This window comes from Haloarcula sp. JP-Z28, assembly GCF_011440255.1.
Classification (GTDB): Archaea; Halobacteriota; Halobacteria; order Halobacteriales; family Haloarculaceae; genus Haloarcula; species Haloarcula marismortui.
On record NZ_JAAOHT010000018.1, the window covers coordinates 1 to 57,110 of the forward strand.

48 protein-coding genes and 1 pseudogene are annotated in these 57,110 nt (G+C 61.0%); 34 read left to right on the plus strand and 15 right to left on the minus strand.

Features of this window, described 5'->3' with window-relative positions:
- From G9463_RS09305 to G9463_RS09320, 4 genes and pseudogenes are all read left to right on the plus strand, one after another.
- Positions 1 to 106 (plus strand): annotated as a pseudogene (locus G9463_RS09305) (IS5/IS1182 family transposase); the annotation flags it as partial.
- Between the two features lie 258 nt (positions 107 to 364).
- Positions 365 to 1,639, plus strand: coding sequence for a PGF-CTERM sorting domain-containing protein (locus G9463_RS09310; protein ID WP_193569584.1), 1,275 nt, complete (start codon positions 365 to 367; stop codon positions 1,637 to 1,639).
- 454 nt (positions 1,640 to 2,093) lie between these two features.
- On the plus strand, positions 2,094 to 3,722 hold the full coding sequence (locus tag G9463_RS09315; protein WP_165896537.1) for a PGF-CTERM sorting domain-containing protein: 1,629 nt from the start codon (positions 2,094 to 2,096) through the stop codon (positions 3,720 to 3,722).
- 192 nt (positions 3,723 to 3,914) lie between these two features.
- Complete coding sequence (locus tag G9463_RS09320) at positions 3,915 to 4,055, plus strand: hypothetical protein (protein ID WP_004961121.1); 141 nt, start codon at positions 3,915 to 3,917, stop codon at positions 4,053 to 4,055.
- A gap of 124 nt (positions 4,056 to 4,179) precedes the next feature.
- Here the strand turns inward: G9463_RS09320 and G9463_RS09325 are convergent, their stop codons facing one another.
- Both G9463_RS09325 and G9463_RS09330 read right to left on the minus strand, forming a co-directional pair.
- Positions 4,180 to 4,713, minus strand: coding sequence for a metal-dependent hydrolase (locus tag G9463_RS09325; RefSeq protein WP_165896538.1), 534 nt, complete (start codon positions 4,711 to 4,713; stop codon positions 4,180 to 4,182).
- 116 nt (positions 4,714 to 4,829) lie between these two features.
- A complete protein-coding gene (locus tag G9463_RS09330; RefSeq protein ID WP_165896539.1) occupies positions 4,830 to 5,843 on the minus strand; it encodes a DUF1616 domain-containing protein in 1,014 nt (337 codons plus the stop codon).
- 209 nt (positions 5,844 to 6,052) lie between these two features.
- Here G9463_RS09330 and G9463_RS09335 point away from each other — a divergent pair, with 209 nt between their 5' ends.
- From G9463_RS09335 to G9463_RS09365, 7 genes are all read left to right on the plus strand, one after another.
- Complete coding sequence (locus G9463_RS09335; RefSeq protein WP_165896540.1) at positions 6,053 to 8,077, plus strand: hypothetical protein; 2,025 nt, start codon at positions 6,053 to 6,055, stop codon at positions 8,075 to 8,077.
- Between the two features lie 277 nt (positions 8,078 to 8,354).
- On the plus strand, positions 8,355 to 10,043 hold the full coding sequence (locus tag G9463_RS09340) for a sodium:phosphate symporter (protein WP_165896541.1): 1,689 nt from the start codon (positions 8,355 to 8,357) through the stop codon (positions 10,041 to 10,043).
- 90 nt (positions 10,044 to 10,133) lie between these two features.
- Entirely contained in the window at positions 10,134 to 10,835 is a 702-nt protein-coding gene (locus G9463_RS09345) for an ABC transporter ATP-binding protein (RefSeq protein WP_004961131.1), read from the plus strand.
- A gap of 7 nt (positions 10,836 to 10,842) precedes the next feature.
- On the plus strand, positions 10,843 to 13,908 hold the full coding sequence (locus G9463_RS09350) for an FtsX-like permease family protein (RefSeq protein WP_165896542.1): 3,066 nt from the start codon (positions 10,843 to 10,845) through the stop codon (positions 13,906 to 13,908).
- Between the two features lie 97 nt (positions 13,909 to 14,005).
- Positions 14,006 to 14,281, plus strand: a complete 276-nt coding sequence (locus tag G9463_RS09355) for a hypothetical protein (protein WP_165896543.1) — start codon at positions 14,006 to 14,008, stop codon at positions 14,279 to 14,281.
- Positions 14,281 to 15,375, plus strand: a complete 1,095-nt coding sequence (locus tag G9463_RS09360) for a DUF4350 domain-containing protein (RefSeq protein WP_165896544.1) — start codon at positions 14,281 to 14,283, stop codon at positions 15,373 to 15,375. The genes G9463_RS09355 and G9463_RS09360 overlap by 1 nt, the downstream gene beginning before the upstream one ends.
- The gene (locus G9463_RS09365) at positions 15,368 to 16,378 is read left to right on the plus strand and encodes a MoxR family ATPase (protein ID WP_165896545.1); all 1,011 of its coding nucleotides are present in this window, start codon (positions 15,368 to 15,370) and stop codon (positions 16,376 to 16,378) included. The genes G9463_RS09360 and G9463_RS09365 overlap by 8 nt, the downstream gene beginning before the upstream one ends.
- Before the next feature lie 14 nt (positions 16,379 to 16,392).
- On the opposite strand, the gene G9463_RS09370 is transcribed toward G9463_RS09365, so the two are convergent.
- From G9463_RS09370 to G9463_RS09380, 3 genes are read right to left on the minus strand one after another with little or no spacing between them, the layout of a single operon-like run.
- Positions 16,393 to 17,346 carry a hypothetical protein gene (locus G9463_RS09370; RefSeq protein ID WP_165896546.1) on the minus strand — a complete coding sequence of 318 codons (954 nt, stop codon included), beginning with the start codon at positions 17,344 to 17,346 and terminating at the stop codon, positions 16,393 to 16,395.
- Positions 17,343 to 17,843, minus strand: a complete 501-nt coding sequence (locus tag G9463_RS09375) for a hypothetical protein (protein ID WP_165896547.1) — start codon at positions 17,841 to 17,843, stop codon at positions 17,343 to 17,345. Before G9463_RS09375 ends, G9463_RS09370 begins: the two co-directional genes overlap by 4 nt.
- Positions 17,840 to 19,285: a DUF58 domain-containing protein gene (locus G9463_RS09380; RefSeq protein WP_165896548.1), complete on the minus strand. Its 1,446-nt coding sequence runs from the start codon at positions 19,283 to 19,285 to the stop codon at positions 17,840 to 17,842. The genes G9463_RS09375 and G9463_RS09380 overlap by 4 nt, the downstream gene beginning before the upstream one ends.
- Before the next feature lie 372 nt (positions 19,286 to 19,657).
- Here G9463_RS09380 and G9463_RS09385 point away from each other — a divergent pair, with 372 nt between their 5' ends.
- Entirely contained in the window at positions 19,658 to 20,500 is an 843-nt protein-coding gene (locus tag G9463_RS09385; protein WP_165896549.1) for a thrombospondin type 3 repeat-containing protein, read from the plus strand.
- A 27-nt stretch (positions 20,501 to 20,527) separates the two neighbouring features.
- On the opposite strand, the gene G9463_RS09390 is transcribed toward G9463_RS09385, so the two are convergent.
- Positions 20,528 to 21,745: a glycosyltransferase family 2 protein gene (locus G9463_RS09390; RefSeq protein ID WP_165896550.1), complete on the minus strand. Its 1,218-nt coding sequence runs from the start codon at positions 21,743 to 21,745 to the stop codon at positions 20,528 to 20,530.
- Between the two features lie 891 nt (positions 21,746 to 22,636).
- Between G9463_RS09390 and G9463_RS09395 the strand changes: the two genes are divergently transcribed.
- The 3 genes from G9463_RS09395 to G9463_RS09405 all read left to right on the plus strand — a co-directional run bounded on the left by G9463_RS09395 (position 22,637) and on the right by G9463_RS09405 (position 24,993).
- On the plus strand, positions 22,637 to 22,837 hold the full coding sequence (locus G9463_RS09395; RefSeq protein WP_004518094.1) for a hypothetical protein: 201 nt from the start codon (positions 22,637 to 22,639) through the stop codon (positions 22,835 to 22,837).
- A 72-nt stretch (positions 22,838 to 22,909) separates the two neighbouring features.
- Positions 22,910 to 23,749, plus strand: coding sequence for an inositol monophosphatase (locus G9463_RS09400; protein WP_165896551.1), 840 nt, complete (start codon positions 22,910 to 22,912; stop codon positions 23,747 to 23,749).
- Positions 23,750 to 23,844: 95 nt separating this feature from the next.
- Complete coding sequence (locus G9463_RS09405) at positions 23,845 to 24,993, plus strand: DUF63 family protein (protein ID WP_004961153.1); 1,149 nt, start codon at positions 23,845 to 23,847, stop codon at positions 24,991 to 24,993.
- A 15-nt stretch (positions 24,994 to 25,008) separates the two neighbouring features.
- Here G9463_RS09405 and G9463_RS09410 read toward each other — a convergent pair whose 3' ends face one another.
- From G9463_RS09410 to G9463_RS09420, 3 genes are all read right to left on the minus strand, one after another.
- Positions 25,009 to 26,718, minus strand: coding sequence for a YcaO-like family protein (locus G9463_RS09410; protein ID WP_165896552.1), 1,710 nt, complete (start codon positions 26,716 to 26,718; stop codon positions 25,009 to 25,011).
- Between the two features lie 31 nt (positions 26,719 to 26,749).
- On the minus strand, positions 26,750 to 27,568 hold the full coding sequence (gene tbsP / locus G9463_RS09415; protein WP_004961158.1) for a transcriptional regulator TbsP: 819 nt from the start codon (positions 27,566 to 27,568) through the stop codon (positions 26,750 to 26,752).
- A 378-nt stretch (positions 27,569 to 27,946) separates the two neighbouring features.
- Positions 27,947 to 30,034, minus strand: coding sequence for a hypothetical protein (locus G9463_RS09420; RefSeq protein ID WP_165896553.1), 2,088 nt, complete (start codon positions 30,032 to 30,034; stop codon positions 27,947 to 27,949).
- A gap of 153 nt (positions 30,035 to 30,187) precedes the next feature.
- Here G9463_RS09420 and glyA point away from each other — a divergent pair, with 153 nt between their 5' ends.
- From glyA to G9463_RS09440, 4 genes are all read left to right on the plus strand, one after another.
- Positions 30,188 to 31,435 (plus strand): serine hydroxymethyltransferase, encoded by a 1,248-nt coding sequence (gene glyA, locus G9463_RS09425; RefSeq protein WP_165896554.1) that lies wholly within the window; start codon positions 30,188 to 30,190, stop codon positions 31,433 to 31,435.
- A gap of 75 nt (positions 31,436 to 31,510) precedes the next feature.
- Positions 31,511 to 32,101: a hypothetical protein gene (locus tag G9463_RS09430; protein ID WP_165896555.1), complete on the plus strand. Its 591-nt coding sequence runs from the start codon at positions 31,511 to 31,513 to the stop codon at positions 32,099 to 32,101.
- Between the two features lie 75 nt (positions 32,102 to 32,176).
- Positions 32,177 to 33,070, plus strand: a complete 894-nt coding sequence (locus G9463_RS09435) for a bifunctional methylenetetrahydrofolate dehydrogenase/methenyltetrahydrofolate cyclohydrolase (protein ID WP_165896556.1) — start codon at positions 32,177 to 32,179, stop codon at positions 33,068 to 33,070.
- Positions 33,071 to 33,553, plus strand: coding sequence for an NUDIX hydrolase (locus tag G9463_RS09440; RefSeq protein ID WP_127013143.1), 483 nt, complete (start codon positions 33,071 to 33,073; stop codon positions 33,551 to 33,553). It begins immediately after the preceding gene.
- A 3-nt stretch (positions 33,554 to 33,556) separates the two neighbouring features.
- Here G9463_RS09440 and G9463_RS09445 read toward each other — a convergent pair whose 3' ends face one another.
- Entirely contained in the window at positions 33,557 to 34,276 is a 720-nt protein-coding gene (locus tag G9463_RS09445) for a hypothetical protein (protein WP_004961169.1), read from the minus strand.
- A 59-nt stretch (positions 34,277 to 34,335) separates the two neighbouring features.
- Here G9463_RS09445 and G9463_RS09450 point away from each other — a divergent pair, with 59 nt between their 5' ends.
- A complete protein-coding gene (locus G9463_RS09450; RefSeq protein WP_165896557.1) occupies positions 34,336 to 34,482 on the plus strand; it encodes a hypothetical protein in 147 nt (48 codons plus the stop codon).
- 722 nt (positions 34,483 to 35,204) lie between these two features.
- On the plus strand, positions 35,205 to 35,480 hold the full coding sequence (locus G9463_RS09455; protein ID WP_004518082.1) for a PadR family transcriptional regulator: 276 nt from the start codon (positions 35,205 to 35,207) through the stop codon (positions 35,478 to 35,480).
- A gap of 159 nt (positions 35,481 to 35,639) precedes the next feature.
- Here the strand turns inward: G9463_RS09455 and G9463_RS09460 are convergent, their stop codons facing one another.
- A complete protein-coding gene (locus tag G9463_RS09460) occupies positions 35,640 to 37,697 on the minus strand; it encodes a histidine kinase N-terminal 7TM domain-containing protein (protein WP_165896558.1) in 2,058 nt (685 codons plus the stop codon).
- 450 nt (positions 37,698 to 38,147) lie between these two features.
- On the opposite strand from G9463_RS09460, the gene G9463_RS09465 reads away from it, so the two are divergent.
- The gene (locus tag G9463_RS09465; RefSeq protein WP_165896559.1) at positions 38,148 to 39,431 is read left to right on the plus strand and encodes an MgtC/SapB family protein; all 1,284 of its coding nucleotides are present in this window, start codon (positions 38,148 to 38,150) and stop codon (positions 39,429 to 39,431) included.
- Here G9463_RS09465 and G9463_RS09470 read toward each other — a convergent pair.
- Positions 39,428 to 39,754: a hypothetical protein gene (locus G9463_RS09470; protein WP_004961175.1), complete on the minus strand. Its 327-nt coding sequence runs from the start codon at positions 39,752 to 39,754 to the stop codon at positions 39,428 to 39,430. The genes G9463_RS09465 and G9463_RS09470 overlap by 4 nt on opposite strands.
- A gap of 158 nt (positions 39,755 to 39,912) precedes the next feature.
- On the opposite strand from G9463_RS09470, the gene G9463_RS09475 reads away from it, so the two are divergent.
- The 3 genes from G9463_RS09475 (at position 39,913) to G9463_RS09485 (ending at position 43,875) form a co-directional block, all read left to right on the plus strand.
- Positions 39,913 to 41,760 (plus strand): sensor histidine kinase, encoded by a 1,848-nt coding sequence (locus tag G9463_RS09475; RefSeq protein ID WP_165896560.1) that lies wholly within the window; start codon positions 39,913 to 39,915, stop codon positions 41,758 to 41,760.
- A 124-nt stretch (positions 41,761 to 41,884) separates the two neighbouring features.
- Complete coding sequence (locus G9463_RS09480) at positions 41,885 to 42,820, plus strand: A/G-specific adenine glycosylase (protein WP_165896561.1); 936 nt, start codon at positions 41,885 to 41,887, stop codon at positions 42,818 to 42,820.
- 47 nt (positions 42,821 to 42,867) lie between these two features.
- Positions 42,868 to 43,875 carry a sodium:calcium antiporter gene (locus G9463_RS09485; protein ID WP_165896562.1) on the plus strand — a complete coding sequence of 336 codons (1,008 nt, stop codon included), beginning with the start codon at positions 42,868 to 42,870 and terminating at the stop codon, positions 43,873 to 43,875.
- 73 nt (positions 43,876 to 43,948) lie between these two features.
- On the opposite strand, the gene G9463_RS09490 is transcribed toward G9463_RS09485, so the two are convergent.
- On the minus strand, positions 43,949 to 44,488 hold the full coding sequence (locus G9463_RS09490) for a GNAT family N-acetyltransferase (protein WP_004961183.1): 540 nt from the start codon (positions 44,486 to 44,488) through the stop codon (positions 43,949 to 43,951).
- Positions 44,489 to 44,736: 248 nt separating this feature from the next.
- Between G9463_RS09490 and glmS the strand changes: the two genes are divergently transcribed.
- The 7 genes from glmS to G9463_RS09525 all read left to right on the plus strand — a co-directional run bounded on the left by glmS (position 44,737) and on the right by G9463_RS09525 (position 50,089).
- Positions 44,737 to 45,183 (plus strand): methylaspartate mutase subunit S, encoded by a 447-nt coding sequence (glmS, locus tag G9463_RS09495; protein ID WP_004961186.1) that lies wholly within the window; start codon positions 44,737 to 44,739, stop codon positions 45,181 to 45,183.
- Between the two features lie 137 nt (positions 45,184 to 45,320).
- Positions 45,321 to 45,482, plus strand: coding sequence for a hypothetical protein (locus G9463_RS09500; RefSeq protein ID WP_004961188.1), 162 nt, complete (start codon positions 45,321 to 45,323; stop codon positions 45,480 to 45,482).
- 108 nt (positions 45,483 to 45,590) lie between these two features.
- Entirely contained in the window at positions 45,591 to 46,169 is a 579-nt protein-coding gene (locus tag G9463_RS09505; protein WP_004961190.1) for an NADPH-dependent FMN reductase, read from the plus strand.
- 214 nt (positions 46,170 to 46,383) lie between these two features.
- Positions 46,384 to 47,016 carry a YIP1 family protein gene (locus G9463_RS09510; protein ID WP_007190316.1) on the plus strand — a complete coding sequence of 211 codons (633 nt, stop codon included), beginning with the start codon at positions 46,384 to 46,386 and terminating at the stop codon, positions 47,014 to 47,016.
- A gap of 26 nt (positions 47,017 to 47,042) precedes the next feature.
- Positions 47,043 to 47,306 carry a hypothetical protein gene (locus G9463_RS09515; RefSeq protein ID WP_004961193.1) on the plus strand — a complete coding sequence of 88 codons (264 nt, stop codon included), beginning with the start codon at positions 47,043 to 47,045 and terminating at the stop codon, positions 47,304 to 47,306.
- 64 nt (positions 47,307 to 47,370) lie between these two features.
- Positions 47,371 to 49,560, plus strand: a complete 2,190-nt coding sequence (locus G9463_RS09520; protein WP_165896563.1) for a DHH family phosphoesterase — start codon at positions 47,371 to 47,373, stop codon at positions 49,558 to 49,560.
- Between the two features lie 40 nt (positions 49,561 to 49,600).
- Positions 49,601 to 50,089 carry a cupin domain-containing protein gene (locus G9463_RS09525; protein WP_165896564.1) on the plus strand — a complete coding sequence of 163 codons (489 nt, stop codon included), beginning with the start codon at positions 49,601 to 49,603 and terminating at the stop codon, positions 50,087 to 50,089.
- A 4-nt stretch (positions 50,090 to 50,093) separates the two neighbouring features.
- Here G9463_RS09525 and G9463_RS09530 read toward each other — a convergent pair whose 3' ends face one another.
- Entirely contained in the window at positions 50,094 to 51,986 is a 1,893-nt protein-coding gene (locus tag G9463_RS09530) for a methyl-accepting chemotaxis protein (protein WP_165896565.1), read from the minus strand.
- A 367-nt stretch (positions 51,987 to 52,353) separates the two neighbouring features.
- Positions 52,354 to 52,488 carry a hypothetical protein gene (locus G9463_RS24315; protein WP_011223352.1) on the minus strand — a complete coding sequence of 45 codons (135 nt, stop codon included), beginning with the start codon at positions 52,486 to 52,488 and terminating at the stop codon, positions 52,354 to 52,356.
- 107 nt (positions 52,489 to 52,595) lie between these two features.
- Here G9463_RS24315 and G9463_RS09535 point away from each other — a divergent pair, with 107 nt between their 5' ends.
- Positions 52,596 to 54,251 carry a tRNA uridine(34) 5-carboxymethylaminomethyl modification radical SAM/GNAT enzyme Elp3 gene (locus tag G9463_RS09535; protein WP_004961202.1) on the plus strand — a complete coding sequence of 552 codons (1,656 nt, stop codon included), beginning with the start codon at positions 52,596 to 52,598 and terminating at the stop codon, positions 54,249 to 54,251.
- Between the two features lie 346 nt (positions 54,252 to 54,597).
- Positions 54,598 to 57,110: CARDB domain-containing protein (locus tag G9463_RS09540; protein ID WP_305037714.1), on the plus strand; the 2,513-nt coding region annotated here is incomplete at its 3' end.

Genomic DNA, 57,110 nt, shown 5'->3' on the forward strand with positions numbered 1-57,110 from the left:
CCACGCACGAGCGCAGGTCTTCCTCGCACTGTGTCTTCGCCTGGTCGTCGCAATCACCAATTACGAACGCGGAGACAATCCGGGAAGCACGATCATCACGGTGTGAGAAGAGTTCTATGACACCCTCGATTAGTATACAGACTAGTTTAGCATCGGTTAATTACCAGCTCATTTGCTAATATTTATAGAAAACAAACAATTTTAAGAAAACAATCAATTCTGGCCCAGTTTCCCGTCTAAATGCTCTCAGAAGGGTTCTGAATGCATCAAAACAGTACCGCTGCACAAGAAATATGTCACAGGCTTCAGTAATGTTTCAGTAATGGTAAAAATACCAATAGTAAAGCCGATTGCCATTTTCGTGATGGCAGTCGCGTTGATACTCGCTGGTCCGGTATCAGTGATGTCCACTGTCGGGGCAACCCCAGTTGCCGAGAGTCAGTCAGTCTCGGTGACCGAAAACGTCGATGTGTGGGAGCGGTCCCCGCTCACGCTGCGAACGACCTCAGAGGGGCCGACCACGATAGTGGCACCGCGGACGTTCATCAACGTCGAATCAGCTGCGACTGGCGACCTACCGCTCAACAAGCGGACGGCGACGATCCATGAGCGCAACGAGTCGATAAACATGTCCTTCGAACCGAGAATCGGTGCCGGGACGAGGGCACTTGCCGGCGACGAGGCGCAACTACTGGCTGTCAAGTTGGATGAAGCCCCGACCACCGAAGGGGCAAACACCAGCGATATCCCGGGCTCACTCGGAGACGTCCTCGCAAACAACTCGAATATCACCTCGTCGGAACTACTTGATGATGCAGAGGGCGTTGGAGTGATAAGTGACGAGGGTGAACTAAACGCGTCCTACACCCCCGAGTCAGGCGGTGTCTACGCCTTCGCCTTGGTGACTGTCGACAGTGGCGAAGAGGGGCTGTCTGTATCTGACGGTAACGTGTCGGTGAATGGGAACGTGACTGTCGTCGGTGTCGAGCAGGCGGTTGTGCAGGACAACGCTTCGACCGTCGAGCCGACGCAGAACCCGGTCAATCCCGGAGACAGCGTCACGCTAGACGTTGCAACGGAGATAGAAGATGAAAACGTCACGCACGCAGTGGTGCTGGTAAAGCAGGGCGAACTCCAGCAGCAGTCGAGTACGGTGACGGTATCTGGTGAGCTAAACGAGAGCTTCAGTCAGGACCAGATCACTGTCGAAAATTCCTTTGACAACGTCAGCGGTGTTGCGACAGTTGATGACAACATCAGTATCGCAGGTGTCAATCTCTCCACAAACCAGTCGATACCTGCAATTGGGGTACAGGGTCTATTCGGCACAGTGGTTTCCGAGGCCGAATCGGATGCCGACGGCGAGGTCATCCACGCCTCTGCAACGGTCGTCAGCGCTGACTCCGACGCCAACGTAACTGTTGAGACGCTGGATTCCTGGCCGAACGGTGCGTATCAGTACGTCCACGTCGCAGTCGGTACCGAGTCCGGTACCATCAACTCTGATACCGGGACGGTAGCAATAAGTCCGGGCGGCGGCCCTGATAACGGTGGTAGCCCGGGTAACGGCGGCGGTCCACCGGATAACGCTGGCGGGCCGAATAACACTGCGGATGACGACGAAGACGAGGAAGAATAACTGATCGGGCGGCCGTCACTGGCCGCGTTCACCGAATAAGTCACACATTTCACCATCGACTTTTACTGCATCAGACCGACCCCACAGCGATATCTCATCCTGCTTACTCCACATACGGGTACGTTGTCGATTAAATGGCCGCAAACCGTCGCTCTCCTGTACAGTTCTCATCATTGCGAATAGGGTGTCGTCTCAAGACACGATTCGGGATTCGCGCTGTAAAATCCCAAGACAGTGTCGACGTGTTTTGCAACCGTTATATGACACTGTGTGGCGCTGAGTGTCACTGCATAAGAATTATACCGCACCCCTCCGAAAAAATTCAGTAATGTATAAAACACCAAGAGGGAAACATACTGTAATTTGTGCGATTACAGTGCTGCTGGTGTTGGCGGCTCCCTTGTCGGTAACGTCGGCGGCGGCAACGCCAGTAGATGATGGACAAACGACGGCAGTGACGGAAAACGTGGATGTGTGGGAGCGGTCACTGCTCCCGCTTCGGACGTCTTCTACCGGCCCAACAGCGATAGCAGCCCCAGAGACGTACATTAACATCGAGTCTGCACAGACCGGTGACGTTCCCCTCAACAGGGACGAGTATACGATTCACGAGACGGGCGAGTCAGTGGATCTTACGTTCGAATCAACTACGGGGGCTGGAACCACTGGACTAGCTGGCGACGAGGCACAACTGCTTGCTGTTAGACTCTCTGAAGGCCCAGAATCGGCCGGATTTAGCGAAGGAAGCGTCAGAACCGATCTAGCGAGTATCTTTACGAACGATTCCAACGCCAACTCGGTCGAACTGTTAGACGACGCGGAAGGTGTCGATTCAATAGATGACAACGGTGTGCTCGAAACCTCGTACACACCTGACTCGGGCGGTGCCTACGGCTTCATTCTGGTCACTGTCGATGACGGACAGGGCCTGTCCGTTTCGGACAACAATGTTTCGACCGATGGCAACGTGACCGTTGTCGGTGTCGAACAGACGATAGTTCAGGAAAGCCCATCCACGGTCGAGACGACTGCCGATGATGTCGCCGCAGGGGATAACGTCTCACTCGATATCGAGACCGAACTAGAAGACGACGCTGTCACGCACGCCGTGTTGTTGTTCGACGAGGACGAGCTGCAACAGCGAACGAGCACCGTCCGGGTGACCGGCGACATTGATGAGAATTTCTCCGAAGATCAGGTCACGGTCGAGAACTCCTTCGACGGCGTCAACGGTGTCTCGTCGATGGATGATGACGCCACCTTTTCCGGTGGGGACTCGACAACAGTAGGGGCGATGCCGTCCGCGGGATTGATTGGCCTGTTTGGATTTGTGCTCTCTGAAGCATCGCCGGATTCAACCGGTGATGACATGATGCAAGCCTCGGCGACAACAGTATCTGATGCCGCCGATACGACCGTTGATGTCGAAACGCTCGATTCCTGGTCGAACGGGACGTACACGTACGTGCACGTTGCCGTTGGCGAAGACTCCAACGAGATTAGTTCTACCACCGGAACGGTCACACTGTCAGATTCGGATGACGGCAGTGACAGCAACGACGGGAACGACGACAGCGACGACAACGACGGAAGTGACAACAACGACGGAAGCGACAACAACGACGATAACAACAACGGAAACGACAACAGCGACGACAACAACGACGACAACAATAACGACGGAAGCGACAACAACGACGATAACAACAACAACGGAAACGACAACAGCGACGACAACGACGACAACAATAACGACGACGACGACGACAACGACAACGACAGCGACGACAGTGATAACGGAGATAGCGATGAGGACAGCGGGGACGACGACTCCGATAACGAGAGTACTGAAGAAGACACGGCGGACGAAACTACGACTGACACCGACACCGAGGCTGGAGGCGGAGCGGACCCAACGGAAGCAGCTACGACCGCAGGTGGTGGGGCACAGCAACCCGACAACACGGACACAACCGGAACAGAGGGGACGGTCGAAACCACGAGTTCGAGCGGTCCCGGTTTCACCGTCCTCGTCGCGGTGCTAGCACTGCTAGGCGCCGGGTTCCTGGCACGGCGCGACTAACGACCGCTCCAGTTTACGCAGCGGTTTCGGTTATTCTCTGACGCGATCTTCTTTCCCGCTGTATACCTATCCGAAGTCTACGTTTTGCGGATAACTGAACTATCATGTCACCAACGGTTGCAGACACAATGTTGCTGAAAGGAGTAATTTTATATTATTTTACATATAACATGACAGTGTAAGGTACATACAATGGGGGACTACGCAAAGCCATCCCGTGCGGCGAAGATCAAGTGCATCAAGTGTAACTCACCGGTCGTGCTCACCGTTGACGACGAGTACATCTGTGTCAACTGCGGCGAAGCGCCGATCGAATCCGCGGCCCCAGCCTGAGGCAGCCGTTTTACTTTTTCCCTGGGTTCAGTGCTGGAAACAGCAGCGGCGACATCTGGCTGCTAACTTGAGTCTGCCGCTGGCGAACCGCCACTTCGGCTTACAAGGACCGATAGACGAAGCGCTAGCGCAGTGGTATCTCTACTGTGACCCGTTTGTCGCTCCGGTACACCGTCACGAGACTGTAGCTGACGGCCACTCCGAAGACAATCAGAGGGACGGCAAGCGAGAGCAGGCTGTCAGGCGAATGCGCCGCAAACGACGGCGTTCTATCGGGGTTTGCCGCCAGCAACGGCCAGAACAGGTTCGGGAAGAAGTAGTACTCCATCCCGAGCCGCGCAATCGGATAGAAGTCACCCGCGATGTGTGAGAGGTAGCCGGCGGAAAACACCATTCCGTACTGCCCGTAGCCACGGCGGGCAGCCAGCAGTACAACGACGGTGAGGACAGGTAGCGAGACGACAAGCGAGTGGGCCAGCATTCGCCCGCTCGGAAGGATAGCGAATGTCCACGCGAGCGGCTTGTCGATTACATCCGGCAGTTGCGTCGCGACAAGCAGGAGCAGTACCACCGGCCCGGACGGGAGGCGACGCCACCGAGCCACCGTATACACCGTCAGCGGGACGGCTGCGAGGAGGAAGTGGCCTGCGGGGTACACCGTGAAACAAATGGGCCGAGAAAACAAAAGCTGTTCGCCGGATTCGATGTTCAAACCGCAGACAGCCGGACAGCCCCGTTTTACCGGGGTCGTGCTGTCCTCTACGAGAACGTGGGTCAGCCGGTAACGTTCACCCAGAGATGGACTTCACGGTACGCGGTCGTCTGGTCCACGGTCTCGGGTGGTGAGCCACGGTACAGCAGGTACTGGAGCCGGAGTCTCTCCCCAGTCATCTCTGGCTCCACCTCGTGCTGGCGTTGCCAGGTTTTGTTGTGTCCCAGCGTCGGCTGGAAACGCCGTAGCTCAGACCGCTCCCGGACTTGCGTTTCGTTGCCGACGCGCTCGACGCGCTGTAACTCGGCGATAACGGTGTACTCCGTCTGTTCGTGTTCTTGGTTCCCGATACCGACGATCAACGAGCGGCCTTCGCCCCGCTGAAACTCCGTTGGGTAGCCGTCAGCGACGAGTTCGCCGTCTTCGCCCTCCGTCAGCAGGTAGAACTCGCTGAACCGCTCACCGTCCTTCGGCACCGTGACAGCGTACCCGACACTGGCGGCTGCAAGCAGGATGCTCAGGACTAGCAGCACGTTCAGGGCGGCGTCCGTCCGCGAGGCCGGCGAAAATAGCTCCTCACGTCCGGCACTGAGCCACGCACGATACGGAACGCGGAACCGTTCGTCGGCGGGCAACGCCCAGCGTCGGACAGCCGCGACAGCAGTCAACACGAGCGTCAGTCCACTGAGCGAGACGAGAATCGGAAGCAATCGGATGCCCCACGGCGTGAAGTTCAACACCAGACCGACCAGCGGAACGAGAGCGATGCTGAGCCCGAACGAGAGTGCAGTCCGTTCGATCCCGTCGATCCCGTCCGCTTGCGGGTTCGAAACGGTTTCACCGTCAGTACTGGGGCCGCTCCCGGCTTCTGGAAACAGCGCTGCAATGAACGCATAGCCGGGGATAAAAAGGACAAACACAAGCCCGGCGATGATACGGACCGGTGTTTCGGAGACGACCGGCAGCAGGGCGGCCAGATTCGTCAGAATTACAACGCCGACAACGCCTGCTAGATCGGCCGGGAGGTGGCGGAGCTGGCGCGGCAAGAGTAGTTTCCACGCCTTGGTTTCAGCCATTGGCAGTGAGTCATATCGGCACGGTAAAAAAATAGCTGATTGCTTCGCTTTCTGTCTCAGTCCATAATTGCAACTGTCTCCGGTAAGCCAACCGAACGCATTTTATCAAACCGGGAGAATACCTCGGTGTGTTCCGGAGCCAGTCGTTGGCCGTGTTTACTATTTTGACCATACTAGGGCTTACAGCGGGCGCTGGTGGGGTGGCAGCGATGGGAACCGAGGTCGGGGGGCCGGCTCTGGACCGTCAGGTGGAGACCCCGGGGGACAACAACGAGACGCAACAGGAAAACCCGGATTCGGTATCAAACGGTGAGTACAGTGACGAAACAGCCGCCTGGTTAGCTCGGACAATGGGCGGGCGGCTGGAAAACAGCAGTATTGCGCTGTCGAACGCCCAGTACGACCAGGCCCGGTCGGTCCTCGGTGACGACTACGACACGCGTCTAGAGCAGTACGTTGAGGTCGCCGGAGACACGTCGTCGGAGACGGACGACACCGCGGCGAGGGAGTTCGAGGCTGCGCGCGAGAACCAGCGGAATCTCACGAACGAGGTCCAGCGGTATCGGCAACAGTACGCGGCGTATCAGACAGCACGCGAGCGCGGTAACGAACGCGAGGCCCGCATCACTGCGCGTGCGATGGAGCGAACAGCGTCGAACATCAGCGACAGAGGCGACGAACTGAATCAGAACTTCGAACGGATCGAGAACACCACATCTGTCGACCTGTCTTCTGGACAGACCGAGATCAATGAAACGACAGCGAACATCACGGCGACGCAGGCGGCTATCCGTGAAGAGACGCTCGTCGGAACGACACTTGCGGTCCAGTCGGTAGATTCGACCGCATCATTCAGTGACCCCGGAACAGTCTCCGGGCAGATACAGACTGAGAACGGCTCAGTCATCGCGGACAAGGCGGTCGCACTCAGGATCGAGAACCGGACGCGGACTGTGCAGACTGATTCGAGCGGCGTGTTCGAAACGCAGTACCGGCCGCGCTCGGCCAGGCTGGGGTCGCAATCCATATCGATCGAGTATGTCCCAGAGGCTGACTCGGTGTACCTGTCCGACAACGACACGTTCACCATTGACGTACAACAGGTAACCCCGGACGTGACGAGCGACATTGCACCGGACGTGGTGGGATACGGCGACCAACTCAACGCCACGGCGTCCGTGATAGTCGCGTCGGACGGTGTCGATGCGGTCCCGGTTGAGTTTGCTATTGGTGACACTGTCATTGCACGGACGACGACCGGACCGAACGGCACTGTCACAGAAACGATCCGACTCCCGGCGACAGTAAACGACGGGGAGCGTCAGGTCGTCGCCCGGGTTCCGTATGCAGACCGAGCGATTGCAGGCGTCCAGTCGGAGACCCCTGTTGTCGTCGTCGAGACTCGAACGAACCTCTCAGTGAGTGCATCACGCACGGATGGCGGGGCTCTCGTCAGGGGGCAACTCCAGACCGTTGCTGGAGACCCTGTGACGGGTCGCCCGGTACGCCTGCAGATCGGTGCTGGCGGAACACAGCGGGTCGAGACGAACCGGAACGGGTCGTTCCAGACCGTTTTCGAGAATCCGCAGAGCAACGAGTCCGTTACTGTTACCGCCACGTACGACGAGTCGAGGACAAACCTCGGTAACGCGACTGCAACGGCAACGCTGGCGGCCGGGTCTGGCGGCGGCAACCCACCGGTCGGCTCAGACGGGAACCCGGCAGCAGCCTTCGGGAACGCGGTTATCGGCTCCAGCTGGCTGCCCGTCTTCGGCGGCGGGGTAGCGCTCGCGGTTGTCGTCGCCGCTTGGTTTGTCGTGCCACGGGTCCGCCAATCCCGGGAGACGGACTCGCCTGTCCCGACGGAGACGGGTGACACGTCAATGACTGACCCTAACCCATCGGCGACGTCGTCAGACGAAACGACGCCGACATTCGAGGACCGCGCCGAATCGTATCTGGACAGCGGGAACTACGACGCCGCAGCGATGGTCGCGTACACCACAGTTCACGACGTGCTAGCAGTAGAAAACGGGATTGATCAAGGGGCAACGCACTGGGAACTCCTCCAGCGGAGCCAGGAGCACGGCGTTCCAGAGGACCGGATGGCAGATCTCGAAACAGTGGTCGAAACCTTCGAGACCGCAGCGTTCGCGCCGACATCAGTCGACCGGTCACAGGCCGAAGCGGCTGTGGACCGCGCCCGCGAGATCAAGTCGAACGGGGACCGCTGACCGTCCAGTCCCTGGCCTTCGTTGCTGTGGTCCGCAATTCTGTTTGGAACTGCTGTCTTCAGCGCGCACCAGCGGAAACGAGTGACGCGTACGAACTGTTGGATCTGATAGTGGCAATCCTGCAGTCGTAGTTCGTCGGTGTCGGGATCGGCGGGTCGGCGGCCGTTGCTACCGACAATGCAGGGATGCCCATGTAAATTCAGACGAGGACAGTAAGCACGACGGGGCCGTCGGAATGCGGTAACTATCTTACACCCACCCGCTGTAGGACCCGCCAATGAGTGACGGCCGGACGGGACGAGTGCTGCTCATCGTGGCTGTGCTGGCCGTGGCAGCCGCGGCCCGACTGACGACGCTCCACTGGACACCGCTGCCCTCGACGCTAGACGGATTCGGCTACGTCGCGCTGGCGAGAGACACGCTTCGGACGGGGACGTTTCCACTCACACGGTTCCGCGCGGACAACATCGTGTTTATTGCTGTGCTGACGGTCGTCGGTTCGCTTACCGGTGAGCGGCCGCTGTACATCGCCCAGCCGGTCGTCGCGGTCACCGGTGCAGCGTCCTGTCTGACGGCGATGGCGCTAGTCAAACGCCTCGCACAGTCGAGTCGCTGGCGTCACTCTCGGACGACGCTGGCGATGGGCGTGGTCGGGATGGGGCTCGCAGTGGAGGGAATCTATCTCCGTCGGACTGGCCAGACCGACGAAGAAGCGCTGGCCTTCCTCTTGCTGCCACTGTTTGCGATTGCCGTCCATCGGTTGCTCACGACGGAGCGATACAGGCGTCGCTGGGGGGCAGTCGTGGTCGTCCTGTTCGCTGCTTTCCCGCTCCTGCATACGTTCAGTTCGCTTATTGCCGGGCTGGTACTGACAGGAGTGCTAGCCGCCCACCTCGCTATGATTCCGTCGCGTCGTGACGCTGTTACTGCACTCGCCGTCGTCGCAGGCTTCTGGGTGTATATGTGGGGGTACTACCGGTTCGCGGAGCAGTCCCAGCTGGTGGTTCCCTACGTCGACCGTATCAGCGCGTATCCGGGGCTGTTCCTGGCCTGGGTGGTCGTGCTGGTGGCGACGCTTGTCTGGTTCCAGCGGACGAGCGCTCGCCTGCAGCGGGTGACCGTCGGCGGCGCGGTCGGTCTCTGGTTCCTGACGCTCGGCGCGAACGCGTTACAGACCGTGTTCCCCGGGACACAGACCACGCCGACCGGCCTTCTGGTGCTTGTTGCGGCCTTCGCTGTCCCGGTGGTGTTTGCGGTCGTTGGCCTCCCGCGCGCGAGCCGCGACCGCCGGCTGGTCGGCCCGGTCATGCTTGCGCTGCTGCTAGCGCCGATCGTTATTGTGTACTTCTCGTTGACCGCCTCGCTGACGCCGGAGTACTACGGGACGGCGCTCCGCGGACAGACGTTCGTCCATCTGCCCGTGTTCGTGCTCGCTGGCATCGGCATCGCGTCAGTTGCCTATCGGCGGTCGCCATCACCGGACGGCGGACTTGGGTCGCCAAAGGCCCATAGCCACCGACTCGCAACAGTTCTGACAATCGTCGTCGTGGTCGCCGCAGTCGTGACGATGCCTATCGCGTTCGTCAATCTCGACACGCTAGCGTTCCCGACAGGGGCGACCGAATCGCAGTTCGCAGCCGCGACGTTCACCGCAGACCACGTCGACGAACAGTGGGCTTCCGACCATCCGTTCAGCCGTATCGTTGACCTGTACTATCCGGGTTCAACCAACGGTACGTACCAGCCGACCGCCCGATGGCTCGGTGGCGGGATGGAACCCAGCTGCCCGACGCTGTCGCGGGCGTCGTGGGGGACAACCGGGGCGCACCTGTTCCCGGCAGGAAGCGAAAAGACCACGCCCACGGCGCTGGAGGAGTGGCGGTACGAGAACGACGTAGTCTATGACACCCGGGGGCTCGACTCCGTGTACCTCGTTCGCCCCGGCGGGAACCGAACAAACTGCTGAGCGCACACGGTTCGTGGGGGCCACCTTATGTCCATTTTTCCCGTGTATGTAACCGTGGCATACAATACGGGGCCGGCAGAAAGGCCGACAATGACTGACCCCGTCCTCGTCGGCTCAGGGCTGTGTGTCACACGACGGGGCACCAAGATTCTCAATGGCGTCTCACTTACCGTCGGGTCCGACGCGGCAATGCTCGTGCAGGGACCTAGCGGGGCCGGGAAGTCGACCCTGTTCAACGTCCTCGGACTCCTAGAACCACCGTCTAGCGGTCGATTGGAGGTCGCCGGCCGAGATGCGAGTGCCCTGTCCGAACGCCAGCGCGCTAGCCTGCGGCGGACGACGCTCGGGTTCGTCTTCCAGGACTTCCAGCTCATCGGTGACCTGACCGCCCGCGAGAACGCGTCGCTCCCGCAGGAACACGCGGGCAACCGTGACCCCGACTGGCTGGACACGCTGTTCGAACGACTGGGCATCGCCGGACTCGAACACCAGTACCCCGCGACGCTGAGCGGGGGCGAGAAACAGCGGGTCGCTATCGCACGAGCGCTTGCAAACCGTCCCGAAATAATTCTCGCCGACGAACCGACCGGGCAGCTAGACCCGGACACCGCCGAGTCGGTGCTAAACCTCCTGTTCAGTATGAAGGAATCGACGGAAACTGCACTCGTCGTCATCAGCCACGACCCGCAACTGGCACAGCGGTTCGACGAACGGCTGTTCATCCGCGGCGGCACGCTCGTCTCGGATACTGCCTCGACGCCGGACGCGAGCCCGTCAACGGAGACGAACTAACGAATCGATGGGATACAGAAACGCTCTCCTGTTTCGCTGGTCCAGACGAGATCGGCTCACCGTCGTCGTCGTCGCCGTGACGGCCGCGTTTCTCATCGGCACGGTCTTGCTGTTGTTCACCGCCGTCACGTACTCGGAAACGTTCGCCGAACCGCTTGCGAACTCCGGGACGGTCACTTACCACGACGCGGAACACGGCCCGCCGGAACCCGGTGAGGATGTCACCGTGCTCCCGACAGCGACGGCGACCACAGACGGGACCGACGTTCGTCTCGTCGGCATCCCACCCGATGCGCCCAGAGTGCTCATTGAGGGGTCGGCACAGTGGCAGGAGGGGCGATTACCAACACTTCCCGACGGCGTCGACGGCCGAGGACCAGTTTCCCAGCAACAGACCCGAACGGTCAGCGGGTCGAACAGCACCGTCTCGCTCACGGTCGTGCCACAGCAGCGGGGAACGACGTTCCTCTCGAACCAGTGGTACGCGACGAACGCCTCGACCGCCCAGCGGGTCGGCGTCACCGGCTACTTCGTCATCAACCACAGCCCGAGCGGAACCGGGCTAGGGAGCCTCCCGAACGAAGGGGCACCGCTTGTCAGCGCGCTCCTGTACGTCCTCGGCGGTTTAGAGCAGGTGCTCTGGGCGCTGGGTATCGCCGCGGCTGCCGGCGGATTGCTGGTTCTCATCGTCGTCTACAACGTCACACGGATGAGCGTCCGCGACCGACTCGATGCGATACGAGTCATCCGCTCGACCGGCGCGTCGGGGTGGCGTGTAGGGCTTCTGTTTACGCTTCGTGCCGGCCTTCTCGTCACGACCGGCGTCGTGCTGGGCTACGCCGTCGGACTCATCCTTATCAAGGCACTCGTCAACGTCGCGATTTTCGTCGGGCTCCCAATCGCGCTCGATATCACTGTCACCGGCCAGAGCGCTACTGTCGTCGCTGGCGTCGCCGGCATTTTTGTTCTGATGGGGCTGGTTGCCGGCGCGCTCGCGGCCTATCCTGCGGCGACTCGTCCACCGGCCTCTCTCGGAAACCGCCATACTCGGTCTGGCCAGTCCGGGCAGTCGACGCTTGCGACGCTCAGAAGCTGGGTCACACCGACATTCCTTTCGTGGCGCTCGGTCGTGCCGACGGCGGCGACGCTGACCGTGTTCGGCATCACGTTCCTGCTGGTTGTCTCGCTGGCCGGCCTCGCCTCCCCGCTTGGCGGTGAAGCGGGCGGAACTGGGACCATCACCGAAGCCGGCGCGCCCCACCCGCTGAACAGTCGGCTCGATGCTGAGTACGCCTCCGCCCTGAGTGCCGACGGGACGCCGGCCAGCCCGGAGATCATCTACGCTCAGGTTTCAGACGGCCAGCCGTACATGGCTCACGGGGCGAAGTACGATGCGTTCGCGAACGTCACTGGAGCCACGCTGGTCGAAGGCCAGCGACCACAGCGACACGACGAGGCCGTCATCGGGAGCGACCTTGCACAGACGCTCGATGTCGAGGTCGGTGACGAACTGACCGTCAGTGGGAGCGTCAAGCCTGGGGTTCGCCGGGTCACCATCGTCGGACGGTACGACGCCCCCAGAACGCTCGATGACTTGCTCATTCTGCCGCTTGACTCCGCGGCCGACTTGGCGACCGGGCCAGGGCAGGTCCACATGATTCGCGTCAAGGGCCCGGTGTCTGAGATCGACGATGCCGACGGTGTCGCGGCTAACCAGTCGGGCGCTGTCGTGACGGGGTTGTCAGGTCCGAGACGCGTCACAAAAGGTGACACAGTCAACCTCACCGTCGCCGTCCGAAACGTCGGCAACGAGCGGGCGGACCGGGAAGTCACAGTCCGGTATCAGGGCGACCGGCGAACAACGACAGTGGCTGTTCCGCCGGGACAGGAGCGGACTGGTACTGTCTCCGTTACCGCGTCGGAGCTGGGGACCGCAAACGCTACTGCCGGGGAGTACACCCACCCAGTGACTGTCGTCTCGCCGAACGCTATCGAGATTCCGAGCCAGTTGCCCTCACAGGCTCCGCCCGGGTCGGGACTCTCCGTCCCTGTCGTCACGAAAACTGGCGAGCGCGTTTCGAACGCCACCGTCACGGTAAACGGCCCGTCGCTCAGAACTGGCTCGAGCGGTGTTGCCGTTGTTCCCCTGCCACGCGAGCCGGGGAACTACACGATAACGGCCCGGTCCGGAAACCAGACGGCGACACACGATATTCAAATCGTCCGTGGAACTGAGCGGGAACTGTACGGGGAGCTGTCGATAGCTCCGTCATCGGGCTCGGTCCTGACGACGCCGACGCTCAGGGTCGGGCTCGCAAACCCATGGCAGGAACCGCTCACGCGCAACGTGGGCGTCATCGGTCCCGGTGTCTCTCGGAACCGGACCGTCTATATGCCGCCCGGAAACGTCACGCAAACGCGGTTCTCCCCGGACGGTGGACGTAGCCAGCCCGGAACGTACACCTATCGAATGACAGTCAACGGGACCACCCTCACCACGGCGGACTACGAGGTGACCGGCGACCGCCGGCTGGCATCTGCGGTGGCAAGCAGCGGGTCGTACGCGTCCGGAACGCCAATCGAGCGCTCCGTCGAGGGCGTGTTCGGGAACGTCCAGTTGATTCTCGGCGTCCTTGTCGTTCTCTCGGCGTTGAGTACCGTCGGCAGTACCACGGCGACGTTCGCACAGGGGGTCCACGCGCGCCGGCAGGCTATCGGCATCCATCGCTCAACCGGCGCGACGCAGTGGCGGGTCCTGCGAACGATTCTGGCCGATATCGCCCGGATAGCGATCCCAGCGACCGGTCTCGCGCTCGGCCTGTCGGTTCTCGCGTTACAGCTGCTGGAGCGGGCTGGCTGGCTCGTCTTCTTCGGCTTCCGTCTTTCCGCGCGGACGCCGCCAGCGATCCTCACAGCGATATTTGTCGGTGGCGTCTCGCTCGCCCTGTTCGGTGCCCTCGTCGCAACGGTGCCGTATCTGACGGCCTCACCGGTCTCGTTGCTCCCGAGTGGTGACCGAACGCGGACGCCCGACGACGAGTCGGTCGACGAAAGACAGCCTAGCGACGACTGACCGAGTCCCTAGCATAGGGATCAGCTTGTCCAGTGGGAATCTGAACCGTTGCCCGTCGGTCGGAACTTTGACTGTCTACCGACAAGAACGCCGTATCATGGCGACCCGACAGCGACAGCAGTTCATCTACGGGCATCTCATGTGGGTGCTTGGAACCATCCTCGTGTTGACCGTCCTGGATGCGCTGACACTGGAGCTGTTTTTCGTCGTCTCGCTGATCGGGTTTCTCGTTACTGTCGAACTGGTCGCACCGCAGGCCGTGTCGCCGCGCTGGCGACGGCGGCTCTGGTGGCTCATCGGGCTCGGTCTGGTGGGCTTTGCTTACGTGGTTATCAAACGTATCCTTGCAATTCTCCCGCCGGGGCTGATCTGATGGTATCGGAACCGTCTCCCGACGATTCCTGGCTCCCGTCGCTCACTCTCCCACAGCTACTGCTTGCCACCTACACTGCCCTCACGGTCATCGCGCTCGTCTACGCCGCGAGCACGTCTTCAGCGGCGTTCGGTGCGTATAATTCCCAGTGGGACGGGGCGGGCGAGCTTCGAACTGTCGCAGCTGATGCCGGTGCAAACGTAACCGTCGGAACGAACGTGAGTCAGTATCCGACGAGTGACGCGGACGGAACGGTTGCAGTCGTTCTCTCGCCGGCGGAGCCGTACTCGTCGAGCGAGCGGGCACGAATCGCGGAGTTCGTTCGAAGCGGCGGGACACTCGTCGTTGCCGAGGATTACCGCCCAGAAGGGAATTCCCTGCTCGCTGCCGTCGGTGCTGACGCGCGTTTTGACGGTCGCCCGGTGTACGACAACCGAAATTACTACCGCAACTCCTCGCTCCCGGAAGCGACGCCTGCCGGCGACTATCCGGAGACTGCCGGCGTCGATACTGTCGTCCTCAACTACGGCACGACTGTCAGGGCCGGCAACGCGACGCCACTCGTCAACACCTCCGAATACGCCTATCTCGACACCAACGGTAACGCCAACCTCGACGGTGCGGAGCAGTTAGCATCTCGACCTGTCGTCACGAGCGAATTGGTCGGCGACGGTCGAGTTATCGCCGTCAGTGACCCGAGTCTCTTCGTGAACGCGATGCTCGAACGAGGTGACAACCGACGGTTCGTCCGGAACATCGTCGCCGATCACGACACGGTCCTGCTGGATTACTCACACGCCAGCAGTATCCCGCCAGTGGCCGCTGCCGTCCTCGCCGTGCAGCGGTCGGACGCGTTGTTACTGTTCTGTGGCGTCGTGCTTGTCGGGGCGCTACTCGCGTACGACCGCCGTCTCGACGAGCCTATTCGGGATCGATTCCGCGAATACAGCGGCCGCGAGCCGGACCCGCACTTGTCCCGAGACGGCGTGGAAAAGTACCTTAGCGGCCGTCACCCGGACTGGGAATCCGCTCAAGTAAAGCGAGTAACGGAAGCCGTTATTAAACAGCGGCCCGACCGTCAACGTAATGACTGATCCGGCGGTACTGTACGGCCGTCTCAGAGAGGAGACGGAAACAGTTCTTATCGGTAACGAGCAGATTCTTCGACACATTACTGTCGCAATGCTTACGCGCGGTCACGTGCTTCTAGAGGGGGTTCCCGGTGTCGCAAAAACCACAATTGCCACGCTTATCGCCAACGCGACGGATCTCCAGCACTCTCGGGTCCAGATGACGCCTGACTTGCTCCCTGCAGATATCACCGGAACGACAGTGTATCACCAGCGAAACGGCGAGTTCGAGCTGCAGAAAGGCCCGGTGTTTACCAATCTGGTCATCGCTGACGAGATCAACCGCGCCCCGCCGAAAACGCAGAGCGCGCTGCTCGAAGCGATGCAGGAGGGGCAGGTGTCTATCGAAGGGTCGACGCTCGAACTCCCGACGCCGTTTACCGTCGTTGCGACGATGAACCCACTTGAGATGGAAGGGACGTTCAAACTCCCGGAGGCCCAGCGCGACCGATTCCAGATGAAACTCGTCACTGAGATTCCCAACTCCGAGGATGAGCGCGCAATCCTCGACCGGTTCGACGCGAATCCGACGCTTGATGCGGACTCTATCTCGCAGGTCATCTCTCGGGACAAACTTCTGGACGCCCGGACAGTGGTCCCTGAGACACATATCGAAGACAGCATCAAGGAGTACATTCTCGCTATCGTCGGCGCAACGCGGGACCACCGAAACGTCATTCACGGCGCCTCACCGCGGGCGACAATCGATCTGCAGAATACAGCGAAAGCGGTCGCTCGTCTGAACGGCCGCGAGTATGTCATTCCGGACGACGTAAAAGAGATGGCGCTCCCGGTGTTGCGCCATCGTCTCATTATGAACAGCGACGCCGAACTGAGCCAGATCACCGCTGAAGCGGTTATCGAGGAAATCCTCCAGTCGATAACGCCGCCGGGGTCTGACACCGACCACAGTGCGGATGTCGAGACAGCGGTCGGTGACGGCGGGACGAAACGCGACTCCGAATAGCGACCGGACCGCAGTTAGCTGGTTTCCGGGATTGTGGTCGTCTCTTGTTCCGGAGTCGCCGTGCCACTGGACTGCGCCGATGGTTGTTCGAGTGCGTCCCACGACACGGTCACGACGCCGCTGAAGCGCTCGTCATCGCGGGTGTCGACGGTAACCGGCCTGTCAAGGCCCGTGGCAAACCCCACCGCGAGCAGGGACACCACCGGATGATCTAGTCGGTGAATGTCACCGAACGCAGGATTATCGATGGCAATAGAAGCGGTTCGGTTCTCGCCACCGATTTCGATTGTTGTGTCGTCGACGAGTTCGAACTGCTCGGACAGGGCCGCAGTCAGCTGTGTCGCTATTGCATCGGGGTCGTCATCGAGTTCACCCGACAGGGTTCGCTCGAACTCGGTGTATAGCCGGACACCGGTCGGGGGAAGCGATATACCTTGCTCCGCTTCGACGCCCGTGACGAACAGCTCTCCCAACTGCTCCGGGTCGGGAACCGCGTACTCGACGTGCTGGGGGACGAACAGGCGCGCAGCCATCTCCGGGTGGGATGCTGTTGGGACATACACCGTCTCAGTCTGGAGTTCCAGTTCGCTGACAAGGTGCTGCTCGACATCGGCTAGCGTGTCGAACACCGTGTCACCGACCGACGCCGAAACGAATCGCTCGGGAGTGAGATAAAACGTGACGATGCCGGCGAACACACCGGTCCCACCGAACGCGATGAAAATAGTTTGCAGGGCCGGAAAAACGAACGCCGCTATGAGGGAGAGCCCACCGACCGCAAAAAAGCCCAATGCGGTCCGTCTGAACGTTGCCCGCTTTGCATGCGCGTAGGACTCGCGTAACCGGCGGTTCTCCTCTCGCAATACGCCTAGCTCCGCTTCGAGTGTCTGGCGATCCGGTACAACATCCGTTTGCTGGTCGCTGTCATCAGTTGATGCGTCCAGTTGCGAGGGCTCGGGTTGACTCATAGGAATTCACGATCCGAAGCTGCGTCTTCAGTCACGATATCGAGTTCTAGCAGCAGATAGCGATGGAGCAGATAGCCGACGATGGCAATCCCAACGAGGAGGGCGGACCCGGCCCTGAATGGGTCTAGGTTCAAGCGTCCGAGCGACAGCCAGGCGAGACCGCCGAGCAGTGGCACGACAAGCGCCACGAGGCTGCCAGCGACTCGACTGTCGGGTGTCTCAATAGTGACCGAAAGCAATGCGAGGAACAGGCCACCTTCGACAAGGACGAGCGATAGCAGTGACGGTGCATCAACTGCGATGAGCGCTATCTGTCCCAGCACGACCGCGAGAACGACTGTTCCGGACAGATAGAGCCCGCCCAGGACAACACCGACGAGGCCAAGCCATACCGGTCCACCTAGGACGAGCCCGCCTGCCGCGGCGACGATGCCCAGCAGGCCGAGCACGGTCGGCAGTGATTGAAGCGACCGTCCCCTCGCCAGTGCCATACTCATACGGACCCCCGCTGGTCTGTGTTCGCTGGGCTGCCGGACAGAATCGCCGAAATCTGGTCCGGCGACCCCACCTCGTAGGCCGTCACCGAGTCGATTTCGTTCAATTCACGCCGGAACTGGTCGAAGGCCCGATACCGCTCGTAGGCGGTATCGAGGTCCGTGAGGAGGTCCGTATCGAAGGCCACTGACGGCGTAATAAACACGACGACCTCTGTTGCGTTGCGTCTTGCCAGTCCAACTGTGTTCCGCAGTTCGTTCGGGTTGCTGTCGTCTGTACAAATGACCAGCAGGTCCGCGCTGCGTACCTCCTGTGGTGCCGCCTGCAACCCGTTGTACAGTGGCTGGTCGGGAAGGTGTCGCTTTGACCCAGCAGCGCTCCGATACGCGAGCAGCGTCGCTTCTATCGGTGATTGCGTGTTCGCCGCCGGATTTACCATCCCTGTCATCGTTCCAGTGTGCGTCGCTGTCGTGGTGGCTGTCGGCGGCGTCTCAGTTTCGGTGTCGAGGTCACTGATCCGATGCTGACACGACCTGTAAACCTCGGCTCGCGCTACTGGGACTCTCGATTCCGTCACGCCTGCGTCATCGATAGTCACGTACCCTAACGGGTCGCGGGTCGCTTCGGCACGCTGCTGGAACGCCGCTGCGACCGCTTTGAGATGCTCTAGCTTCGTTTCGCCAGGTGCGCCATCGCCCAGCGTTTGACGGTGATCAAGGACGAGGACCACGCTACGGTTACTCTCGGCCTCGTAGTTACGGACGTGTGCCTCGTCCAGTCTGGCAGTCGCCTTCCAGTCGACGTATTTCAGTGCGTCACCCGGAACGTATTTTCGAATTTCCTCGGCTGACAGGCCACCCGTCCGCCCGCGGGCATCGTGCTCCCCGACACCGCGTAGCAGCCGTTTCCCACTCTGGCCAACGTGAATCGGGCCGACCGACGGCGACTCGACTGTTATTTCGGGGCCGGGCCCCGTCGTGAACGACTGGGTAAACAGCCCAGTGCCGTCACTGACCGTCACTGTGGCTCCGGGAACGGTGTAGTTGCCAACAGTCTCCCAGGTGAGCGGGAGTGTCACTGATGACGACTGCATCGACGCACCGAGATCGACATCCGGAGTGGGGCCCGCTTCCATCCGCGCTGCGAGTGGAATCTGTGCTTCGATAGAAAGCGGCAGGTGATCGCCGGCAGCGTTGACCGATGCTTCAACTGTGTAGTTCGTTTCGGCGTCAGTCCGTATTCGGGACCGGTCGAGTGACTGGCTAACTGTGAGTTCGTCTTTGAGCCGAGAAACGCCACGAACGAACGCAAACTGCATCGCGAGCAGCCAGCCTGCGAGCCCGACGGCTCCGACGACTAAGAGGGGTGCATCGAGGAGCCCACCACCCACGATGAGGCTACCGATAGCAGTGAGCGTGAGCCAGAACCGCCGCGTAACACGCATTACGTTCCGTTACTGAATCGAGCCCATTGAAGATACCGACAGACATACCCTGGTACTTCGGCAGTACATCTGCATCCGATATCGAAATCGATACTGATACTCAGAGAATTACTTACTTAAACTCTGATCAAGAATATTGGTGTATAGATGTCGCAGAAGTCTATTTTGTCCCGGTTTTTGGGACTCTGTCTGAATGCGTCTTCTGGACTCAGTCTTAATATTGAAGCTAAAGACCCAGACGGCCCTACCGGCACCCGTCGTCTCACCGGCAACTGGTTCCGTAACGCGCCGCTGGTCGGCGCTGGTGCCATTGTACTCGTCACGCTACTTCTCGCCGGTGTCGTGTTTCCAGTCGCCGGGATGTCGCCGCAAATGAACACCACTAGCGGCGGTGGGGCCGATACGCCGAACGTACAGCAGGTTCAGGCCGATGCGAACGCCACTGATACAGATGGAGACGGACTGTCGGATTCGCTAGAGCGGTCTACTTATAACACTGACCCGACCGACGCGGACACGGACGGCGACGGCTATCCGGACGGCATGGAAGTCCGCTGTGAGCAGGCTATCCCGGATGCAGACCCACTCCGAACGGACATTTATGTCGAAGTCGATTCGACACAGGCAACGACGCTCAGCGATTCGGTCCAGACATCCATTGTCGAGACGTTTGAGAATGCACCCGTTTCGAACCCGGACGACTCCACTGGGATCGATATCCATCTCGTTACGGATGATACTAACCTTTCAGCTAACGGGACGGTTCACTCGAAATCCCGTGCTGGTTCCGGGAACGATATCTACGACTTCCGGGCCAACCATTCGGAGTACAGTTCTGACGGCTACTACTACGTCTTGCTCACCGATGATGTCGCCTACAACGGTGACGATTACTTCGTCGGCGCGGGACGGCCTGAAATCGCGGCGATGGAGCGGTTCGATTCGACGAAGGTCACCGCTTCGCTATTCATGCATGAATTCGGGCACGCGATGGGACTCGACGCCCATCAGGACGGTATCGATGAGGAGCGCTACTCCCGGACGGAGTACGATAGCGTGATGAACTACAACGGACTGTACAGACAACTTACCTATTCGAACGGTACCGACAGCGTGGGTCGAAACGAATGGCAGTTCGTTGCTGAGAACCGAACACAGCCTGACATTGTGTGCGCGGAGAACGGAACGTGCTCTAGCAGATGTACGCAGAACTGACTCGTCCGGAAAAGTGGCAGTCAACGATTAGCTGCTGTCTGCCAGCATGCTCATGAAGAACGACCCGAACACTGTCTGTAGCCCGAGTACCACGACTGTGGAGGCCAGAAGGGTCGCCGTGGCTGACGGCAACGCCGCTTCGCCGGCGAACAGCCACTGTCCGAACACGCCCCCGAGGTACAGAATTCCGACTGCGGCCGCGAGGATGCCGATCGACGCGCCGTGCTCCAACTGGAACTGCTCCCGTATCATGCCGACGAGTACGCCGTCGGGCTTGTTTATCGGGTTCGCAGCGATGGAACTGAACAGCGCGAGCGTCCAGACCTGATACCCGACGATTGCTAGCAGCGAGCCGCCGACCATCGTCTGTATGCCGAAGTTGACGCCACCGATCGACAGCTGGGCAATTGACAGCGACATCAACACTGCCCCGACAGAGACGAGCAACAAAGCCGGATACGAGAACAGGTAATCCGGCGCGTTCACGAGCATGAATCGGACGTGTCGCCAGCCGTCACTGAAACTGTCAAGCGTTTCCTCACCTTCCCGCTCGTGATAGATAATCGGGACCTCCTCGATGGTGAGATCGTTCGCGCCGGCCTCCATGATCATCTCGCTGGCGAACTCCATCCCGGTTGTCTCTAGCTCTAGCGTTTCGAGCGCATCCTTGGTGAACACACGGAAACCACTGTGTGCGTCGCTGACACCGGCTCCATAGAACGTGTTCAGGAAACGCGTCAAGAGCGGATTGCCGACGTATTTGTGTAGCGGCGGCATCGACCCATCACGGATTTCGCCCTCGAGTCGGCTCCCCATACAGATGTCCGCGTCGCCGTTCTGGACTGGCTCGAGGAGCTGTGGAATCATCTTAAAATCGTACGTCGTGTCGGCATCGCCCATCGCAATGTACTCTCCCCGTGCCTTGCCAAACGCGTAGCGATACGCATAGCCATAGCCCGGTTCGTCAGGTGTCACGACTGTCGCACCCCGCTCGCGAGCTAGCTCGGGCGTCGCGTCGGTCGAACTGTCGCTTATAATGATCTCAGTCGGGACGCGCAACTCCGAGATTGCGGTCTTGATCCAATCGATACATTCTACGATTCCTTTCTCCTCGTTGAGCGTGGGCATCACGACGCTCAAAACCGGCGTGACTTCGCTCTCGGGCGTAACGAGAAACTCGTCTGCAGTCTTGGCTGCGATCCCCTGTTGGTCTGCTTGATTTGCCTGATTTGCTTGTATTGTCATTCCCGTACCTCGGCTGTAACTGGTGCGTCTAGCGACATGCGCTCTCCACTCCCCTGAACGGCTTTCGATGAATACGGCTGGTAGGCCCCATTTTATTTGATTTCAATGGCTCATTTCTGATAGGTACCGCATGGTTCCCACACAGGGTATCATGTCAAAGCAGCATATAATAAAGCTGTTGGGTGGGATAATCCATGATTAATAACAATAGTCAGCATGAGAACTGCTATTCTCCTCTGATTGTGCATAATTTCTTTCGACCATGATGAGATTGTTGAATGGGCACCTATCAGTAAACGACACTATTCACGCACTAATGTACGTTATGAAGCATACATCTGTCAGACTAGCAGACTATATCAGCAGCGGACTTCGCCTACAGAATTCCAAATAACACAATACAACAGCCAGCGAGGCAGCCACGTTTGCAGGAGTTGCACTACACTGAGAAGCTAACGAGAGACTAAGAAAAGCGGCTCAGGTATTGTCTACAGTCGGTGAAAACTCACCAATTCGGACAGACATGCTCTAGGGACGGCCACCTGATTTCATCTGCCGGTCGGTAGCGCTGGGATTTCGATTGCCGAGTGCCTTACACTGGGCGGCGAAGTCGGTTCCGTATCTCGCCACCAGCAGCGTGTAGCCGCGGCAATCGATCCTCTGATGCGCGGACCAACGTTGTGACGCTTAGCCCAAGGACGTAGACAACTCCCAACAGCATGATAATCGAAATGTCCTTGCTAAACTGAAGCGCTCCACGTATCGATGCCATATTCGTACATATCCGAGATGAGTATAAGCCGTTGGGGTCCAATTATTAATTTTTGTAACTGGGCGGGCATCGTCGCCCAGAGCCGTAGATTTAAGCCACTCCATGTGTTAAACAATAACATGGCCACAGATCAGTCCGAGGGGGCCAGCCTGCACGTGCCACCACTGGAGAATACGGCGTTTTTCTCCATTGAGGACGATGACGGCTACGTCCGTATTGAACAGTCGCTGGGGAATCAGGTCCTGTACACGCCCAATGAGGCACGGGACATTGCCGAAGCCATTCTTGATGCCGTTGACGAGGCTGTCGAAGAGGAGTAACCCATCGCCGACCGTCGGTCCTGTTTTGCTGGAAGGCGAGATGGTTTGAACACGGGCGGTCCAGCATCAGATATGACAGATGCAAGCCACCGGGCGGCGGTTGCCGAGCGAGCGGCCCGCGCTGGCGGTGTCGTTGCCCGCGAGCAGTTCCGGGGCGACCTCAGTGTCGATTCGAAGGCCAACAAGAACGACCTCGTTACGGAGACGGACCGCGACGCCCAGCGGCAGGTCGTCGCCACGATTCGAGCAGAGTTCCCTGACGACCGATTTCTCTGTGAGGAAGACCTTTCGACGCGGGCCGGGCCCGAGGCTGACCGCGAGCCTGAAGCGGTCGATAGCGTCCCCGACAGTGGTTCCCTGTGGGTCATCGACCCGATCGACGGGACGGCGAACTATGTCCGTGGGATGCGCTTGTGGGGGACGGCCGTCAGCGCAATTGTCGACGGTAAGCCGGTCGCATCAGTGACCTATCTGCCCTCGTACGGTGACCTCTACGCCGCCGGCCCGGAGAGCGGTACGCGAGGCGGGACCGAACTCGCGGTAAGCGGACGAACCGACCCGGAGACCTTTGCCGTGGCTCCTGTTGGCTGGTGGGACCGCGATGACCGAGATGAGTTTGGTCGGTTGTGCAGCGCTGTCGGCGACCGCTTCGGCGACATCCGTCGCCTGGGTTCGTTCCAGGCAACGCTGGCACACGTCGCCGACGGGGCGCTTGAGGGGCTCGTTTGCACGCGCCCGATGGCACCCTGGGATACGCTCGCCGGCGTCCATATGGTCCGACAGGCTGGTGGCATGGTCACTGACCTCGACGGTGAGCCATGGACCCACGACAGCGATTCCGTCGTTGCCTCCAACGGTGAGGCACACGAGGCCTTCGTGGCGGCCGGCAACGAAGCGCTCAGACAGAACTGAACACACTTGCCCCGCGCAGTTCAGTGCCGCGCGAAATTCCGCGCCACGCACACGGGACCGGAACGCTAAAACCGCCTGCCACCGGTCACTCGGCCATGGATACGCTCGAGCGAGCCGTTGATGAGTACGGGCCCGGCCAGCTCTGGGTGGGCTCTTTTGTTGCAGTCCTTCTCGTCGCGGTCGGCGCTGTTACGGCCGCTCCACAGGCTGTCTGGGACCGGTTCCTCTGGCAGTACTTCTGGGGGCCAGTGTACGCGGACGCCAAGTCGGCTAGCTGTGCCGAAATGACTGCGTCCGGCCCACAACCGCTGTACGATGGCTGTACGGCGGCCATTCAGGAGGGGCGGCTCATCGCCGAACCGGGATACACTATCGTCTCCGAAATCGGCTATATGCTGATTCTAGTGTACATGCTCGTCGGCGTCTACTTCCTTCTGGAGCGACTGGACATCGCCGAAGACCCGAAGCTCTACTTCGCGTTCGTGCCGTTCATGCTGCTTGGCGGTGCGTTGCGGACCGTCGAAGACGCAACCGACCGCGCAGTCGACGCCGGAGTGTCACCGATCGTTGAGTACCCGCTCAGTTCGCTCATCATCAGTCCCGTGATTTACGGCACGGTATTTCTGCTGACCCTGCTCGTCCTCGTCGTCTGCGTGGACCTCGAACAGCGTGGGGTCGTCGACAGCTACTACCGGACGACCGGCGCTATCGGCGGGGCCTTTGTCGCCGTGACGCTTCTGTATCTCACGTTTGTCGCCCTCACCCGCGAGTACGCCACGCTGTACCCGTCAGTCCTCATCACGACTGTCGCACTCGCGTCGGCACTGGCGTACGGACTGTACCGCCTGTTTGAGTCCTACCGCCCGGTACTGAACGACGGAACTGGCTATATCGGCCTGCTGGTCATCTGGGGCCACGCAATCGACGGTGTTGCGAACGTTCTGTTGGCCGACTGGCTCGACGCACTCAATGTCCCGCTAACGTACTATCCGAAACACCCGGCCAACGAGTTCATCATTACGGCTACCGAGGCACTCCAGCCGGCCGGTCTCTCGGCTGCTATCGGCACATCCTGGCCGTTCTTAGTTGTCAAGCTTGCCGTCGCCTCGCTGGTCGTCTCGTTGTTCAACCAGGAGTTCATCGACGACAGCCCACGGTACGCACTGCTGTTGCTCATCGCTGTTACCGCCGTCGGCCTCGGGCCGGGCTCGCGGGATATGCTGCGGGCGACGTTCGGTATCTGACAGCCACTGGTCCGATTAGGGGAACGGGTGGTGATCCCGGTCAAGTCGCGGCTCGAAGCCCAAATCGGCCGGCACGGCTTCGGCCCGCTCGCCGAAGAACGACTCACCGAAGAACAGCGGCTGTGCCGACGGACAAACGACTCGAACCGCCTCGAACCCGAGCTGTTCGAGGTCGCGCGTCGTCAACCGCGTCCCGTACGGAGCGAGCCCCGCGTCGGCCGCCCGGTCACACAACGTCTCTAGCTCTGCCTCGCCAGAGAGGTCCACATCAGGGCCAAGCGAGTCCAGCGGGACTGCCGTCTCCGCAGCCGTCAGGTCGGCCGCCTCACCGGGCGACTTGGCGTAGCGCCCGATAGCACCCTGTGCATCCATGGCCGCCTTGGGACCCATACTATCGAGTTCCATCCAGTTCTGGAGCGCCTCCTCCAGCGCGCCGACGGCGGCCGCACCTGGGTTCAGATCCGCGTCGGTCCCGAGCGCGAAGCGCGGCCACTCGTCCTGTGCCAGTGCGACAGTGATGACTGGCACGTCCACGTCCTGTGTCAGTAACAGCGCCGTCACGTCGAGGCCCTCAGATGTGGCGCGCCGCCGGAGCGTTTCGTACTGCTCGTGCTCATCGATGGCAACGCGGAGCGGGTCGAACGTCGAGTACCACGACAGCATCGCGGCATCGCGCTCGATAACCTCGTACAGCCCGGTCAGCAAGGCCTCCGTGACGGTGTTGCCCAGTCCGAGCCCGGTCGTCGTTGCCGGTCTGACAGCGTTCGAGGGCGGCGGATAGTGGACGGTTTCGGCGGGCAGCGACCGCTGCTCGTCGGTCAGCAGATTCTCGGCAGGAACCCAGGGGAGCGCATGCGATTCGTCCCACTCGGCCTCGTCTCTGACGAACGTATCGGGTGTGACGGCAGCCGGTACATCGGCGACTGTTCCGTGTTGTAGATTCCCTTCCCGGTAGACGCCGGCCGCGTACCGCTCGTAGTTCTCGCCCAGCGCTTTCATGAATGCTGTGTCCCAGTCGATGGCAACACCGGCGGCCTTGGCGGCGGCCGACACGTCGCTGAATCCGGCGGTATCGGCGAGCGTCGACAGGTAGTACGGAGCCGGGAACGATTCGACCTCACCGACCTCCGTGGCGATACCGACCCGGTCGTCGAGGCCCAGTTCCGCCCGCGATAGCGCCTCGCTGTCGGGGGCCGTCTGCCGACCGTCGCCGAGGGAATGGCCCTGTGTCCCGCCACAGTCACAGCCCTGGACAGGCAGGAACCGCCGCTGGGTGTGCGGGGGTTCCGTGACGGCTCCGAGGAGGGCAGCGTCGCCGTCGAGAAACCGGGTCACCAGTCGACCGGCCAGCGCTCCCGCGAATCGTTGCGTGGCTGCTGCCGGGGATCCTATGACTTCCTCGGTGTCATCGACCGTCGCCTCAACCCGCGTCCGGAGACAGTCGAAACAGCCCGTCTCAGGTCCGAAGCCGCTAATCGCGGCGTCAGTCACCGGGACGCCACCGACGCCGCCCAGTTCGACGGCGACCCACGGAATGGCATCGTCTTTCGCCCGGTTGTTCCACGCCGCAAACCGCTCCGAACCGACGGTATCGACGACGATGGCGAGGTCGCCACTGCTGTCCGCTGGTGTCGACGGCTGTGCTACTGAAACGTCGATATCAGCGAGAAACGCGGCAAGTGCATCAACAGCCGGTCCACGCCCGACGACTTCGACAGTTCGCATGCCGAAGCCCTCGTGGTGAAGGGAGAAAAACCTACGCGGCGAGGATGGATTGGGCGACGGAGGCCAGTTCGTCCGGGTCGGCGTCTTTGAGTCGGTCGTCACCGAGCATCAGGCGGAGTCGCGGGCGACCCACGTCAATCGGGACCTTCTCGGTGTCGATGAGGTTCATGTCTTCGAGTTTCGTCTTCGTCCGCGAGAACGTCGCCTTGCTCGCCAGCCCGACATCCTCGCCCCACTTGCTGATGTCGTACAGGAGTTCGCCGTTTCGGGCAGCCACGAGCAGACTGATGGTGACCTCATCAAGCCCGTCACCATCGCCGCGGGCCGTCGACAGCGAGCTGAGAACGTCGTTGAAGTCCGACGCGGTTTCCGGGCCGATATCGGATTCAAGCGTGCTCTGGACGCGGTTGAGCGGCGGCGTCCGGAGTGAGTACTCGTCGGCGTCCGTCCAAGCTGAGTCGTGGTAGTCGTAGGCGTTGTCCACGAACGCTGCGTCGTCGGTCCCGAGACCGCCGACCGTATCACTGATCGTGACGAGCGCGTACACTGTGTCAACAGTTACCGCGACCGAGTGGTTCGGCACGTCGTCGAGCAGTCGCATCGTGAGCCGCCCCTCATCGATGAGGTCGGCCGCGGTGCTCGCAACGAGGAAGTCGTCCATGACGTCTTTCAGTGCCCGCTCGTCGGCCAGCAGCCGAACTTCCGGAGCGCCCGAATCTGCGTCTAGTGTCGATACAAGCTCAGAAATGGTCTGCCGCGACGGGTTCACGACGTACACCGGCTCGTCGGTTGCCCCAAACACCGTGGTCAGCATGGACCCGATGTCGTCTTGCAGGAGATTTTCGGTCATTGTCCCTTGCCAGTATATAGTGTACTGCTATATTTAATTTTACCGGCCATACTGTGTTGATTTCGCCAACAATCCGACAACACCCACTAGCGAACAGCGATAAAATATTGGTCAATTATCCTAAGCAGAAGCCGTTCGACCCACGGACTGAACCACCAATGTCGCTCGGTGACGCCGCGTAAATTCGGCCGAATCAGTGGCTGGTGTCACTGTTTCCTTCCCGCCAGAAGTTACGACCCGGGTATCGTCTCAAATCTGACCCCCAGTACGAAAGGTTCCCGGAAGACGTCCCATCGCCGCAACGACTCTGTCGGTCGGTTCGGAAACAGACGGCGGCCGCCTCGGCTCCGGCCATGGAGTCTGACAGCTCTCCCTTCCTCAGAAGCCTGTCCGGAGGCGCGCGGCCAGGTCATCGGACCAGTGGAACTCCCCGTCGTAGATGACAGGCAGCGAGGTCTGGCCCAGCGCGTCGGCCAACTCCGTAGCACCGAGCGAGTGGCTCGTCTGTTCGCCGTTCAGCGCGGCGCTGTCGTCGAACGGCAGGCGGTAGCTCTCGCCGGGCCGTTCCGGGGACACGACCGTACACTGCACGTCGAATCCTGTCTCCCCTTCGGAGAGCCAGACGACTGCAGGATGCGCGGGATTGGGAACGATGGAGTAGGTCCCGTCGCCGACAACCGCGTAGTCTTTACACATCATTATCCGCCGGCGAGCGAGTTCCAGCGCTCGCTGGATGCTGAATCCGTTACTGAGCAAGCGCGCGAAGGCGGTCCCGACCAGGGCGGCGTGCTTGTCCAGCACGTCGGTGAGTGTCACTGCGCCGGCGACTGCGCCCTGTTTGACCAGATCAAGCCCTTCATCGTAGGAGCCACAGGCGTTCAGGAAGAACGTTTGCGTTCGGGCTTCCGACAGCGACGACAGTGCCAGATTACCGTCGGGACAGCGCAGTCCCGCCTCGTCGCAGTGCCCGATGAAGTGGACGAACTCCGTCGGCTGCCGGAACACGTCGGCCAGTTCGTTGACCGACAGCAGTTCGCTGACCCGTACGTCCATGGGGAGGTCAGCTGCCCGATATATCTCCGTGACTTCTGTGTGTTCGTCGGCCATCTCCTCGTCGTTGAGGACGACCGCGACCTGTTGGCTGTCGGTGTCACGGTTCTGACTCCGGTAGCGGTTCACGTACGCTTCCGGTGGCGTTTTGCAGGCGTCTATCGGGTTCCCCGGCGCGAGCCACGAGTGCAGTTGGCCCTCGCGCAGGTTCGGCTCGATGACTGGCGGGCGCTCGGCCGATCCGCGACTCAGATACGAATCCGCCAGCGTTCTGTCGAGTAGTTCATCCTGATCAAGCCGTGAGCTGTCTGGCAGGTAGATGAGACTGAGCCGGTCAAGGAGGAAGGGCAGATAGCGGACCCGCTCCGGCTCCGGCGAGACGTACGTCGAGAGGGGCCACTCAGGCAGAATCGAGTTCACGGCCTCGTCCGAGACCTCGATGTACCGTTCGAGCCGGCCGGCCGGCGACAGCGACCGCACTGTATCCGGGTCGAGCGAGAGGGCGGACGTGATACGAGGGCCACTCTCGGCCGGGTCGACGCGTCTGACCAGACAGTCGAGGTAGAACACCTTCCGGAGCAGCGCTGCGACGCCGGCCTGTAGCGACGGCCACGCGTCGAAAGAGCGGTGTACCGACGTGCCTTCGGCCGTCAGCAGTGCGGCATCCCGTGACTCGACTACCACTTTGGCGCCGAGATAGTACGCCAGCGGCGCGCTGACGAGCAGTTCCGCCTCGTACTCCGGAACACGGAGCGTGATACCAGTCTCGGGACGGTTCTGTCGCACCGGCTCCGGAATACGGGTTGTCTCGCCGGTCGTGACTATCGGCGGGTGTCCACGGAGTTCCGGATGCGAGCGGGACGGCTGCATCGTGTGATGCGCTCCGCTCAGATGCGTAATCGCCGTTGCGAGCCCTTCGGGCGTCGCGGGGACCTGCAGATGCGGCCGCTCCGTGTTCGTTTCCCAGACGAACCCGACGGTAATGCTTGTCGGCTCTTGGAAACTAAGCACGGTGGTAATACCGGCCGAATGGAGCGACGCCGGGCCGTCGAAGTGGACGTGGATCCGGATGTCGTCGACGACGCCCAGCGGGGATTCCCGGTCGCTATCCGCAGCACGGGCCTGCATCGTCAACAGGTACTCGCCTTCCTGCAGCGTTGTCGGTGAATCAACCGTCCCGCTATCGGCGTCAGTATCAACGCGGGTTACCATGGCATCGACCGCCGGCAGCGCTAACTCGGTGACGGACCCGCGGTAACAATCGTCGACACGCCGCGGTAACTGTTCTCCGTCAGTACTCTCTCGATTGTGTAATTGGTGCACCAGTGCGGTCGGGTCGGCCGTTTCCCCATCCCAGTCCAGCGTTTCACCGCCGTCCCGGCCCACCCGCTCGCCTGCCACCCCCCAGGTGACCATGTGTGGATATGTGGAACGTCATCTGATATATACGTACGGTTGTCAGCACGTCGTCACCGCCCACCACACCCCGGAACCGAACGAGTATTGATAACATTACACGCGCGTGGGTCAAAGGGTAGATTATTGTCGTATCGGTCCTGAATCGGATACATGAGCTACGAAACCGTACGGGAAGCGGACCCGGCAGTTGCAGACGCCCTTGAGGGCGAACGAGGCCGGCAGAACGACACACTGGCGATGATTGCCAGTGAGAACCACGTCAGCGAGGCTGTGATGGAGGCACAGAGCTCCGAGTTGACGAACAAGTACGCCGAGGGCTATCCCGGCGAACGCTACTACGGCGGCTGCGAGTACGCCGACGATGTCGAGGAACTCGCTATCGACCGCGCGAAAGAGCTATGGGGCGCGGACCACGTCAACGTCCAGCCACACTCCGGTTCACAGGCCAACATGGGCGTCTATCTCGGCGTCCTCGAACCCGGCGACAAGATCCTCTCGCTTGACCTGACCCACGGCGGCCACCTCTCGCACGGCCACCCGGCGAACTTCGCCGGGCAGGTGTACGAAGTCGAACAGTACAAGGTCGACGAGGAAACCGGCTACGTCGACTACGAGGGGCTCCACGACCACGCAGAGGAGTTCGAACCGGATATCATCGTTTCGGGCTACTCGGCGTACCCCCGAGAGGTCGACTTCGAGCGGATTCAGGAAGCCGCCGATGCGGTCGACGCTTACCACCTCGCGGACATCGCTCACATCACTGGTCTCGTTGCTGCCGGCGTCCACGAGTCGCCGGTCGGCGTCGCCGACTTCGTCACCGGGTCGACGCACAAGACCATCCGCGCCGGCCGCGGTGGCATCATCATGTGCGACGAGGAGTACGCCGACGACATCGACGCTGCCGTCTTCCCCGGCTCGCAGGGCGGCCCGCTGATGCACAACGTCGCCGGCAAGGCTGTCGGCTTCGGTGAGGCGCTTGCCCCCGAGTTCGAGCAATACGCCCAGCAGACTGTCGACAACGCCATTGCGCTCGGCGAACAATTCAAAGAGCACGGCCTCTCGCTGGTCTCCGACGGCACGGACAACCACCTCGTGCTCATTGACCTCCGGCCGTCCCATCCTGACACAACCGGCAAGGAAGTTGAGGAAGCGCTGGAGGAAGCTGGTATCGTCCTCAACGCGAACACGGTTCCCGGCGAGACCCGCTCGGCGTTCAACCCCTCGGGCATCCGCGCCGGCACGCCCGCGCTCACCACGCGTGGCTTCGACGAGGACGCCTGCCGCGAGGTCGCGGACCTCATCTACAAGGTCGTCGACGCTCCCCATGACGACGATGTCGTCGCGGAAGTCAGCGACCGCGTGGACGAGATGACCGACGAGTACACGCTGTACGAATAACGCCGGAAGCCTGCGGTTCTGCTATCCGCACACTTCGCAACTCACTTTTTACCATTTCCAGCCGACACGTCCGGTATGCTCCGCACAACTCGGCGCCGGCTACTCTCTGCACTGGGCGCGTCCCTGTCGATACTTGCCGGCTGTACACAGTTTGATGTCGAGTCCGGGGCGGAAACCGGACAGAGCGATGGCAGCGGGAGCGAGGCGACTGCGGCGGCCACGGTGTCAGAAACGGACACTGCTACTGTGACAACTGAGCGGGCCACTCCCGGCCAGACGACCGATGGCGAGGAACTCGACCTGCGGGAGGCCAACGTCGTCGGCGTTGAGGTCAGTGACGAGGACGGCGGCGACTACCGCTTCGACGTCACACTCTATCATGACGACGACGGCGAGGACGGCTACGCGAACTGGTGGCAGGTCGAAACCCTGGCGGGCGACAGACTCGGCCGCCGGGACCTCTTGCACGCTCACTCGACGGCCCCGTTCACCCGGTCGGCGATGATTACGATTCCCAGTGACGTGGGCTGTGTCGTGGTCCGGGGGCACGACCAGACCCACGAGTACGGTGGGCAGGCGATGACGGTGGCTGTCCCGAGCGGCGCGACGCGGGCTATCCAGCAGGGAGCCGAGCGCAAGTCGGTTGCCGAGTCGGACTGTCCCTGAGTGGGAGCGTGCTAGCCTGTCGCGGCTGACTGAAATCCGGGACGTTCATACCGCCCCGCGCCGCCGTTGTACCTAATGACAGAGATTATCGACGGCAACGCCGTCGCACAGTCGATTCGGGACGACCTTGTTGCGTCCATCGACCGCCTCGCCGACGCGGGCGAACGCCCGTCGCTGGCGACGGTGCTGATGTCCGAGGACCCGGCCAGCGAGACGTACGTCTCGATGAAACAGGACGACTGCGAGGAGGTCGGTATCGAGGCCATCGACATCGACATTGACTCCGACGCGGACGCCGCCGAACTGTACGACACCATCGAGGACCTCAACGCCGACGAGGATGTCAACGGTATTCTGGTCCAGATGCCGGTCCCCGACCACGTCGAGGACAGGTCGGTCCTGCGCGCCATCGACCCGATGAAAGACGTCGACGGCTTCCATCCGGAAAACGTCGGTCGGCTCGTCGCCGGCGACGCCCGCTACAAGCCCTGTACGCCACACGGTATCCAGAAGCTCATCGAGAGCGCGGGCGTTGACACCGAAGGCAAAGACGCCGTCGTCGTCGGCCGCTCGGACATCGTCGGCAAGCCGATGGCGAACCTGCTCATCCAGAAGGCACCCGGTGGTAATGCGACGACGACGGTGTGTCACTCCCGCACCGAGAACCTCGCCGAACGGACGCGCAACGCCGACATCCTCGTCGCTGCGGCCGGCGTCCCGGAGATGATCGACGGCGAGATGATACAGGAGGGCGCGACGGTCATCGACGTGGGCATCAACCGCGTCGACGCCGACACAGAGAAGGGCTATGAACTCGTCGGCGACGTGGAGTACGAGAGCGCAAAGGAGGTCGCTGGCGCAATCACGCCGGTCCCCGGCGGCGTCGGTCCGATGACTCGCGCGATGTTGCTGTACAACACGGTCAAAGCGACGGGCCTGCAACACGACATCGACGTCGACCTCCCCTGAATGCCGACGCTTGCGGATTTTGCGGACCGCGACGTGCACACCCGCCGAGTAACCAGAGAGACTGACACGGCGGGCGTAGACGGCGTCCGCGCCCGTGCTGACCGCGGCCTTCGCTGGGCGGTCGGCGCGCTCGTCACCGACCCGGCGGACCGCCTGCTGTTCGTCTACGAGGACGACATCTGGAAGCTCCCGGGCGGCGGCGTCGAAACCGGCGAGACGCGTCAGGAGGCAGTGTGCCGCGAGGTCCGCGAGGAGACCGGTGTGCGTATCGCTGTCGACGAACTGGCTGCCGTCACCGAGGTCACAGTAACCGACGGCGACCGCGAGGCGACGTTCTTCTTCGGAACCTATCGCGGGACGGCAGATGCAACGGCGCTCGCGTCGGACCCCGGCCTCGACGGCGAATCGATAGAGACCGTCACGTGGCGGGACTCGGTTCCCGAAAACTGTCTGGACGAGTCGCTTGTACGGCGACTCCGGTGACGGTTACACCGTGTCGTCCTCGATTCCGGTGAGCCAGTTTTCAGCTCTGACGAAGGCGCTCTCGTCGCCGGTGATGTACGACCCCAGGTCCCGCGCTGCATGGACGAGGCGGTTCGCGTCCGCGGGGTCGACATCGCCGTCCAGCGCCTCGACCCGCTTTCGATGGTCGCGAATCCGACCGGAGAGCTGTCGTGCGGTCGGTTCCGAATTGGCGTCCAGATACGTCCGCACGTCGCGCTGATAGCTGTCGACAGCGGCCGCCATCGCCAGCCCGTACGGCACGCGAAGGGCCGACGGGACCTCGTCGACGGCCGGACGGTCGCCGTCATCAGCCCCGCCGAGCAGTTCATAAAAGTACCGCTCTGCCGGGTCGCCGCTGCGTAACTCCCGGGCGAGGTGTGCGCCGACGTGCTGGAGTTCGACCGCGGCGACGAACGTCGGGTCGAGCGGGCGGAGCTCGCCCGCGTCGATGAACCCCCGCTTGCGCGTGTACTCCCGGCAGCGCTCCGCTGCCGCGTCGGCGACTTCTCGGGTCGTATCCGCATCGATTCGGCTCCGCACCGGCGTCAGGTCGAGCGTGGCCGGTGCGTCGGTGTGTTCGGTGTGCTCGTCGATGCCGACACTGTGGATGCTGCCACAGTCCGGACAGGCAATGCTTCCCGTCTCGTAGTACCGCCACCGCGTGCCACAGTCCTGACACTCGCGCTCCCCGCGGACTTTCATACCTGATGCTGAGAGGGCAGCCCTCAAGATTGTTCCGTGAGGGCTGTCTACACCAACGTATGCGCTCGGAAGACGAGATCCGTGAGCAGTACGAGTTCCTTGTTGAACAGTTAGACGACGAGGAGATGGACCACGAGCGGGTCCGAATGATGTTTACCCACTACAAGCGGGCACTTGGATGGGTACTTGAGGAAGAACACATCTAGGTTAGTTACAGCTTACATTCGATTCTAATTCGATAACTAACATCTGCTGGACGGGGCCGGTACTTTTAAGTTATTCTGCCCCATTCGACCAAGTGACGCTTCGCTTGGAGGGCCGAAGCGTCAGCGGGGACCAATTCAGGGCGGCAAGCGGTCGCGTTTTTCGCGACCGCTTTCCACTTACTTCGCTGCAAACAACCTGACACGAGTGATTTCTGTACGTCCAGAAAGTGACTACTGGACGATGTGATGGACTTGCTGCACAGGTCTGCCTCTGTCGCGCTCCCAAGCCATTCCAGTTTGACCTCATTAGTGAGTTTCCCATTGCCGCCCTTGGACCACCGCGCTCTACTTTCAATTCAGACGCGACCTGTACTGTCGGCGTGAACGTGGCCTTCTACCCTCCACGTTGAGCGTGGTCGCAACCCGGTCTTCCAGAGAGTCAGCTATCGCTCTGCGTTCTGCCGCGATGACGGTGGGGCCAACTACATCCTTGCTTTCACACAGGACCGTTCTATCATCTCTCTCCTGGGCTGACAAATAATACTGTTGCCATCAGTTTCTGGAGAATGATGATATACTGACTGTATTTACCGTATGGACAAAACGATGACTGAGGGCCTAAATACAGAAAATTCGATACCCGAAACTACTGAAACCACCTCAAGTTCTCTGGGCCGATATATTTAACAGTATAGATACTAAATTATTACATAGGAGAATCGATGCACGATTTGACAGGATTCCAGCGTGACCTTCTCTACGTGATCGCTGGCAGGGAGGAACCCCACGGCTTAGCTATCAAGGAGGAACTCGAAGCGTACTACGAGAAGGAGATCCATCACGGTCGCCTGTATCCGAACCTCGACACGCTTGTCGACAAGGGGCTGGTCGAAAAGGGCCAGCGCGACCGCCGGACTAACTTCTATACGCTCACGCGTCGCGGGCGTCGTGAGATAGACGCCCGCCGCGAGTGGGAAGACCAGTACGTCGACCTCTGAGGATGTTGCACCGCGGCTCGTGCTGAAGCCGTCGTATCGTCGGCAGTGATAAGTCCGTCTTCGGTGACGGGAGCGGATAACGCTACGATGACGACATTCGTCGCTGGAGACATACAACACCTTGTACGCCTGTAGCCCAGTCGACGGAGTCGTTCAGCGTCATGTGGTGCCAGGTTGGTTCACCATCGGTGACTCGTGGCACTCGACCACGAACCTGGCTCCGCCGCTCTCGGCCTCAGTGACCGAGATTTCCCAGCCATGGGCCTGCACGATGTCTTTAACGATAGCGAGGCCGAACCCTGTCCCCTCCGTGTTCGTCGTATATCCCTGTTCGAACACGGCGTCGCGCTCTTGGTTGGGGATGCCCGTGCCGGTGTCTTCAACATAGAAGCCGACGCCGTCGGGTAAGGACCCGACTTCGACAGTCAGGTCGGTCGACTCGTTATGTTCGACGCTGTTCCGGAACAGGTTCTCGAACAGATTCCGGAGCCGATTACGGTCACCGTCGAGTTGGAGCGTCGTTTTGACGACGAGGGTCGCCCCGCCAGTCTCGACGCTCTGCCAGGCATCGTAGGCAATCATCTCGAGATCAACCTCGTCTGTTTCAGTGACCGTTTCACCTGAGCGAGCCAGCGTGAGCGAGTCGTCGATAATCGATTCCATACGCTCGAGTTGCTCTTGAATCGCGTTGATCGACGCGTCGTGGCTAGCATCGACATCGCGCTCAAGCAGACTGAGACGTCCGCTTGCGACGTTCAGTGGGTTCCGGAGGTCGTGCGCAACGATGCTCGCAAACTGGTCGAGCCGTTCGTTCTGCCGTTCCAGTTTCCGCTTTCGCTGTAGTTGCTCGGTCACGTCCCGGGAGTTGAGGACGATGCCCTCGACGAACGGGTCGGCAAGCAGATTTGTCGCGCGCGCTTCGATGAAACGCCAGCCACCCGCTGCGTCGCGGAACCGCACGATGTACGTGCCAGAGTAGCCGTAATCGTCGACGTACTTGGCCAAATCCTCAGCAACATCCCGTCTATCATCGGGATGGATGTATTCAATGACGTTCTCGCCGACCAGCTCGGTCGGCTCGTATCCGAGTATCTTCTCGACTGGCTGGCTGACGTACGTGAACTCCCCGACCTCGTCCAGTATAGTTACCATGTCCGAAGACCGCTCGATGAGTCGCTGAAACCGCTCTTCCGCGGTACGACGCTCAGTCACGTCACGGTAAATGAGCAGTTCTCCGATCACTGAGCCAGTTTGGTCGGTGAGCGTCGAACGGTTGATATCGAAGTACCGGGGCCCGCTGTTGGACTCGATGACAACATCGGCGTCGGCACTGGCGTCGCCGTCTGGTAGCGAGTCGTAGGACAGCATGACTTCCGTCGCAGACCGGCCGAGCGCTGTCCCTTCATTGTCGAGGAGGGCTGCGCCAGTCTCGTTTACGTCGACAAGCCGCTCGTCTTTATCGACGACGAAGACGGGGTCGGCCATTTCTTCGACGAGCGTGTGCCTCGCGACGGGCATCAGGTCAAGGAGGTCAAAGCGAAAGAGCGCGATCGCGAAGACAATCCCGGTAAAAGTGAATGCGAACGCCGTCTGGTCTGCGGATCCCATCGGACCGCTGCCGAAGACGAACACCACGCTCGCAATCAGCGGAATAATTCCGCCAAGCAACATCAACGTCGCCTGTGTTCGGTACCGACCGCTCCGCCTGAGTCCGAAGAGCGCGACGATGACGTACGTCGTCCCTATCAGACTATACTGGTACAGGAGATTGAGCCAGAAGATGGGGCCGTTCTCGCGCTCTGGATTCGCGAGCGGCGGTCCCTGCACGAACCCGTCGAGGGTCCACATCAGGTCGTGTGACTGTGCGGTCACGACAAACCCCAAAATGACGACCGGCGGAGCGAGCAGTAGCGCCCAGCGTCGGCGAGTGAGAACCGATTCCCGGCCGCTGTATGTCAGCCCGAACCAGAACTGCGTTGGCCCGAGTCCGAGCAACCCGAGGTATTTGACAAGGAGACCGGCCCGGTACGTCGACATAGACGTGCTTGCTGCCAGTATGCCGTTACCGAGCGAATAAACCGCTACGCAGACCATTATCGCGGCGAGCGGGACCGCTCCGCGGACTCCCCTCCGGCGGATCGCAATGCCAGCAATTCCCAGATTTATACCGAAAGCGATGAGGAGAATCCACGTCGGTATGCCTGGCGCTAATCCCACACAAAGGAGTTGATTTAGGGCTTGTTTATAACTTCCTTCTATTATCAATGTTGAATAAATATGTCTGTGAGTACATACATTATGCCTGAATATGCCGTCTTATCCATGGATAACGGAAGACAGTAGACAGCAATCAGGTAGTCGATGTTTGATTGAGTGATACTCGTGGGAATACAAATACCGGAAACTGAGGGCGGAGGTGTGTCTGTGCTAAGAGCGATGATGTAATATTTCACGCATACAGCCTCGATTATCGGCAGAATACACTGTCTGTTTCATGCCAGTATGTAGCTCTCAAGCCAGAGACAACTTCCGAGAGATGTAATAGGCTGTCATAGCGGAGAGAGGAGTGAATCAGTCGCCGCATCTCGGACATTTCAGACTAGGCATCAGGTAAACGGGTGCGGAACGAATGTATGACATCACCAACTGTTAACTCACAACTCACGTATGGGGTCTATGTCGACTCTCTTGCAGCTATCCCCGGAGCCGATTCAGGCGACCGTGTTTCGAATCCTGCTTGCGGGGGCGCTCGGGATGTTTCTGGGCCTCGAGCGGGAGTGGTCACAGAAGTCAGCCGGTGTGCGGACGTTTGCACTGATTAGCCTGCTCGCTGCGGTGTTCACGCTGGTCGAGAACCAGGCGCTGCTCGTCGTCGGCGGCGTGCTGGTCATCGTGCAAGGGATCTTGCTCGCAGTGCAGGGACTCCTTGACGATGGGGAAGAAGAGGGGCTCTCACTCACTACCTCTGTATCGATGCTCGTTGCATACGGCATCGGGGCGCTGGTCGCACAGGGGTTCATCCTCGAAGGCGTTTCAGTCGCGGTTTTCTCGTCGCTCCTGCTGGTGCTCAAGCGGGAACTCCATTCCCTGGCGTGGGGGCTCTCCCGCGAGGAACTGCGGTCGGCGACGGAGTTCGCCATCATCGCCTTTGTCATCTACCCCTTGCTCCCGTCAGAACCGGTCGAGATACCCGGCGGACTGGTTGACGTGGCCGTGGAACTGCGCGTCATCTGGCTGATGGTAGTGTTCGTCGCCGGCATCGGCATCGTCAACTACGGCATCGTCCAGACGTACGGCGGCCGTGGTATCGCCGTCACCGGCTTTTTCGGCGGCCTTGCGTCGTCGACGGCGGTAGTCGGGACGATGCTCGACCACGTTCGACAGCGGCCGGACGCCACCTCGTACGCCGTGGCTGCGATTCTACTGGCCGACGCAGCGATGGCGCTCCGGAACCTCCTCATTACCGTGTTTTTCACTATCCAGCGGGGCGTTCTGGTCGAAGCGGTCATTCCGCTGGGGGCCGTTATTGTCGGCAGTGTCGTTGTCGCCGCATACACCGCTGATTGGTCTGAGACGGTCGATATGGGGCTTGAAAGTCCGTTTTCGCTTCGGAATGCACTTGCCTTTGGCGGGGTATTCCTGCTGGTCGTGGTCGCTGGCGGGTTCGCGGAGACGCAGTTCGGGACGGCGGGCCTCTACATCACGTCGGCGCTCAGTGGCCTCGTTTCCAGTGCTGGCGCGACGACTTCCGCTGTGTTGCTGTACCGCGGCGGCGCTATCGACGGGCCGACGGCGATGGTCGCCATTCTGACCGCAACTGCCGCCAGCATCATGGTCAAAGCAGCGTTGACTGCCTCGGGGCCGAACCGCGCCTTCGCCACGCGTGTCGCGTTCTGGAGTTCAGTGGTCCTTGGCGTCGCCACGGTACTGGCGCTGGGGCTCTTGATTTAAAACTGGTAGCGCCGGTCGTCCTTGTCCTGTTGCTGGGGGAAGTCGTTCCCGGTCATCTGGTCGAAGGTCATCCCCGAGAGGTACTCGTCGTACGTGCAGTCGTAGCTCGACCGGAGGTGGAAATCCAGCGTCCCGCGGTCGACGGTCGACTGAAACAGCATGTGGACCGCGCGCCTGACGAGTTCGTCCGGGTCGTCCGGGTCGAGTGCGACTGACAGCATCGCGAGTTCGTTGCGCGTCTCGCGGTCGATCGAGAGTGCGAACTCGTCGTCGAAGTCGCCGTACGCCGCTTCGATATCCTCCTGTAGATCCTCAAGGCTCATACGAAAGAGGACGATGAGCGCGAGGAAACCCCTTACGACTCGTCTGGGGCCGCTCCCTCGAAGTACGGGTCCCTACGAGTATAACATATGATAAATTATATCATGGGTTGAACATAACGATGGGTAGCGGTCAACTACCGAAGGATTCAGATCAGATAATGACAGGTGGTGGGGACGAGACAGCAGCGTCCAGTCAACCCGATGGGCTGCTAGAGCGGCTTCACGCAGTCGTCCTGAACAGGAGCTACACGGCGAAGTTCGCTGTCGCCCTGGCAGTAATCGTCATCGTACTCGCAGCCGTCGGTTTCGGCAGCTATCTGCAGATACAGGAACGGATCGTCAGCGACGCGGCGACAGACCTCGAAACGTCGGCCACGCATCACGCCGACAGTATCGAGCAGTGGCGGACGACCACCGAGACGGAGACGATTGCTATCGCAGCTGCAGGCGTGTACGACACTGGGACGTCCACAGATATCAGACAGTATCTCACCACGGCAGAGTCGTCACAGGTTCGTTCGCTCCACTACGTCTCCACCGTCGACGGCTCCCAGATGGTTGTCGCCAGCACTGAGACGAGCACAGAAGGCCGGTCACCGTGGGCGGTCGAACCCGTCTGGGAGTCCCCTGTACTGGCGGCGATGAACGACACCACCGGTACTGAGACAGTCGTGCGATCGACAGCATACGCGGACGGTGACGGCTATTCGATTGCGTTCGTGACCCCCGTCCCCGATAGCGATGGGGCACTAGTTCTGGTTGCCCGGGTCCCAGCCGCACAGTTTCACGATGGGCGCAACGGGTTCAAAACGCAACTGCTCACCGGGGACGGGGGCCCGCTTATCGGCGGTCAGGGCGATTCCACGCCCATCAGTCAGGACGGCCGCCGAGCCGCGACAGCGGGCCAAACGACGACCATCGAAACTGGGGACCGCGTCGCAACGTACACACCCGTCAACGGCACGTCGTGGGTGGTTGTGACGAGCGCTGAGCGCGAGTCGCTGTACGGAACAAGCCGGCTCGTCCGCTGGGGATTCCTCGCTGTCATCGGGACGGCAGCCATCTCGCTGGGCGTCGCAGGGTACCTCTTCGGACAGCACACGGTTCGGCCTCTGAGACAGCTCCGTCACCGGACGCAGGCGATGGAACAGGGTGACCTCGGTGTTGACATCTCGACAGCCCGGCAGGACGAGGTCGGGCGGCTGTACGACGCCTTCGGAAATATGCGGGACACGCTCCGGAGACAGATACAGCAGGCGCAGGCAGCCCGGAAGGAAGCTGAGCGTTCGAGCCACGAACTCGAGCGCCAGAACGAGCGGCTGGACGAATTCGCATCGACGCTGAGTCACGACCTCCGAAACCCGCTCACGGTCGCCCGGGGGCACGTCGAACTGCTTGCGACGCGGCTGTCGGACCCGGGGACGGATTCGGCTGATCTCCAGTCCCACATCGAGAAACTCGAGGACGCACACGACCGTATCGAGTCGATAATCGACGACGTGTTGACGCTGACGAGAAAGGGCGCAAGCGTCGAGGAGACGGCCCCGGTGCCGCTGGCGGCCGTCATCACCGATGCGTGGGACAACATCGACAACAAAAGCGCCAGCATCGAAGTCGCGGGCAGTCGAACCATCGACGCCGACCGGACGCGACTCTTGCGAGCCCTCGAGAACCTGTTTCGCAACGCCATCGACCACGTCGGCCCGGAAGTGACCGTCACAGTCGGGCTGACGGACCACGGGTTCTACGTTGCCGATGATGGGCCGGGGATTCCGACCGACGCGGTCGACAACATCTTCGAGTACGGCCACACGACGAGCGAGGACGGAACTGGGCTCGGCCTCTCTATCGTCAAGACCATCGCGGAAGCCCACGGTTGGCGGCTGTACGTCGATACGACCTACCCCGACGGCGCGATGTTCGTGTTCGCGGACGTGTTCAGCGAGGACGAACCGGACTGGTACGGAACCGAGTTCGAGTGGGGACGATCCGAAGCCAGCGACTGAGACTATCGGCTGTCGCTATTGCACGCTGCTTTCGATTCTGGGGCGGCATTTTTCCAGACGGACAGCCGATGGGACGCGCGACAACGACCGCCACGCACAAATCAGGACAGGGCTAAGCGATGGTATGACCGACCAGTCGACAGCGACGGACCGCCCGGGAGGCGTGCCCGCGGACCCGTCGGCTGTTCAGGACGCGCTCGTGGAGTGGTACGAGGCGGACCACCGCTCGTACCCGTGGCGAGAGACGACAGACCCGTACGAGATTCTCGTTTCCGAGGTGATGAGCCAACAGACCCAACTGGACAGGGTCGTCGACGCCTGGGAAGATTTTCTGGACCGCTGGCCGACCGCGGCGGCACTGGCAGCGGCCGACCGGTCGGACGTGGTGGGCTTCTGGACCAGTCACTCGCTGGGATACAACAACCGGGCGAAGTATCTCCACGAAGCAGCCAATCAAGTGGTCGATGACTACGACGGCGAGTGGCCCCGCGACCCGGACGGTCTCAGCGAACTGATGGGTGTCGGTCCCTACACCGCCAACGCCGTCGCCTCCTTCGCGTTCAACAACGGGAATGCCGTCGTCGATACGAACGTCAAGCGTGTCCTGTATCGCGCCTTCGACGTGCCTGACGACGATTCGGACTTCGAGGCGGCCGCGAGCGCGCTCATGCCCGAGGGTCAGTCCCGGGTCTGGAACAACGCCATCATGGAACTGGGCGGTGTCGCCTGCGAGAAGACGCCGGATTGTGACGGCGCGCAATGTCCCTGGCGGGAGTGGTGTTCGGCATACGAGACGGGCGATTTCACCGCACCGGATGTCCCGACCCAACCCGAGTTCGAGGGGAGCCGTCGACAGATGCGTGGCCGCGTCATCTCGGCGCTCAAGGAGTATGACGACCTGCGACTGGACAAACTCGGTCCGCGTGTGCGCGTCGACTACGCACCTGAGGGGGAGTACGGCCGGGAGTGGCTCCGCGGCCTGCTGGACGACCTTGCGGACGACGGCTTGGTCGATGTCGAGGTCGGCGATGGCGAGACGATCGCGCGTCTCCAGCGCTGACCGCGAGTGGCATACACACTTGAACTCATGCGGTCAATACGTCCACAATGGCTGGCTTGCCGGGTTCGGTCGCTCTTATCATCGTCGCAACCGCTGTCATCTGGAAGGGGAGTGCCTACTTCGAGCGGGCCGCGGAACGGCTGAGCAAGTACTACGGATTACCAGTGGCGGTCCACGGCGCAATCGTCGTCGCCGTCGGGTCAAGCTTTCCTGAGATTAGTTCAGTCGTTATCAGCACCGTCATCCACGATGAATTCTCGCTAGGCGTCGGTGCTATCGTCGGGAGCGCGATATTCAATCTGCTCGTGATTCCGGCCCTCGCAGCGCTTTCGAGCGAGGAGCTTCGGTCCACGCGTGACATCGTCCACAAAGACGCCCAGTTCTACGTCATCAGCGTCCTCATCCTCTTTATCGTGTTCGCGCTCGGGGCGACGTACGTCCCGGGCGGCACCAACCGGGCGGCTATCCTGACCCCGACGCTCGTCGCCGTTCCGCTCATGGCCTACGGTATCTACGTCTTCTTGCACCAGCAGGACGCCAGTGAGCACGTCGCAGACGAAACCCACAGCGTCCGGCCGGGTCGGGAGTGGGGAATGCTGGGGGTCGGACTCGTCGTCATCACGGTCGGCGTCGAGGGGATGGTTCAGGGCGCGCTCTCTCTCGGTGTCATCTTCGACACCCCGACGTTCCTCTGGGGATTGACCGTCATCGCTGCCGGCACGAGCCTCCCCGATGCCTTTGTCAGCGTCCGGGCGGCGAAAAACGACGACAGCGTCACGAGTCTGACGAACGTTCTGGGAAGCAATACGTTCAATCTGCTGGTGGCGATTCCGGTCGGCGTCCTCCTGGCAGGGCGGGCGACAATCGATTTCCTCGTGGCGATCCCGACGATGGGCTTTCTCGGGGCTGCAACGCTGGTGTTCATCGTGTTCATCCGGACCGATCTCGAACTCACCGACCGCGAAGCGTACACCCTGCTTGGGCTGTACGTGGTGTTCGTCTGCTGGATGGCCCTCGAATCGGTCGGGCTTATTGAGACGGTCAGCGGTATTTGAGGCGGGTCCACAGTGCCGTCACTGGTGAGCCAGCATCCGCCCTCGATGCTCTCGGGAAACTGCCCTGTTGGGCTTACTCATCGCCTTCTCCGGGCGATAGTTCGCGGGAATACACAGCCTCGTCGTAGGGATCGCCACCGATAGTCAGTGTGCGAACATTAGTCCGCTCGAAGCCGAGATTCTCGAAGAACTCCCGGCTCCGGTCGTTCGAGGCCAGGTCGAGCGCCCGGAACTGCTCGACGCCGTGCTCCAGAAAGATGTCTTCGAGCCGGTCGTACAGTGCCGTCCCGACACCCTCACCGTGGTGCTCCGGATGGACGTACAGCCGCAGCATCGTTCCCATCGTATGCATAGTGATACCCTGAGTGAAGCCAATAATTTCGCCGTCTTGTTCGGCGACCAGCAGTGTCGCCTCGATATCGTCGAGGTCGTTGGCGGGGACGCCGCCGGCCCAGCCGTGGAGCGCGCTACCCAGTGGGTCGGCGTACCAGTCGGATATCGTCTCGTCGATGACCTCGGAGTCCAGCGAGTCGTAGGCGTCGTGCCACGCTGCCCGTGCGACCCGGCGGATGCCGTCGGCGTCGGCGTCGAAGGCTCGGCGGATAGCCGTCATCTGTGCCTCGACGCCGGACAGAGTGATTGTTCCGAGCCGGTTTTACACCGGGTAGACTGACGCGATAGACGGCGCAGTCCCGGCGGCTCGGCCGGATGCTGAATCGTGTCGCGTACCATAGATGCTGTGTCTATCGGTTCGTTTGGGCTATCATGGCTAATATCCTCTCCTTGGTGTGTGAATCTCTCTCACTATCTATAATGGTTTATGATTAGGTTTATGTAGGTGACACCCATTGATGCTCTTGTATGAGGACAGTCATCCTCGGTGTCATCGGCTCCGACGCGCACGTCGTTGGGATTACCATTCTGGAACGAGCGTTCGAAGCGGCAGGGTTCAACGTAGTCAACCTCGGTGTCCAGTCGTCCCAGTCGGAGTTCATCGACGCCGCGGATGAACACGACGCCGAAGCGATACTCGTTTCGTCGCTGTACGGCCACGCCGAGCAGGACTGCCAGGGATTCCAGCAACAAATTAACGAGGCAGGACTCGACGTGACGACGTACATCGGCGGCAACCTCGCCGTCGGGCAGGACTCCTTCGAGGAGACGCGGGAGACGTTCAAAGCGCTCGGCTTCGACCGGGTCTTCAATTCGGAGACCGACCCGGAGGAAGCCATCGAGGCACTGAAAGCCGACCTCGGCCACCGCTCCCGTGAGGAGGCCTCGTCCGAGAAGGTCCAGCTCGGCTCCTGAACCACGGACGCCTTTTTTAGCCGCTCACGCCAGCAAACCATACGTAATCCGGAACACTCTCAGCTACTGCTGCCGGTCGATCGCGCACAGCCCGGGATGCTTTACGACCAGAGTGAGTATGGTATACAATGTCGCATATGACTGCTGAGCTGAGTGACGGTACCGAAATCAAGAATATTCACGACGTGGTCGAAGGGTCGAACGGTGTCCACCTGAAGAAGGAGGTCGGCGGTGGCGGGCTCGAACGGGTCGCGTACATCCCGTATCCGAACCTCCTCTACGTGTACCACGACAACTGAACGTCGGCCAGAGCGACCTTCGTAATCGTGGTAATCCGGCAGCAGAACCGAGACTAGCGACGCACCTAGTCCCCCACCAATATATCGGCCCCACTGCATAGGTCTGCCATGTCCGAACCACGCGTCGTCGGCGTCGTCGGCAGTCTCAGGGAGCAGAGTTACACCAGAGTCGGCATCGAGCGCGCACTCGCTGCCGCCGAAGAGACGGGAGCGACGACGGAACTGCTCGACCTCCAGGAGTTCGATCTGCCGGTGTTCGACGCCGACCACCGCGAGGCCGGTGACGCCGTCGCGTTCGCTGACAGCATCCACGCGGCTGATTCAGTTTTGCTGGGGACGCCGGTGTATCACGGGTCCTATTCCGGCGTGTTGAAGAACGCACTCGACTACTGCGGGTTCGACGAGTTCGAACACAAGACCGTGGGGTTACTGGCGGTCGCTGGCGGGGGCTTTCCCATCACCGCACTCGAACACCTGCGCTCGGTCTGTCGGGCGCTGAACTGCTGGGTCATCCCACATCAGGCTGCAGTTCCGAACGCGCGCAACCATATCGCCGATGGCCAGATAGTTGACGCCGACATCGAGGAACGCGTGGTGACCCTCGGCGAGGAAGCGGTCCAGTACGCGAACATCGAGCCGGACCCGGCGTGTTTCGAGAGTGCGGAGAACGTCGGCGCGGACGATTAGCCGCGAGGACCGCCGTGGGTGTCCGAGCCGTGAGCGGCCGGTCCGAAGGAGCGGATGATTAGCCGTGAGGACCACTCTGCGTGTCGGCGCCGTGAGCGGCCGGTTCGAAGGAGCGGACGATTAGCCGCGAAGACCGCCGTGGGTGTCTGAGCTGTGAGCGGCCGCTGACCGAGAGAAGGAAACGGTCAAACCGACCCACGTCTTATTGACGGTCGTGACTCAGTGGGTCGAGAATCCGACCGGTGGCCGGGACCGGGGGCCAACCGCGCTGGTTCGCGCGTGGGTCGAGATACTACGGCGTCCGCGGCGCTTTTTCCGCACCGGCGTCGCGCCGGGCGACCAGGCTCCGGGGCTGGTGTTTGCGGCGACGGTTGTCCTCTTCGAGGAGGTGAGCCGCTATGCCGTCGTCAATCTGGCCGAGCGGGGGCTACTTTCGACAGGGCCGTTCGATTACCCCGCTATCGGCGGGTTCTCGCCCGGCGTTGCGGTACTGGCGCTGTTTGCTATCCTCGTGTTCGTCACGCCGGCAACGGTACATCTGACGGCGGCGTTGCAGACGCTGCTGTTGCTCCCCGTCGCGTCGGACCGCGGCGGCGTCAGTGAGACCGTGCAGGTGATGTGCTACGCGATGGCCCCCTGTCTGCTGGCGGGTCTGCCGAGCGCAGAGGTCCGGGTGCTCGTCACCGCCTGGGGCGCAGGGCTGTACCTGATCGGGACCGCTGTCGTCCACAACGTCAGGCTCCCGGTGGCTGCAATCGTCGGGGCCATCCCCGCCGCGATTATTTTCGGCTACGGCTTCCGTGGCTTCCAGGCCCTCTCGGTGCTGGCCGCTAACTACGGGTTTTAGGGTCCGGCGGCGTGCGTTTCCGCACGATGCTCAGTATTGATATCGACCAGTTCATGCTGGAACTCAAGGATGGAGCGTTCAAGAGCGTCGGCCCCTCGAACAAGGAAGCGACGATCAAGATGTACGACGTGGACGGCGTCGACGTTCGCGAATACGGCGACAAGCGCGTGAAAATTGCCTTCGAAGACGAACAGGGAAGCGAAATCGAGGTCGCCCTGTTCCCGGAACAGGCGAAAGCCGTCGCTTCAGGGCTAGAGCTACTCGAAGAGGAAAGCGAGATGTTCGAATAGAGATCCCGTTTGGCTCGTCCGGAATTCGACAACCGTTTTAGGCCCGACATGCTTGCACCGTGTAATGGGTTCGTGTATCATCTGCGGCAAATCTGTCGAAGGACGCATCTGTGACCTCCACGAGGAGGACGCCCTGTTCGAGTTCCGTGGCTCGCGTGCCGACCAGCTATCGGTCGACCGCTACTACCGCGGCAGTGTTGACGGCTTCGCCGAGTTCGGCGTGTTCGTCGACATCGGCGACAGCGTAACGGGGCTGCTCCACCGGAGCGAACTGGACCAGCGGCTCGATTCCCTCGACTGGGACTCGGGCGACACCGTCTACGTCCAGGTCAAGAACGTACGGGACAACGGCAACGTCGACCTCGGCTGGTCGATCCGCCAGTCCGAACGCGAGTTCCGCGGCGTCCTCGTAGACGACCCGGAAATCGGCCATTCCGTCCTGCTTGAGAACGAAGACGACGAAGACGACGAGGTGGACGAGGAAGCAGCGCCTGAATCGACAGCCGACGAGTCAACAAGCCAGAGTGACGACGAGTCGAGTGCGGACGACGACTCCGGCGCAAGCCAGCCTGACTCCGAGAGTGCCACAAGCGCCGGTGCTGTCAGCCGAGCCAGCGACGACGACCGCGTCGAGGGCACTGCGTCCGTTGGCGGCAACGACAGTGGGTCGAACACCGCCGTCATGACCGAGTCTGACGAGGAAGCCGACGCAGAGAGCGAGGCAAGCCAGTCAGACGAGACGACCGATGAACCGGTCGCCGCGGCTATCGGCGACCTTGACGACCACGTCGGTGCGGACGTTCGGCTGGAAGGCGAAGTCGTCGGCATCCGACAGACCTCCGGGCCGACAGTGTTCGAACTGCACGACGAGACCGGCACTGTCGATTGCGCGGCCTTCGTCGAAGCGGGTGTCCGCGCTTACCCCGAAGTCGAAGAAGACGACTACATTCGACTGTCGGGCGACGTCCGTGAGCGACGTGGCGAACTGCAGGTCGAGACCGAAGACCTCGATGTGCTCGAAGCAGAAGAGCGCGAAGAAGTCGAACAGCGACTCGCTGATGCGCTCGATGACGAGGCCCGACCCGACACGGCCGACCCGCTCGCCGAAGACACGGCGGTCGCGGCCCTCTCCGATGAACTGGTCGAGGCAGCGACCCAGATCCGGAAAGCAGTGCTGACCGACCGACCGGTCATCGTCCGCCACGCTAACACCGCGGACGGCTACCTCGCCGGCAGCGCGCTCGAACGGGCGGCGCTCCCGCTCGTCACCGAGCAGCACCGCCGCGCCGACGCGAAGTACCACTACTTCGACCGGCGACCTATCGAGGGCGGCGTCTACGACATGGACGACGCAACGAAAGACACGACGACGATGCTCGACAACCGAGAGCGCCACGAGGAGAAGCTCCCACTGTTCGTCTTCGTCGCCGCCGGCGGCACGCGCGAGAGCCTCGACGGCTTCGACCTGCTGAACGTCTACGGCGCACCGAGCGTCGTCATCGACGACATCGATGTCGACGGCGCGGTCGTCGACACCGTCGACGCCGTCGTCTCGCCCTCGGCTGACGCCGTTTCCGAGACCACCTCGACGGCGCTCGCGGCCAACGTCGCCGCACACGTCAACGAGGACGTTCGCGACGACCTGCAACACCTCCCGGCCGTGAGCTTCTGGGAGGACATCCCCGAGCCGTACGTCGACGCCGCCAGCGAGGCCGGCTACAACGAGACTGCGGTGTCGGAACTCCGCGAAGCTGTCGCCCTCGAAGCCCACTACCAGTCCTACGAGGACAAGCGCGAACTCATCACCGACCTCGTGTTCGGTGACGACGAGGAAGACGTGGGCGGCCTGGCCGGCCACATCGCCGAGCAGTTCCGCGAGAAGGTTGACGAAGAGGTGTCCACCGCTCGAGCCAACCTTGACCACCGGACTGTTGACGGCGTTGACATCGCCGTGCTCGACACGGACGCGTTCACTCACCAGTACGAGTTCCCGCCGGAGTCGCTCCTGCTCGACGAACTCCACCGGGATGTCCGCGACGAGAGTGACGCCGTGCTCGGCATCTCGACGGACACGATGTACGTCCGTGCCAACGGTGATCTGGACCTGCACGAGCTAGTCAACGAGGTCAGCGAGCGAGTTCCCGAAGGCGGCGTCGCGACACGGAGCGTCCGCGAGGGGACCATCCGCTATCTGGCTGGCGAGCGCCCGGCCGTCCTCGACGCCACGCTCGACGTGCTGGCCGACGAACTGTAACGCAACAGACTTTTTCTCCCTGCCGGCAGTCTGACCGGGCATGAGCGACGGCCCCGTCAACGAAGCCGACCTCGACTGGACCGACCACGAACACGGCGACCGGACGTTCAAGCGCAAGCAGATCGGTGACGCCGCCGGAGGCGAAAAACTCGGTGCGAGCCTCTACGCCGTCCCGCCGGGCAAGCGGCTCTGGGTGCGCCACTACCACGAGGGCAACGAGGAAGCAATATTCGTCCGTGGCGGAACGGGAACGCTCCGGCTCGGCCCCGAGGCCGACGAGCACGCGCTGGAACCGGGCGATTACGTGGCGCTCCCGGCTGGCGAAGAGAGCGCGCATGAAATCGAAGCCGGTGAGTCTGAACTCCGACTGCTAATGGTTTCGACGATGGAAGAACCGGATATCACTGTCTACCCCGACCGGGAGATGGTCGGACTGTACGCCGGGTCGCCCCCGGGCGGCGAGAAAGCAGACCGGACGCTGTCGACGTATCTCGACAGGAACGCCGAAAAAGAGTACTGGGAGGAGTGAGTCGCTAGCGGCTGCCGACCTCGAACTCCGACAGCATCGTCTGGAGCCGCTCCGATTGGTCGGCGAGTGATTCGATGCTGGCACTGACCTGTGACATGGACGCGGCCTGTTCCTGCGCGGTCGCGGAGGCGGTTTCGGTTTCCGCGGCGGTCGCCTCACTGATGTCCACGGCTTCCTCGACCATCGCCACCGTTTCCTCGGTCGTGGCGGCCTGGTCATCGGTCGTGTCGCTGATCTCCTGAATACCGTTGTCGGTCGCCTCGGCGTTTTCAGCCACTTGCGTGAACGTGTCGACGACAGCTTCCACGGCTTCGGTACTCTCTTGCATGTCCTCCTTGGCTCCCCGTGCCTCCGTGACCGTGGTTTCGGTCTGCGCCTGGGTCTCCGCGATGAGCTGTTCGATTTCGCTTGCCGAGGTTTGCGTCTCCTCAGCTAGCTGTTTGACCTCGTCCGCAACGACGGCAAACCCGTCGCCGCCAGATCCGTTCCCGGCCCGGGCTGCCTCGATGTTGGCGTTCAGGGCCAGCATGTTCGTCTGTTCGGCGATGTCGCCGATGAGTTCGACGATGTCACCGATCTCGGCCATCTTCTCGTCCAATCGCTCCACGTTTTCAACGGTCGAGTCGATCGCCGTCTGGACCTCACGGGAGCCCGCTATCGCTTCCTGTGCCGTCTCCTGGCCCGCGTCTGCAATCTCAGCCGTCTCGCGGGACCGCTCCGCGACGGTTTCGGCGGACGCGGCGACCTCTTCGACGGTCGCCGACAGATCGGTCATCTCGCCGGAGACGGTTTCGAGCATCTCCCGTTGTTCGTCCGCCCCGCTGGCGATGCCCTGAATCGACTCGCTCATGTCCTCGCTGGCTCCGGTCGCCTCGTTCGCACCGGCCGTGACCTGGTCGCTCGTCGTTGCAACCTCTTCCGAAAACGTCTGTATCTCCTCCATCGCCGACTCCGTCTCCGTCATCATCTTGTTGAACGACTCTGCGATCTGTGCCATCGCTTCGTTGTCGGCCACGTCGGGGTCGACGCGAACCGTCAGGTCACCGTCAGCGGCGGCCGCCATCGCCTCGCTGAATCTGCTGGCTGTCTCCTGGAGTTCCGTGTTTTGCTGCTCGGCGGCCTGCATTTTTGCCTCCGCCTTCTCGCGGGCCTCCTTTGCCTCTGCGCGTTTCCGCTCTATCTCCTCTTGTTTGGCCTGAAGGTCGTCAATCTCCGAGGCGCGTTGTTCGGCTTGTTCGAAACGCTCCTGTGACTTCTCGCGTGATCGCTCGGTTGACACCCAGTTGTTCACGAGGGCGACACACAGCATCAGGACGAACCCACCGTGGATGAGCCCCCACGCCCATGGGTTGTTAATTGCTGCCGCGTGGTTATAGACGCGACTCGGGTCGATGGTCCCAAAGTACCCGTGGGTGAGAACCACATACGCCAATCCCCATAAGAATGGGACCCAGTCTTCGTACACAGCAACCATTGCCATCCCGACAAAGAAATGAAAATGGGCTTCGATATAGCCGCCGGATAATTGAACGAGGGCCAGTGACGACACAAACACCGCCGTGACTGAGAGGATTGTCCTGACACGCCGCCTGAAGCGAGCGATGAGGCTCCCAGCTGACAGGGCGAACACAACCCCACAGAGTAACAGTACCCGTGGCAGCGCGGTAGCAGGGATTTGCGCTTCAGCTATCGGAGTAGACCCGGTGTAGATGCCAAGCCCGAACAGAAACGGGATATGCAGCAATGTCACGAGCACCACACTCCGGTGTCGGTTGCGCCACTGCTTGTCCGGGATTGTCGAACCATCCGGGATATAGGATACGAAGCTTTCTAGCCGCTCGACTGGGCCTGGATTGCGATCTGTTTGCTGCCCAATGTCTCCCGTTGGCTGTGCCATATGCACACATGGTATGGATACCGCAAATTAACCTTTTCGCGCAGATTATCATTTCCTGAACTGCGGTATTGCCACGGACTCCATGCACTGAAAGAACTTTACGCCGCTCCTGTAACCGACACTGGCTCCCGTTTACGCTCGCAGGCGGACGCAGTATGATGGATTGCTCGCAACCCAGTGGATTGGAAATAGTGGTTGGAGCCCAGCGTTGCTGTATTACCCGTCACTCACACGCTGCGTTCAAACACAGAATACTCATCCGGCAGTATCAACTGACATACCGAGGCCAGGTACCTGCAGTCACGATCTGACAGTCTATGTGCTGTTTCCAGTTGCGCACTGTCTACCAACCGCGACTCCGGCCGTGCTACTTATTAGCCCCTGAAACAGACTTAGCCGCCTTCTTTGCGCCGTAGTATGCCCACTCAGCGCTGTAACAGAACACGCAGCCGCGGAAGGTCGGCCGGTCGAGGCTCTTGGTGTCGTCCGTTTCACCGCTCATACTTCGATATGGGGTGACAAGATAATGAACCCCACGGCCACCCCCGTCGCTGACGATACCCGAGCGACACGCTTATTCGGCCGAGACGCCGATTTCGCACAACGCCGATGAGCACGGAGACGCCGGACCCAGACGAGACAGAGACCTTCCAGCAGGTGTGTGCGGAGCTGGTCGACCGGATTCTCGCAGGTGAGGTCGAGCGCGACGACGTCGAATCAGCCAAGATCGATGTCTGCCGCGAGTACTCCGCGCCGAAAGTGCCGAAAAACTCCGAACTGCTCGATTACGCGCCACAGGAGCACCGCGAGGTGCTGGAGGAGGTTCTCCAGCGCAAGCCGGTTCGGACCGCCTCGGGTGTGTCCCCCATCGCTATCATGACCTCGCCAGAGCGGTGCCCCCATGGGAAGTGCCTGTACTGTCCCGGCGGCCCCGACTCGGAGTTCTCCTCCGCCCAGTCCTACACCGGTCACGAACCCGCGGCCGCACGCGGCGAACAGAACGACTACGACCCGTACGGGCAGGTCACCCTCCGGCTCAACCAGTTGCGGGAGATCGGCCATCCCGTGGATAAGGCCGAACTCATCGTGATGGGCGGGACGATGACAGCCCGGAGCCACGACTATCAGGAGTGGTTCGTCAAGCGAGCCCTCGAAGCGATGAATGACTTCGATGTGGACGGAGAGCCGACGCCCGCAGAGGACGTGAGCTTCGCCGAAGACGACTACGAGTTCCGCTATCTGGAGGACGTTATCGCTGAGAACGAGACCGCCGATGTCCGCAACGTCGCCACGACGTTCGAGACGAAGCCCGACTGGTGTGACCCCGAGCAGATCGACCGGATGCTTGACCTTGGCGCCACGAAAGTTGAGGTGGGCGTCCAGACTACCTTCGAGCGCATCAACCGCGAGATGCACCGCGGTCACGGCGTCCAGGCCTCTATCGACGCCAACCGCCGCCTGCGCGACTCAGGGTTCAAAGTTGGCTTCCACATGATGCCGGGCCAGCCCGGGATGTCCAAGGAGATGTGTCTGGAGGACTTCCGACGTATCTTCGAGCAGACCGACTGGCGGCCGGACTACCTCAAAATATACCCGACGCTGATCGTCGAAGGAACCGTCACCTATGACTGGTGGCGCAAAGACGAGTTCGACCCGCTGGACAACGACGAGGCCGCTGAGTTAGTCGCCGAAATCAAGGATATGATTCCCCGCTACACCCGACTTCAGCGCGTCCAGCGGGACATCCCGGCTGACTTCATCGAAGGCGGGGTCTGGAAGTCGAACCTCCGGCAACTCGCCTGGAAGCGGATGGAAGAACACGACTGGACGTGTGACTGTATCCGCTGTCGGGAGGCCGGACACAGCGATGACGTCGCCGAGAACATCGAACTCGACGTGATGACCTACGAGGCCTGTGGCGGCACGGAACACTTCATCTCCTTCGAGGACTTCGAGAACGATGTCCTCGTCGGCTTCTGTCGGCTTCGGTTCCCCAACGACCCGGTGCGCCGGGAGCTACAGGACGCCGCAATCGTCCGCGAACTCCACGTCTACGGCAACGCCGTCGGCGTCGGGCAGGAAGGTGACGATGAGGACCACCAGCACAAAGGCTACGGAAAGAAACTGCTGGAGAAAGCGGAGGCACTGGCCCGGGACGCCGGCTTCCCGAAACTGGCCGTCATTTCCGGCATTGGTGTCCGGCAGTACTACCGGGAGAAACTGGGGTACAAGCAGGACGGCCCGTACGTGAGCAAGCGCCTCTGATAGCGTTCCGACCTGACTTTCCAATCGCTACCGTGTAACCGTACGGCTTGTGAGTGGCCCATAGCTACAGAACTGCGATGTTGTGTGTCCGCTCAGCGTGCGGTGCCGCCACCGCGCCACGGGTGCTGGGCGACGATTGAAGGGACAGACGTCATTTGAGGTACTATATGTATACCGACGTGACAGCCGTACTGCCGGAGTGGTGTGACTAGCCCATTACCTGTAATGTCTGGCTGCATCCCTTATTAGACTAGAACCGGCAGTAGCGGACGGAAGGCGCGATAATAGGACCTTACTTGGCGATTCGTTCCCGCTAACTAATTACCATACTGTCATCGGCCAACCCATGGGTAAGATTACGGGCCTGTGGCTATCAGCGATGACGCTACTGGCTGTGGTTGCGGTGTCGACGGCCCCGATGTTTGGGCCGGGCGTTGCGGCTGCGTCTAATCACGAGACAGGGACATCTGAAGGACCGGACGTCAAGATACAGGATGTCGGACTGATAGACACACAAGCTAATACGGGCCAGAAGAACACGCCGGAACTCGACCTGTGGGTCTCGTTCGAGAACACAGGCGACATGGAAGGGAAAGAAACGATTACCGTCGATATCGGCGGGCGGGAAGTGACGGTCATCGGCCCCGACGAAGCGACGGTTGCACCGGATAAGTCGAGAAACGTGACCACGACGTACGTGCTGGAGACCAGTGACGGCGGCTATATCGAAAACGGGGAACACGAGGTGACTGTCAACGGTGAGTCCGCTGGTACGCTGGTCGTCGACGAACCGAATATTACCGTCACATCTCACGCATGGAATACGACGACAGTCAGCGAGGGCGGTGCCGTCGAACTGGCCGTCACCGCGGAGAATACCGGAGCCGTTTCCGGACAGCGGGATATCTTCACCTACGTAGACGGGAAGTCCGTCGACGCAGTGTCTTTCAACCTCGAACCGGGCGAATCAGGGACGGAAAAATACGCATACACGTTTGATGATCCGGGTGAGTACAGCTTCGGCACCAGCAACCAAACCCGGACTATTACCGTCGGCGATCCGGCCAACTTGGAAGTCTCCGATCGGGAACTAAGCCAGTCGGCTATTAACGAGGGCGACAGTGTCAATATTACAGCGACGGTGGAAAACACAGGCGACCGGCAAGGGAGCTACGCGGTTCCGTTCGTCATTGACGGCAAGACCGAGGTGAGGGAAAATGTGACACTCTCCGGCGGTGAAAAAACACAAGTGTCATATATTCGTTCATTCAACAACGTCGGAACTTACACTGTCGGTATCGCGGACAAACAAGTAGGAGAAGTCGAAGTGGCCCCGCCACCGGTCATTGAACTGCAGGAGGCTGAATTAATCGATACACGAATTGACTCGGGACAGATGATAACGCCGACGCCTGGGCTGTCCATAGTATTCGAAAACACGGGCGGATCAACAGGCACGGTTCCAGTAGATATCGAAGTCGGTGGGCAAAAAGTGGGGATTATCAGCTCATCAGAGGTGACTGTCAAGCCTGGCAATAAAAAAAGAGTGAACGCAAGCTACAGACTGGAGACTAATGATGGTGGCTATGTCAATGACGGTGAACACGAAGTCACCGTCAATGGGGAACCTGCTGGCACACTAATCGTCGGCCGTTCAAATATTACTGTCACAGACACCTCTGTAAATACAACGACGATAACTGAGGGCGGAGCTGCTGCACTCAACATCACTGCGGAGAATACAGGTGTCGTTTCGGGAAGCAAGCCTGTCCGTATTTTCCTTGGTGAAGACAGGGTTAGCACTGTCGAGATCGCTCTTGAACCAGACGAGAGGGGCACGGCGACGTACGTGCATACTTTCAATGAGGCTGGTGAGTTTACTTTTGAGATTCGCGGCGAGACTCAGACAGTCACAGTCGAGCAGCCAGCGACGTTCGAGGTCTCTGACAGGGCCCTGAACACGACGAGTGTGAGCGAGGGCAAGAGCGTCGCGGTGACCGCAACAGTCACGAACACCGGCGACCAGGCCGGCACCTACGAGGTCCCGCTTACGGTCGCTGACGAGCGGGCGGACGCTACGGAACTGCGATTAGGCCCCGGCGAATCGACGACCGTCTCGTTTACCGAACCGTTCACCGCCGTGGGAACGTACGCTATCAATCTCGACGGCGAGCGGGTCGGGACGGTCCGTGTGTCCGAGTCGGCGACGTTCGAAACCACCACTGTCGACCTGAACCGAACGGATGTCGTCACCGGAGCGCCGATAGCAGTCGCCGCGACTGTTCGGAACGAGGGTGACCAGACCGGAACGGCCGAGGTGCGGTTACAGGAGGACGGTACCACGATAGATACGCAGTCGGTGACACTCGACGGCGGCGAGGAAACGACCGTCACGTTCGTCCAGTCGTTCAGCGATGCGGGGACGCGAGCTATCGCCGTCGACAACCAGTTCGGAGCCCGTGTGACAGTGACTGACCCGGCGACGTTCGAGATCAGCAACGCGGCGGTCAGTAGTGAGTCTGTGACTCAGGGAGGCGCTGTCGAACTTAGCGCGACCGTAACGAACACCGGTGGACAGGCGGGGAACGTCACGGGGAACTTCTCAGTGGCGAGTTCCGTTGTGGAGAGCCGAGAAGTGACCTTGGATGGCGGTGAGGCGAGAGAAATCACGCACGAACACGTCTTCAACAGCAGTGGGAACTACGTAGTCGATATCAATGGTGAGCGGGCTGGCACGGTCACGGTCAAGGAGCCGGCGGCGTTCGACACGGCTGCTGTCGAACTGAACCGGACGAGCGCTCGAACAGGCGAGCCCGTCGAGGTGACTGCCACGGTCGTTAACAACGGTGACGAGACGGG

Excerpts from the sequence above, each read along its gene's own strand:
- G9463_RS09310 (WP_193569584.1), top strand. The coding sequence starts at position 365 with ATGGCAGTCGCGTTGATACTCGCTGGTCCGGTATCAGTGATGTCCACT.
- G9463_RS09320 (WP_004961121.1), top strand. The coding sequence starts at position 3,915 with ATGGGGGACTACGCAAAGCCATCCCGTGCGGCGAAGATCAAGTGCATC.
- G9463_RS09330 (WP_165896539.1), bottom strand. The coding sequence starts at position 5,843 with ATGGCTGAAACCAAGGCGTGGAAACTACTCTTGCCGCGCCAGCTCCGC.
- G9463_RS09335 (WP_165896540.1), top strand. The coding sequence starts at position 6,053 with ATGGGAACCGAGGTCGGGGGGCCGGCTCTGGACCGTCAGGTGGAGACC.
- G9463_RS09340 (WP_165896541.1), top strand. The coding sequence starts at position 8,355 with ATGAGTGACGGCCGGACGGGACGAGTGCTGCTCATCGTGGCTGTGCTG.
- G9463_RS09345 (WP_004961131.1), top strand. The coding sequence starts at position 10,134 with ATGACTGACCCCGTCCTCGTCGGCTCAGGGCTGTGTGTCACACGACGG.
- G9463_RS09350 (WP_165896542.1), top strand. The coding sequence starts at position 10,843 with ATGGGATACAGAAACGCTCTCCTGTTTCGCTGGTCCAGACGAGATCGG.
- G9463_RS09355 (WP_165896543.1), top strand. The coding sequence starts at position 14,006 with ATGGCGACCCGACAGCGACAGCAGTTCATCTACGGGCATCTCATGTGG.
- G9463_RS09360 (WP_165896544.1), top strand. The coding sequence starts at position 14,281 with ATGGTATCGGAACCGTCTCCCGACGATTCCTGGCTCCCGTCGCTCACT.
- G9463_RS09365 (WP_165896545.1), top strand. The coding sequence starts at position 15,368 with ATGACTGATCCGGCGGTACTGTACGGCCGTCTCAGAGAGGAGACGGAA.
- G9463_RS09370 (WP_165896546.1), bottom strand. The coding sequence starts at position 17,346 with ATGAGTCAACCCGAGCCCTCGCAACTGGACGCATCAACTGATGACAGC.
- G9463_RS09375 (WP_165896547.1), bottom strand. The coding sequence starts at position 17,843 with ATGAGTATGGCACTGGCGAGGGGACGGTCGCTTCAATCACTGCCGACC.
- G9463_RS09380 (WP_165896548.1), bottom strand. The coding sequence starts at position 19,285 with ATGCGTGTTACGCGGCGGTTCTGGCTCACGCTCACTGCTATCGGTAGC.
- G9463_RS09385 (WP_165896549.1), top strand. The coding sequence starts at position 19,658 with ATGAACACCACTAGCGGCGGTGGGGCCGATACGCCGAACGTACAGCAG.
- G9463_RS09390 (WP_165896550.1), bottom strand. The coding sequence starts at position 21,745 with ATGACAATACAAGCAAATCAGGCAAATCAAGCAGACCAACAGGGGATC.
- G9463_RS09395 (WP_004518094.1), top strand. The coding sequence starts at position 22,637 with ATGGCCACAGATCAGTCCGAGGGGGCCAGCCTGCACGTGCCACCACTG.
- G9463_RS09400 (WP_165896551.1), top strand. The coding sequence starts at position 22,910 with ATGACAGATGCAAGCCACCGGGCGGCGGTTGCCGAGCGAGCGGCCCGC.
- G9463_RS09405 (WP_004961153.1), top strand. The coding sequence starts at position 23,845 with ATGGATACGCTCGAGCGAGCCGTTGATGAGTACGGGCCCGGCCAGCTC.
- G9463_RS09410 (WP_165896552.1), bottom strand. The coding sequence starts at position 26,718 with ATGCGAACTGTCGAAGTCGTCGGGCGTGGACCGGCTGTTGATGCACTT.
- tbsP (WP_004961158.1), bottom strand. The coding sequence starts at position 27,568 with ATGACCGAAAATCTCCTGCAAGACGACATCGGGTCCATGCTGACCACG.
- G9463_RS09420 (WP_165896553.1), bottom strand. The coding sequence starts at position 30,034 with ATGGTCACCTGGGGGGTGGCAGGCGAGCGGGTGGGCCGGGACGGCGGT.
- glyA (WP_165896554.1), top strand. The coding sequence starts at position 30,188 with ATGAGCTACGAAACCGTACGGGAAGCGGACCCGGCAGTTGCAGACGCC.
- G9463_RS09430 (WP_165896555.1), top strand. The coding sequence starts at position 31,511 with ATGCTCCGCACAACTCGGCGCCGGCTACTCTCTGCACTGGGCGCGTCC.
- G9463_RS09435 (WP_165896556.1), top strand. The coding sequence starts at position 32,177 with ATGACAGAGATTATCGACGGCAACGCCGTCGCACAGTCGATTCGGGAC.
- G9463_RS09440 (WP_127013143.1), top strand. The coding sequence starts at position 33,071 with ATGCCGACGCTTGCGGATTTTGCGGACCGCGACGTGCACACCCGCCGA.
- G9463_RS09445 (WP_004961169.1), bottom strand. The coding sequence starts at position 34,276 with ATGAAAGTCCGCGGGGAGCGCGAGTGTCAGGACTGTGGCACGCGGTGG.
- G9463_RS09450 (WP_165896557.1), top strand. The coding sequence starts at position 34,336 with ATGCGCTCGGAAGACGAGATCCGTGAGCAGTACGAGTTCCTTGTTGAA.
- G9463_RS09455 (WP_004518082.1), top strand. The coding sequence starts at position 35,205 with ATGCACGATTTGACAGGATTCCAGCGTGACCTTCTCTACGTGATCGCT.
- G9463_RS09465 (WP_165896559.1), top strand. The coding sequence starts at position 38,148 with ATGGGGTCTATGTCGACTCTCTTGCAGCTATCCCCGGAGCCGATTCAG.
- G9463_RS09470 (WP_004961175.1), bottom strand. The coding sequence starts at position 39,754 with ATGAGCCTTGAGGATCTACAGGAGGATATCGAAGCGGCGTACGGCGAC.
- G9463_RS09475 (WP_165896560.1), top strand. The coding sequence starts at position 39,913 with ATGACAGGTGGTGGGGACGAGACAGCAGCGTCCAGTCAACCCGATGGG.
- G9463_RS09480 (WP_165896561.1), top strand. The coding sequence starts at position 41,885 with ATGACCGACCAGTCGACAGCGACGGACCGCCCGGGAGGCGTGCCCGCG.
- G9463_RS09485 (WP_165896562.1), top strand. The coding sequence starts at position 42,868 with ATGGCTGGCTTGCCGGGTTCGGTCGCTCTTATCATCGTCGCAACCGCT.
- G9463_RS09490 (WP_004961183.1), bottom strand. The coding sequence starts at position 44,488 with ATGACGGCTATCCGCCGAGCCTTCGACGCCGACGCCGACGGCATCCGC.
- glmS (WP_004961186.1), top strand. The coding sequence starts at position 44,737 with ATGAGGACAGTCATCCTCGGTGTCATCGGCTCCGACGCGCACGTCGTT.
- G9463_RS09500 (WP_004961188.1), top strand. The coding sequence starts at position 45,321 with ATGACTGCTGAGCTGAGTGACGGTACCGAAATCAAGAATATTCACGAC.
- G9463_RS09505 (WP_004961190.1), top strand. The coding sequence starts at position 45,591 with ATGTCCGAACCACGCGTCGTCGGCGTCGTCGGCAGTCTCAGGGAGCAG.
- G9463_RS09515 (WP_004961193.1), top strand. The coding sequence starts at position 47,043 with ATGCTCAGTATTGATATCGACCAGTTCATGCTGGAACTCAAGGATGGA.
- G9463_RS09520 (WP_165896563.1), top strand. The coding sequence starts at position 47,371 with ATGGGTTCGTGTATCATCTGCGGCAAATCTGTCGAAGGACGCATCTGT.
- G9463_RS09525 (WP_165896564.1), top strand. The coding sequence starts at position 49,601 with ATGAGCGACGGCCCCGTCAACGAAGCCGACCTCGACTGGACCGACCAC.
- G9463_RS09530 (WP_165896565.1), bottom strand. The coding sequence starts at position 51,986 with ATGGCACAGCCAACGGGAGACATTGGGCAGCAAACAGATCGCAATCCA.
- G9463_RS24315 (WP_011223352.1), bottom strand. The coding sequence starts at position 52,488 with ATGAGCGGTGAAACGGACGACACCAAGAGCCTCGACCGGCCGACCTTC.
- G9463_RS09535 (WP_004961202.1), top strand. The coding sequence starts at position 52,596 with ATGAGCACGGAGACGCCGGACCCAGACGAGACAGAGACCTTCCAGCAG.